Below are 56032 nucleotides of genomic sequence, written 5' to 3' on the forward strand. Positions count from 1 at the left end.
CCAACTCGGCCACCCGCTTACGCAGCGCCCGCAGCTCTTCCTGCTCGCTCGTGGAGACGCTGCCCGGCGACGCGGTCTCAGCGCGTTCGGCGGTGCGGACCCAGTTCCGCAGCGTCTCGTGGTTCACCCCAAGCTCGCGGGCGACCTGCCGTAACGGGCGATCCGAGGACCGGGCCAACTCGACCGCATCCTTGCGGAACTGCTCGGGAAACTTCGACGAACCTGACACAGAGACATCCTTGCTCAGGCAACTACTGCCTGGGATCAGGGTGTCCGGTTCACAGGGGCAACCTCAGTGGCTGCCCAACGAACCTGCAGACGGTGCAGGAGTTCTACCAAAGACGTCCGGGACTAGTGTCCGAAAGACGCCCCTTGGGCTCGGTAGGTGACGTCATCTCCGATCGCGCGCGTTGGAACCGGCGGCGTGGCCAAGCCGTTTCGACGTCGGCATTTAAGCCGGCGCTTCAGCGGACCAGTTCCAGTCGCAGCACTATAGACTCTGGCGGTACCGCCGGTTCCCACTCGGCAGCTACGGATCGTAGTGTCCGCGATGTGCGGTGGGTTCCCAGGAATTCCCGGCATCAGCGCGTGGATCCAAGACCGCAACGCACGTCCGGTTGCGTCTCGGTCAGATCTTCTCTGCTGAGGTTTGCTTGCCTGGCAGGACGAAGGACGCCAGCAGGGCCACCGCCGAGATCGCCGTTGCCACCACCAGGGCCATTGTGAAGCCTGCCGGGTCCGTTGCGCCTTCCGGGGTTCCCTGGGCTGCGAGGCCCGAGAGGACTCCGATGCCTACGGAGGCTCCGAGGTTGAACATTGTTGCGTTTAGGCCTGGGAGGATTCCTGGGGACTCCTTGGGGGCATAGATCACTCCCATTCCGTTCAGGGCCGTTGCTGCGCACGCCGCGTAGGACACACCCATCAGCGCTACCAGGGCGAACAGGAGCCAGGGGGACTTCACTGCGAATACCGTTGCCGCGATCAGCGCCAGGTTTCCCACCAGGCCGATTCTCAGCATTTTTCGGTAGCCGATCTTCGGTGCCAGGGTTCCCGCTAGGGGCGCCAGGACCCAGCCCGCCAGGGCGTAGGGCATCAGGAACATCAGCGCCGTTGTCGTGCCGTCGTAGCCGAAGCCCGCCGTCGCGTTCTGGGCCAGCGTCGGGTACACGAACGTCAGGACCGCGAAGATCGACGCCATCGTGCAGAACGTCGTCACCAGCAGGCCCCAGACGCCTCGGCTGCGCAAGGCCGCCAGGGGCAGGAGCGGGTCTGCTTGGCCTCGTTCCACCAGCCAGAACACCACCAGGAGCACCACGCCCGCCGCCAGGCATGCCAGTGGCCACGGGGCGAACCAGCCCAGCGTCGGGCCGAGCGAGAGCCAGGCGTTCAGGCCCAGCAGTGCCAGGCAGATCACCGCCGCGCCCTTCCAGTCCATTCGGGTGCCCGTGCGCTCCGAGTCCGGGACCCAGGCTCCGATCATTACCACCGCGATCACCTCCAGGGCGAAGGTGAAGCCGAAGATGCCCCGGAAGCCGATCGTGTCCGTGATGACTCCGCCCAGCAGCGTGTCCACGCCCGCGACGCCGCTGTTCACCGCCGTCAGGATGCCCAGGTAGCGGCCGAACTGCTTGGTCGGCAGGATGTCGCGCAGCGTCAGGATGCCGAGGGAAATCGTTGCGCCGCAGGCACCTTGCAGCGCCCGGCCGACCATCAGCACCTCGACGTTCGGCGCGATCGTCGCGATCAGGCTGCCCGCCGCCATCACCGCGATCGAACCGAACAGCGCGCGGCGGCGGCCGATGATGTCGCTGTAGCGGGGCAGCACCACGCCCGCTAGGCCCGCCACGAACAGGAACACCGTCGCCGTCAGGCCGATCGTGCCGACGTCCGTGTTCAACGACGTCGTCATGTTGTCGATGGCCGGCGACAGCATGGTCGCGTTCATCTGGAAGCTGGCCACCGCCACCAGCAGGGCCGTGAGCACCAGTGGCGGGCGGGCCGCGACGCGCGGCGGGGCAGTTGCAGTCATCTCAGCGCTCTCGCTCGTGAAGCCCGGGCGGTCAGGCGATTTCGCGGGCCGGGGTGGTCTTCGTGGCCAGCAGGCCCTTGATGTAGCCGAAGAACGCTTCGGCGTCGATCTCCTCGACGACCGTCGCGTTCGCCTCCAGGCCGTGGACTCCCCAGGACATCGCCGCGTAGCCGCGGGTCAGCTCACCTGCCGTCTCCACGTCGACGTGGTAGCGGGCGCTGCTGCGGATCAGCTCGGGGTGCAGGAGGACCGCCGCCGTCAGCGAGTCGGGGTGGGTGGTGCCGTCGATGCCGACGCTGCGGTCGAAATCCAGCGTCGCCGCGCAGACCCGGGTGAAGAAGTCCGACAGCGGGGTGCCCAGCGCTGCGATCTCGTCCAGCGCCGGCTGCGTGAACACCGCCTGGTCCAGGGTGAGCGGCGCCCACGGGACCACGACGATCTCGAAGCCCGCCGCGAACACCGTCTTGGCCGCCTCCGGGTCGACGTAGAAGTTGAATTCGGCCGATGCGGTGATGTTGCCGCGGGCGTTGTTGGAACCGCCCATCACGTAGAGGGTTTTGACGTTCTGGACGAAGTCCGGGTCCTTCACGACGGCCGTCGCGATGTTGGTCAGCGGGCCGATCGCGACGATCGACAGCTCGCCGGGATTCTCCGTGGCCAGCCGGAGCAGCGCGTCCACCGCGTGCTCGGATTCCGGGTCGCAGTCCGTCATGTCCATCGCCAGGCCGCCCGCGCCGTCACCGTGCACGTTCTCCGCGCTCTCCCACGCCCGGACCATCGGGCGGCGGCAGCCGAGGTGGATCGGGACCTCGCCGAGCCGTCCGGCGACGTTGCAGGTCAGGTAGGCGTTGCGGACCTGGTGGCCGAAGTCGACGTTGCCGGCGACCATCGTCACGGCGCGCAGGTCGGCTCGGGGGTCGAGGAGGCCCGCGAGCAGGGCGATGCAGTCGTCCTGGGCCGTGTCGGTGTCGATCACCAGTGGGATGCGCTCAGGCATGACGTCTCCAGTGCGGCCATTGTTCACGTCTTTGTTCACTTGGCAAAGCCGGATGTACTGTAAATCTGCCCTGTGGACCCGTCAATCGGGGCCTACCGGACTCACATATGTACACTTTTGTACACAACAGGGAGGTGTCATGCGGATCGCGGTTGTCGGCAGCTACGGCACGGGAATGACCATGCGCACCAGCCGGATGCCCGGGCGCGGGGAGACGCTCAGCGGGGCCGCCTTCTCGCTCGGCCCCGGCGGCAAGGGGTCGAACCAGGCCATCGGCGCCGCGCGGCTGGGCGCGGAAGTCGCGCTGCTGACCGCGGTCGGCGACGATGTGCTCGGCGCGCAGGGCCGCGAGCTGTGGCGACACGAGGGCGTGGACGCGAGCGCCGTCGTCACCGTCGACGCCGCGACCATGACCGGCGTGATCCTCGTCGAGGACGACGGGGAGAACCGGATCATCGTCGCGCCCGGCGCCCTCGACCTGCTCCGCCCTGTGCACGTCGACGGCTTCGCCGACACCATCGCCGCCGCCGACCTGCTGATGGTCTGCAACGAGATCCCCGCCGACGTGGTCGTTGCCGCGGTGCGGACCGCCGCCGACCGCGGCACCCGGGTGCTGTTCAACCCGGCCCCGGCCCGCGACCTGCCCCAGGACGCCGCGGACCTGGTCGACCTCCTCACCCCGAACCTCACCGAGGCCCAGGTGCTGACCGGCCTGGACACCACCGACCCGGACGCCCTGCTGGACGCGCTGCGCGAGCGGTTCTCCTCGACCATCGCGCTGACCTGCGGCACCGACGGCGCCTACGTGGACGACGGAACCGATCGCACGCACATCTCGCCGGTCCGGGCGGCTCGCGTCGTGGACACCACCGGCGCGGGCGACGCGTTCAACGCCGCCTTCGCCGTCGCGTGGTGCCGCGGCTGGGACCTGCGCCGCGCCGCCCGCTACGCCGCCGCGGCCGGGGCTTTCGCCGTCGCCCACCACGAGGTGATCCCCGGCCTGCCCCATTCCGAAGATCTAGGGCCTGCTTTATAAGCGGCGTGAGCCGCTTGCGGTGTGGGACTCAGCTCGCACCGCCGCGGGTTCACGATGCCCACCCCTGCCGGGGTTCTCCCAGCGAGGACAGCCCCAGCGCCGCGTATTGGACATACATAAGTCGGGGATCCCGGAGTCGAGAAGGCCGCTGAGGTTCCGCCACCCGCACCGCTACGCAAACCACCGTTGGAACACTCGCTAGACGAAAGGTGATCGACGTGCCCAGTTACTCGGCCGACCGACCGGCTTCCCTCGCACCGTTCATCCAGCACACCGCCATCGACATCGGCATCACTCGCGAGGACATGATCCGGCACTGCGAGGAGGCCGTTCGCTTCGGCTTCAACGCCGCGATGGTCCCGGCGTCGTGGGTTCCGCTGGTCGCCGAGCGGCTGCGCGGCACCGGCGTGCAGGTCGCCAGCGCCCTGGACTTCCCCACCGTCGGCTCGATGACCTCCGCAGGCAAGGCCGCCGAGGCTCGTGCCATCGCCGAGGCCGGCGCCGACCAGCTGGACATGGGCGTGCAGGTCGGCTGGCTGCGCAGCGGCATGGAGCAGGAGTTCCGAGACGACATCGCCGGCGTGGTGGAAGCCGCCGGGATCCCCGTGAAGGTCATGCTGGAGCTGCCGAAGTTCACTGCTGCCGAGCGGGAGCGCGCGGTCGAGCTGGCGATGGACGCCGGGGCTGCCTACCTGAAGAACGCCAGCAGCGGGGCGGTCGAGATCGCCAACCCGGACAGCATCGCCTACCTGGTCGAACGCGCCCGGCCGGGCATCGCGGTCAAGGCCTCGGGCGGGATCAAGTCCGTCGAGCAGGCGGTTTCGCTGCTCGACGCGGGCGCGTCGCTGCTGGGCACCAGCGCCGGCATCGCGATCGTCACGGGCGGCGAGGCCGCTTCGTCATACTGAGTCGTGATCGTCGAAGGCGCGCAACACCGGGGGTTCAGGTGACGGAGGCCGACACGTCGCGCATCTCGCGCGACGCACCCGAGCCGCTGCACGTGCAGATCGCGGCGGTGTTCCGCGATGACATCCTCGGTGGGCAGTGGCCGGCGCACTACAAGCTGCCGCCGGAGCCCGCGCTCGCGGAGCAGCTGGGGGTCAGCCGCGGCACGTTGCGGAAGGCGCTGGCCGTCCTCATCGAGGAGGGGCTGCTCAGGCAGACCCGCGGCCGCGGCACGTTCGTCACCGCGGGCGTGCTGGAGCCGCGGATCGCGCAGCGGCTGCACTCGCTGTCCGAGGACTTCCGCGCGCAGGGATTCGCGCTGGACGTCCAGGTGATCGGCGCCCGGCTGGAGGGCCTGCAGATGACCGTGCAGGCCCTCCTCGGCGCGCCGCCCGGCACGCCCGGGCTCAAGCTGGTCCGGATCTTCCGGGGCGCGCAGGGGCCGCTCGCGTACCTGGTCAACTGGGTGCGTGCGGACCTCTGCCCCGGCATCGAGAAGGTCGACTTCGAGCGGCATTCGCTGTTCGACGTGCTGGAGGAGTCCTACGGATTGCCGGTCGCCGAGGGCCGGCGGACCTTCAGCGCCGAACCCGCCCGCGAGGACGTCGCGGAGGCCTTGGAGGTCCCGGCGGGCACGCCGTTGCTGTACCTGGAGCAGGTGACCTACACCCGCGACGGCCAGGCCGTGGAGTACTCGGACGTGTGGATCAACAGCACCGCGGTGAAGGTCACCTCGCTGCTGACCCGCTGAGCCCCGGCCAGGCGAAGGGTTCGAGCCACTCGTCGAGCGGCGCGTCGACCAGCCGGTTCGCCAGCGTGGACATCGTGTAGGCACCGATGCCGAGGACCACTTCGAGCGCGTTGCGGGTCGTGTAGCCGTGCGCCAGGAATGCTTGCAGCGCTGCGGGTTCCACCGCCCCGGACCGCTCCACCACCTGGACCGCGAACTCCCGGATAGCCGCCAGGCGCGGATCGTCCAGCGGTCCGCCGTCGCGCAGCGCGGCGATGGTCCCGGGGCTGGCGCCCATGGTGGTCAGCTTGGCGGTGTGCATCGCGACGCAGAGGTGGCACTCGTTGCGGGTGGCGATCGTGAGGATCACCGTCTCGCGGGCCAGCGGGTCCAGCGTGGTCGCCTCGAACATGGCGCTGAGCTTGAGGAATCCGTCGAGCAGGTGCGGCGATTCGGCCAGCCGCCCGATCGCGGCCGGCAGGTGGCCGAGGCGCTCGGCCGTCGCCGCCATGGCCCGCCGCGAGGCCGCGGGCGCGGATTCCACCGAGTGGTCGGTGAACATGTCAGGTTCCCCCGTTCCAGGCGGCGTCACCCGCCACCTAGGATCGACAACATGGTTGTCGAAAAGGTAAACCAGGTTGTCGAATATGGCAACGACTGAATCGCGCGGATTCGAGCTGCCGCTGCTGCTGTTCGCGGGATTCCGCTCGCTGATCGACCAGCTGCACGCGGAGCTGGCCGCACAGGGGCATCCCGAGGTGCGCCCGGCGCACGGATTCGCCCTGCAGGCGATCGGGCGCGACGGCGCGACGGCCAGCGAGCTGGGCCGCAGGCTCGGCATCTCCAAGCAGGCCGCGGGCAAGACCGTGGATCGCCTGGCGAGCCTCGGCTACGTCGAGCGGGCCGATGACGCGGCGGACGCGCGCCGGAAGCTGATCCGGCTCACCGACCGGGGCGTCGACGTGCTCGCCCGCTCGGCGGCGATCTTCGAGTCGCTCTGGTCGCAGTGGGCGAAAACCCTTGGCACGCAGCGGCTTCGGGAGCTTGAGTCGGACCTGCGCACCATGGCGCCGGCGGAGACGTTCCGCCTCGACGTTCCGGGGTGGTTCGGCACGTCGGTGTGAGTGAACGGCCCGTTCGCGCCGCCTATCGAAGCGAACGGGCCGTTCACTCACACCCAAAGAAGGTTTTCATGTGGACAGGACCTGTCCTAAACGGCTCCTAGGGTTGTGGTCACGACGACCTCGAAGGAGACGAGACATGGCGATCTACGTGCTGGTTCCCGGCGCCTGCCACGGCGGATGGTGGTACGAGCAGCTGGCCGCGGAGCTGCGCGACGAGGGGCACCGGGCGTACCCCATGACGCTGACCGGTCTCGGCCCGCAGGCCGCGCCGACCGGCGCGGTCAACCTGGACACGCACATCGACGACGTGGTGCGCCTGCTGGAGGAGGAGAACCTGCGCGACGTCGTCCTGTGTGGACACAGCTACGGCGGGATGGTGATCACCGGGGCCGCCGACCGGGTGCCGGAGCGGATCGCGTCGCTGGTCTACGTCGACGCCTTCGTGCCGCAGGACGGCGATTCGGTGATGTCGCTGACCGACGACCACTGGCACCAGTGGTACATCGGCGGCTCGGCGGGCGACGGCTTCTCGGTCGCGCCGCTGCCGGTGCTGAGCCCGCGCGCGACGCCGCACCCGCTGGCCACGCTGGTGCAGGGCATCCGACTCACCGGTGCGCTGGACCGGATTCCGCGCCGCGAGTACGTGTTCTGCTCCGAGTTCGAGCACACCCCGTTCGCCTCGACCTACGAGCGCCTGCGGAACGATCCGGCGTGGCACGTCCGGTCGCTGCCGATCGGGCACAACATCATCGGCGACGCCCCGGACGACTTCCGCAAGATCCTCCTCGACGTGGCCTAGGCACGGAATATTCGCTGGTCAGGACCCGTGTGTGTTTTGTGCTGCTGCAGCAACACAAAACACACACGGGCCCGTCGCTCACCGGAGCCGGCCGAGGATCATTCGCCGGCGATCTTGAAGCCCGCCTTCCGGGCCGCCTTGGCGATCTTCTTGTCCGGATGCTGGTCGCCGATCAGGGCCAGGACCTCGCGGACGTCCGGGTGCTCCAGGCGCCACATCTCCTCGAAGACCGCCGGCTCCTGCCCGGCCGGCACGGTCTCCGCGAGCACGTCGGGCAGCTCCTCCGGGTCGACCGAGTCGAGCGCGGCCGCGAGCATGTCGGTGAGCAACCGCGCCGCGTCGGCCACCGTCGATTCGAGCTCCTCGGACGGATTCAGCTGGTGCAGCGTCACCTTCGCGTAAGGCCGGAGCATCGGCTCGTCCAGGGCCTCCTGCCACCGCTGCGTCGCGGTCGCGGCGTGCGGCCCCGCGATGGAGACCGCGATCATCCGGTCTTCCGCCTCGCCTTCCGCCGCGGCGGTCAGCAGGTCGTCGGTGGCGGCGACGGCTCCGCGCGCCTCGAACCAGGCGTCGGTTTCCGCGTCCAGCTCCTCGTCGGTCGCGCCCTTGGCGAAGTCCACCAGGTCGAAGGCGGCCATCTCCTCGACCGGCGGCAGCAGCGGAACCTCGACGCCGCCGTCGGTCAACGCGCCGCCGAAGGTGTACTGGCCGAGCGGGGTGAGGCGGGCGATGTCCCCTTCCATCGTCACCGCGCCCAGGTCGGCGAGGACCGCCAGCAGCCGCTCCGCCGGGTCGCCGCAGTTCGCGATCCAGTTGTCCCACGCGCTGTCGGAAGTGGTCTCGTCCACGGCGATATCGCGGATCATGTCCCGCAGCTCGGCGACGGGCGCGCCTTCGCTGCGGGCCAGGAACAGCGACACCATCGCGTAGTAGGCGACGTCCTCCAGGTCGAGGTCGGCGCACTCGTCCTGGAAGATCTCCTCCAGCAACAGCCCCAGCGCGTCCGCCCAGACGTCCAGCACCGCTTGGTCGTCGCCGTCCGGCCAGTCGTCGACACTGGGGCCGACCTCGACGATTTCCGTTGAGGGGCCGATGAATTCCAGCTCGGCCGCCCACTCCCACAGCCGCTCCAGCTCCGGGATGTCCGCCATGCCCTCCACGGCGTCCGGAACCGCGAAGCCGAGCGCCTCGGCGGCGGCGATGGCGTCGGCGGTGCTCAGCGCGCCGGCCTGGATCGGGCAGGCGACCGTGCGGACCGCCAGCCGCCGGGCCCGGTCCAGCAGCGGGCTCTGCCGCGCCGCGGCGGCGAGCTCTTCGTCCGACGGCAACCGCAGCGGCGGCAGCCGGTCCGGCAGCCCGAGCTCCTCGCGGAGGTCGTAGGGCTGCTCGTCGGGCGGGGCCGTCGCGACCTCGGCGAACCGCGGCTCGATCTCGTCGACCTTCCGCCGCAGGTCGTCGACCTGTCCCGGCTCGATCCGGCCGGTGTCGCCGGCGAAGGTCAGCAGTTCGCGGAGCGTCGCGAGCACCTCGGTCAGGTCCTCGTCCTCCTCCACGGCGACCTTCGCGGGGAACTGCTCCAGCAGCAGCTCCTCGAGATCGTCCGGGCGCAGTTCGCCGAGTTCGGGCAGGCCAACGTGCTCGTACAGCAGCCGGAGCAGGATCTCGGCGTCATTGCTGTTCCCCTGCACCGGTTGTGCCTGCTTTTCGGCCCACTCCGCCAGTTCTGGCAGCAGGCTGTCGACCGGATCGCGCTCCATGCTGAAAGCGTAACGACCCGGGCACCAGCGCGAAGGCAGTGGTCGGCTCGAACCGCTCCCCGACGGTAAAGCCGCGCCGGATGCATCCGCCTACCGCGGGCGGTAGGCGCGCAGGAACACCTCGACGCCGGCGGTGACGATGGCGTCGACCGCTCCCTCGTCGATCGGCTGCGCGCCCCAGAAAGTCAGGCTCTGCACCTCCCCGGCGGCCAGGAGCACGAAGTGCACCGCCGCCCGCCGCGGGTCGTCGATCTGCAGCAGCCCCTTGTCGCTCAGCTCCGCCAGCCGCCGGGCCAGATCGGCCTGCACCCGGTGCGGCCCGGTCTCCTGCCACGCCGCCAGCACCTCCGCCGGGATGTGCCCGACGTCGGCGTTGATCTGCCGCACCAGGGCGAAGTGGGCGCCGAACTCGGCCATCGCGGCGATGAGGGCATGTCCGAGGCCGATCAGGTCCGATCGCAGGTCGACGATCTTGCCGAGGTGCCGGTCGAGGTCGGCCAGTTGCGCGTCCCGGACCACCGCCGCGCTCTCCAGGATGACCGCGCGGAACAGCTCGCCCTTGTCCGCGAAGTGGTTGTAGATGGTGCGGGTCGACACCTCGGCCGCCTTGGCGATCGTGTCGATGCTGGCGCGCGTGTAGCCGTCCCGGCCGAACACCTCGCGGGCCCCGTCGATGATCGCCCGACGCTTCTCCGGGCCACGCCGCGAGACGTTTTCCCTGCTCATCAATACCCTTCCGCCAAAGTACAACGTTCATTGCATTAAGTGCATTACATGTTGTACTTTACCATCGCGCCGCTTCCGGAGCGCCAAACCACGAGGAGTGGAACATGTCCGCACTGCGCTTGGCCGTGATCATCGGGACCAACCGCGAGGGCCGCTTCGGCCCGACCGTCGGCGACTGGTTCACCCGGCAGGCCCGGGAGTTCGGCGGCCTCGACGTCGACGTCATCGACCTGGCCGAGATCGACCTGCCCGCCACCCTCGACTTCGGCGCCCGGCCGGTCGTCGAGCTGGCCGGGCGGCTGGCCGCCGCCGACGCCTACGTCGTCGTGACCCCCGAGTACAACCACAGCTTCCCGGCCGTGCTGAAGCACGCGATCGACCTCTACCGCGAGGAGTGGCAGGCGAAGCCGGTCGGTTTCGTCTCCTACGGCGGGATGGGCGGCGGCCTGCGCGCCGTCGAGCAGCTGCGGCTGGTCTTCGCCGAACTGCACGCGACGACCGTCCGCGAAACGGTCAGCTTCCACAACGCCTGGGAGCGCTTCGACGAGACCGGCGCCCCGGTCGACGAGGGCTGCAACGAGGCCGCCAAGGGCATGCTCGGCCAGCTCACCTGGTGGGCGCGCGCCCTGCGCGCCGCCCGCGCCGCCGAGCCGTACGCCGCGTGATCCACCGGAGTTCTCCCGTGCAGAACAAGCTCACCCTGGTGGTCGTGCTGCTCGGCTACCTGGTCCTGCCGATGTCGATGTCCGGCACGACCGTGGCGCTGCCCCAGATCGGCGCCTCGCTCGACGCCTCCGGCGGCGCCCTGCAGTGGGTGGTGACCGGCTACTTCCTCACCGCCTCGTCGTTCATGCTCGTCGCCGGCTCGACCGGCGACCTGTTCGGCAGGCGCCGGATCTACCGGGCCGGCGCCGCGGTCTACGCGCTCGGCAGCCTGGCCGCCGCGCTCACGCCGGGCATCCTGGTGCTCGACGTGGCCCGCACGCTCACCGGCGTCGGGGCGGCGGGCGTGATGGCGGGTGGCGGCGCGATCCTCGCGTCCACGTTCACCGGGACCGAGCGGACCAGGGCGTTCGCCGCGATGGGCACGACCGCGGGCCTGGGCATGGCGATCGGCCCGACGCTGGCGGGCTGGCTGGTCGGCGAGCTCGGCTGGCGCGCGACGTTCGGCACCTTCGCGGCCGCCGGAATGCTCCTGCTGGCAGGCACTTTCGCGATGGCCGAGTCGCGGGCCGACCGGCGCCCGCGGGTGGACTGGGGCGGCGCGGTGACCTTCATCGCCGGGCTCGCCTCGGTGATGCTCGCGATCACCCAGAGCTCGCGGGCCGGCTGGACGAGCCCGCTGGTGCTGGGCCTGCTCGCCGCGGGCGGCGCGCTGCTGGCGCTGTTCGCGGCCGTCCAACGGCGCAGCGCGCATCCGGTGCTGGACCTGACCCTGCTGCGCAACCGGCGGTTCGTCGGCTGGCTCACCTCGGGCGTCGTGATGGTGCTGGGCTTCGGCGGGATGATGTCCTACCTGCCCACGTTCCTGCAGGGCGCGAACGGGATGTCGGCGCGGGACGCCGGGCTGATCATGCTGATGTCGACGGCGCCGACGCTGTTCATGCCGCTGCTCGGCGGGCGGCTGGTCAACCGGGGCGTCTCGCCGCACGCGCTGATCACCGCCGGGCTGCTGCTGATCGCGGCGGGCAACGCCTGGCTGACCGTGCTGCACCCCGGGATCGGCGCGGGCGGGCTGCTCGGCCCGCTGCTGACGGTCGGCGTCGGGATCGGCCTGGCCACCGGCCTCATCGACGCGCAGGCGATGAACCAGGTCGCCCAGTCCCGGACCGGCATGGCGGCGGGCCTGCTGAACACGATCCGCGGCGGCTCCCAGACGCTTGTGCTCGCGCTGTTCGGTTCGGTGCTGATCAGCCTGCTGACCGGCCGCGTCGGCGACCAGGCCGGGAAAGTGGCGACCGGGGAGCTGGCCGCGGCGCAGCACGACTTCCTGGCCGCCCAGCTCAGCGATGCCTGGCAGGTCCTGCTCTGGGCGATCGCGGCGGTCACCGCGCTCGGCGCCCTGGCGGTCGCGGCCCTGCTCGCCCCGGCCCGCGAACCAGCCCGGCACGCGGTCCCGCAAGCCAGCTGACCGTTCCTCGCGGCATGCGGGTGACCGGAGCGGACGTTAGATTGCGGCGCGAAACCGGCATTCGAGGAGCAGCCACGATGACCAGCCCGGATTCCCCGCGGATCACGACGTTCCTGATGTTCGAGGGCAAGGCGGAGGAGGCGATGAACTTCTACACCTCGCTGTTCGAGGACAGCGAGATCCTCGACATCACCCGCTACGGCGCCGACGGCCCCGGCGACGAGGGCACCGTGCAGCTCGCCACGTTCACGATCCTCGGCCAGCAGTTCATGTGCATCGACAGCCACGTGTCGCACGCCTTCACCTTCACGCCGTCGATGTCGCTGTTCGTCAACTGCCGCACGGAAGCCGAGCTCGACGGCGCCTACGCGGCGCTCATCGAGGGCGGCGCAGCGCTGATGCCGCTGGGCTCCTACGGCTTCAGCCCCAAGTTCGGCTGGGTGAACGACCGCTTCGGCGTCTCCTGGCAGCTGAACCTCCCCGGCTGACGGCCCGGGATCACCGCTGGAGCGCGCAATGGAAAACTATTGCGGGAGAAGCCGTTCTAGCGGATGGGATGCTTATGACGATCGTCGGCAGCGAGCGCGTCAGCCGGACCGAAGAGGCGTTGGCCGTGCTGCGGGCGGACGTGCGCGAGTTGACCGCGAGCGTTGATGCCGCCGTGCTGCGCCCGGCCGACGAGTCCGTGCTCAGCCACGCCGATCGGGCCCGGATCGCGCTGCGCGTCGCGCTGGTCAACGAACACCAGGAGTACGCGGACGAGCTGGCCGCACAGCTCGATTCGCTGGCCGGGGACGGCGCCGCCGAGGCGGTCCTCGACGTCGAGCGCTGGTCCGAGCTTCCGGAGGCGCTGCAAGCGCTGCTCGCGCACTGCGAGCAGGTCGCGCTGGACCCGGCCGATGCGGGATTCGACGAGATCACCGCGCTGCGGGCGCACGGGTTCAGCTCCGCGCAGGTGGTGGCTGCGGCGCAGATCGTCGCGTACGTCAGCTACCGGGTCCGGTTGCTGCTCGGGTTGTCGCTCGTCGAGGAGGCCGGCGACGGGCCGGTTCCCGACGGCCCGGTGAACACCATCGAGGCCGGGGCCACCGCCGACGGCTGCGAACTCCCCGCACCCGCCGAGGCGTTCCGGGCACTGCGCTGGGTTCCGTGGGTCGAGCCGGCGGACGCGCCGGAGGAGTCCGCCGGGGCGCAGTGGACGCAGTTCTACCTGACGCTGCGGCACGATCCGCAGGTGTTGGCGGAGCGCACCGCGCTGCACAACGCGATCATGAGCGGTGCCGGCGCCCTCGACCCGGCCGACCGCGAGCTGGCCGCGCTCGCCACGTCGCTGATCACGGGCTGCGAGTACTGCGCCGGGGTGCACGGCCGTCGCCAGGTGCAGTTGTCGGGCGACGAGGTCACTGCCGTGGCGCTGGCGGAGGCGGGCCCGGCGGCGGTGGCGGATCCGCGCCGGCGCGCCATCGTCGACACCGCGGGTGCCCTCGCCCCCACTCCGGCGGCGCTGTCCGCCGCCGACATCCGCCGCCTGCACGCCGTCGGCCTCAGCGCCGACGACGTCCGCGACCTCGTGGCGGTCTCAGCGATGTTCACCTGGGACAACCGGCTGCTGATGACCCTCGGCAACGCCGCCCGACCCCGATAACAGCCTCGTTTCCGCTGTTCAGGTCCCGTGCGCGTTTTGTGCTGCTATCGCAACACAAAACGCGCACGGGTGTTTACCAGGCGAAACGGAGCCTCAGCCGGTTTCGACCGGCGGATCGTAGGCGCGCAGGGGCGGCGGCGGATCCTCGTGGCGCCGGACCTCGACCCGGGTCAGTTGGCCCGTGCAGCCCTGGGCCAGGCTCGAAGTTCCGATGTCCCGCGTCACCGCGTTCGGGTTGCCGTGGATGCAGGTCGCGACCTCGGGCGCGCTCGGGTCGAACCAGGCGCCGGTCGAGAGCTGGACCACGCCGGGTCGCACCTCGTCGCTGATCAGCACCGCCGCGAGGGCGCTGCCCGTGGCGCTCACAACCCGCGCGATATCCCCTGTGGACAGTCCTCGCGCCGCCGCGTCGGCGGGGTGGACGCGCATCGGTTCCCGGTCGTGGACCTTGGAATCCGCGCTGGTCGCGCCGTGGTCGAGCTGGCTGTGCAGGCGGGTCGCCGGGTTGTTCGCGACCAGGAACAGCGGGAACTCGCCCGATCCCGGCGGGACCTGCAGCTCCTCCGGGACCAGCCAGGCCGGGTGGCCGGGGCAGTCGGCGTAGCCGAAGGAGTCGATGCGCTGCGAGAACAGCTCGATCCGCCCGCTCGGCGTCGGCAGCGGGTTGCCGACCGGGTCGGCGCGGAACCGGTCGTAGAGGACCTGGTCGTCCGGCTCCCCCGGCAGGTCGAGCCGGCCGATCTCCCAGAACTGCGCGAAGTCCAGGCCCGGATCGAAGTTCTGCCGCCACTGCTCGTACATGTGCTCCAGCCAGGCGCGCTCGTCGCGGCCCTCGGTGAACTCCGGCGCCAGCCCGAGCTTGTCGGCCAGGGCGGCGAAGATCTCGAAGTCCGACCGGGCCTCCCCGAGCGGCGGAACCACCTGGCGCATGGCGACCAGCGCGCGATCCTCCCTGGCACAGCCCAGGTCGTTGCGCTCCAGCGTGGTCGTGGCCGGGAACACGATGTCGGCGTGCCGCGCCGTCGCCGTCCAGAACGGGTCGTGCACGATGACCGCCTCGGGGCGGTTGAACGCCTCCGCGAGCCGCGTCAGGTCCTGGTGGTGGTGGAACGGGTTCCCGCCGGCCCAGTACACCAGCCTGATGTCCGGGTAAGTGCGCCGCTCGCCGTCGTACTCGTACTCCTGCCCCGGATTCAGCAGCATGTCCGCGATGCGCGCGACCGGGATGAACTGGCGCACCGGGTTCACGCCCTGCGGCAACTTCGGCAACCGGTACGGCAGCGGGCGCACGCCGATGCCGGCCATCGAGCCGTAACCGTGGCCGAATCCCCCACCGGGCAGGCCGATCTGGCCGAGCACGCACGCCAGCGCGATGCCCGCCCACAGCGGCTGCTCGCCGTGGCGGGCGCGCTGCAGCGACCAGCTCAGCGTCACCATCGTCCGCCGCGTCGCCATGGACTCGGCGAGCCGGACGATCGCCGCCGCGTCGATGCCGCAGATCTCCTCCGCCCACTGTGGACTCTTCGCGGTGCCGTCCGCCGCGCCGGATAAGTACTTCCAGAACTCCTCGAAGCCCTCGCAGTGCGTGCGCAGGAATTCCTCGGCGTGCCAACCACGTTCGATCAGCACGTGGCACAGCGCCAGCATCAGCGCGGCGTCGGTGCCCGGCACCGGCGCCAGCCACTCGGCGTCGAGCTCCGCGGCGAGGTCGTCGCGCAGCGGGCCGACCAGCGTGAACCGCGCGCCGCGCGCCCACGCCCGGCGCAGGTGCCCGGCGACCGAATGCCGGCTGATGCCGCCCGAGTTGACCTGCGAGTTCTTCGCCGCGATGCCGCCGAAGCAGACGAAGTGCTCGGTGTGCTCGGCCAGCACCGGCCACGCCGTCGGGCGGCCGATCGGGTCTTCGCTGCCCACGACGTGCCGCAGCAGCGGCGTGGCGGCGCCCAGGCTGTAGGAGTTCACCGAGCGGGTGTAGCCGCCGATGACGTTCAGGAACCGGTGGATCTGGCTCTGCGCGTGGTGGAACCGGCCCGCGCTGCCCCAGCCGTAGGAGCCGCCGTAGATCGCCTCGTTGCCGTGGGTGCGGCGGACCCGGTCCAACTCGCCCGCCGCGAGCTCGACCGCCTCGGCCCAGCTGACCTGCACGTACTCGTCCCGGCCGCGCACGCCCCGGCCTTCCAGCCAGCCCTTCCGCACGTGCGGCGCGAGCACGCGCACCCGTTCGTCGAGCGCTGCGGGCACGTTGCGCAGCAGTGGAGCCGGGTCTGGGTCGCCGGGGTCGGCGATCACGTCCAGGCCGTCCGGCGTGCCGGCCGCGGTGAACAGTCCCCAGTGCGAGCTCTGCTGCCGATACGTGGTCATCTCGGCATCGTCGCAAACACCTGCCCTCCGCTGAAGCCCTGTAGGCGGGATCAGCGGAGGAGGCGGGCGGCGCCGACATCGCGGACGTGGAGAGCCATTCGGCCAGGGACCCGCCGGAGAGGTGGTAGGAGGCGTCGTCGGCGGGGTCGTAGTCCGGGCCGATCAGCCGCGTCCGCGTCGGGGCGGCGAGCAAGGCGCGCACGTCCGCCGGGGCATCGGCGTGCAGGTCGAGCACGTAGGCGGCGAGCACGGCTTCGGCGAAGTCCGCGGGCGGTGCGGGCCCCTCGTGGCCGCTGTGGAAGGTCAACCCGACGGGGACGTATCCGTCGCCGAAGCGTTCGCGCAGGTAGCTGCCGGCGTTGCGGTGGGTCATCGCGCCCGGCGACACCGTGCGCGCCGCACCGTTGACGAGGTGCGCGAAGCCGCCCCTGTAGACGAACTGTGCAAGAGGCACTTTGCGCCCATCTGGACTGTGCATTAAGCCCACTGACGACGAGCTGACCTGGTCTTACGGTTACCGGCTAACACCGACGCCCATCCGAAGGAGCTCGCCATGGCCTCATCCGTCGGGGTCGACGACTACGCGCTCACCCGGGTGCCCGCCGGCGCCCGCTACTCCTGGTGGTCCGTCGCGGTGCAGCGGTTCGGCCAGGTGTCCGCGCTCAGCCAGTTCCTGCTCGGCGCCACCCTCGGCTTCGGGATGACCTTCTGGAACGCCTTCCTCGCGCTGACGCTCGGCGCGGTGATCCTGGAGATCGTCGCGATCTTCGTCGGCATCATCGGCGCCCGCGAGGGCCTGTCCACCTCGATGCTGGCCCGCTGGACCGGCTTCGGCCGCGCCGGGTCCGCGCTGATCGGCCTGGCCATCGCGATCAGCCTGATCGGCTGGTTCGGCATCCAGTCGGCGGTGTCCGCCAAGGGCCTGGTGGCGCTGGTCGGCGGGCTGCCGGAATGGGGTTGGGCGCTGGTGTTCGGGCTGATCGTCACCGCCGTCGTGCTGCGCGGGTTCGGCTCGATGGCCTGGGTCGCCTACGTGACCGTGCCGGCCTTCCTGGTCCTGGTCGGCTGGTCGATCGGCGTGGAGCTCTGGCAGCACGACATCGGCGCGCTGATGGCCTCCGCCCCACCTGGCCCGCAGCTGTCGCTGCTGGAGGGCACAACGCTGGTGGCAGGCGGTTTCATCACCGGCGCGGTGATCACCCCGGACATGACCCGCTTCAACCGCTCCGTCGGCGACGTGGTCAAGCAGACGCTGGTCGGCATCACCCTCGGCGAGTACGTGATCGGGCTGGCCGGGGTCCTGCTCGCGCACGCCGTGCGGTCCGCCGACATCACCACCATCGTCACCTCCTCGGTCGGCTGGGTCGGCATCCTGGTGGTCGTCGCCGGCACCGTGAAGATCAACGACTGGAACCTGTACTCGTCCGGGCTGGGCCTGGTGAACTTCGTCGGCACGGTCTTCGGCAAGAGGCTCGACCGCGGCGTCGCGACCGCGATGTTCGGCCTGATCGGCAGCGTGCTGGCGGCCGTCGGCATCCTCGACCAGTTCACCGGCTTCCTGACCGTGCTCGGCGTGGTGTTCCCGCCGATCGGCGGGATCATGGTCGCCGAGTACTTCATCGTGCGGCGCTGGCGGGGCGAGCTGGAGGCGTCGCGGGCGCTGGGCGAGATCCCGGCCTCCGCGCCGAACTGGGTGCCCGCCACGCTGGTCGTCTGGCTGGTCGCCTCGCTGGTCGGCGGGTTCGTCGAGATCGGCCTGCCGAGCATCAACTCGCTCGTGCTCGCGTTCGTGCTCTACGTCGTCGCCGGGAAGCTCGGCCTCGTCCGCGGCGTCGGCAGCACCCGTACCACCGCCGAGGTCGTGAGCGCTGACGCCGGTTAGAACCGGACTCAGCACTCACGACACCAACCCAGACAAGGAGTTCCGACTTGCGCATCGGCATTGACGTCGGCGGCACCAACACCGACGCCGTCCTGCTGGACGGCACCTTGGTGCTCGCCGCGGTGAAGATGAGCACCACCACCGATGTCACCTCCGGGATCGTCGCGGCCATCGACGGCCTCCAGCGGCAGCACGCCTTCGATCCGGCCGGCGTGCGGGCGGTGATGATCGGCACCACGCACTTCATCAACGCCCTCGTCGAGGCCCGCCGCCTCGCCCCGACCGCCGCGGTGCGGCTCAGCCTCCCCGCGGGCGCGTCGCTGCCGCCGATGGTGGACTGGCCGCAGCGGCTGGTGGACGCCGTTTCCGGGCGCAGCTACCTGTGCCACGGCGGGCACGAGTTCGACGGCAGGCACATCGCCGAGCTCGACGAGGCCGAGCTGCGCAAGGCCATCGACGACATGGGCCGCAACGGCATCCGCAGCGTCGCGATCACCTCGGTGTTCTCGCCCGTCAACCACGAATTCGAGCAGCGCGCAGCGGAGCTCATCGCCGCGGAGCTGCCGGACGTGGCGATCTCGCTGTCCCACGAGATCGGCCGGATCGGCCTGCTGGAGCGGGAGAACGCCACCGTCATCAACGCCGCGCTGCGCGAGCTCGCGGCCAACATCGTGGACGGCCTGGCCGCGTCGGTGACCGGCGCCGGCATCACCGCCCCGCTCTACCTGAGCCAGAACGACGGCACCCTGATGGACGTCGACTTCGCCCGCCGCTACCCGGTGGCGACGTTCGCCTCCGGCCCGACGAACTCGATGCGCGGCGCCGCCGTGCTCTCCGGCCTGGACACCTGCGCGGTGGTCGACGTCGGCGGCACGACCAGCGACGTCGGCGTGCTCAACCAGGGCTTCCCCCGCGAGGCGACCACGGCGGTCAGCGTCGCCGGGATCCGCACCAACTTCCGGATGCCGGACGTGCTGTCGATCGGCATCGGCGGCGGCAGCCTGGTGCTCGGCGAGCCGTCGGCGGTGACCGTCGGGCCCGAGTCGGTGGGCTACCGGCTGACCTCGAAGGCGCTGGTGTTCGGCGGCGACACGCTGACCGCGACGGACATCGCGGTGGCGGCCGGGCGCGCCGAGATCGGCGACCCGGAGCTGGTCAAGCACCTGGACCGCGACCTGGTGCGGGCCGCGCTGGAGCGCATCGCCGCGGACAACGCCGACGCGGTCGAGCGGATGCGGACCTCGGCGGAGCCGCTGCCGGTGGTCGCCGTCGGCGGCGGTTCGGTGCTGCTGCCGGACGAGCTCGGCGACGCCGGCGAGGTGCACCGGCCGGAGAACTACGCGGTGGCCAACGCCATCGGGGCCGCGATCGCGCAGATCGGCGGCGAGGTGGACCGGGTGTACGCGATCGAGCCGGGCCGCCGCGAGTCGGTGGTCGACGAGGCAAAGCAGGAAGCGATCGACCGGGCGGTGGCGGCGGGCGCGAGTCCGTCCACAGTGGACATCGTGGACTTCGACGAGGTGCCGATCCCGTACCTGCCGGGCAACGCGACCCGGATCCGGGCGAAGGCCGTCGGCGACCTGCAACTGGGGGTGTGAGCATGCGCGAGATCACGCTGTCCGACCTGGACGACATCGCCCGCGGCGCTGCCATCCTGGGCACCGGTGGCGGCGGCGACCCGCACATCGGCCGGCTGCTGGCCGCCGCCTCGGTGCGCGAGCACGGCTCGGTTTCCCTGACGCCGCTGGAAGAAGTACCCACGGACGCCGCGGTGCTGCCGGTGGCGATGATGGGCGCGCCGACCGTGATGGTCGAGAAGCTGCCGTCGATCGAGCAGATCGGCCTGGCGGCCCGCACCCTCGCCGACTACCTCGGCCGCGAGCTCACGCACATCGCGTGCGCCGAGGCGGGCGGGGTCAACTCGCTGATCCCGGTCGCCGCCGCCGCGCAGCTGGGCCTGCCGCTGATCGACGGCGACGGCATGGGGCGCGCGTTCCCCGAGATCCAGATGGTGCTGCCGACGCTGTACGGCATCGAGGCCACCCCGATGGCCATCGCCGACGAGAAGGGCAACCGCGGCGTGCTGGACACGGTGGACAACCACTGGGCCGAGCGGCTGGCGCGCAGCGCCACCATCGACATGGGCTGCTCGGCGATGATCAGCACGTACGCGATGACCGGCCAGCAGGCCCGCGACTCGCTGGTGCCGGGCACCCTGACGCTCTGCGCCGAGCTGGGCCGCCTGGTGCGCACCGCGCAGGCCGAGCACGCCGATCCGGCGGACGCGGTCGTCGCGCGGCTGGGCGGGCGGCGGCTGTTCACCGGCAAGGTCGTCGACGTTTCGCGGCGCACCGTCTCGGGCTTCGCGCGCGGCGACGCGCGGCTGACCGGCATGGACGCCGACAGCGGCAGCGAACTGGTGCTGCGGTTCCAGAACGAGCACCTGGTCGCCGAGCGCGACGGCGCCGTCCTGGCCTCGGTGCCGGATCTGATCTGCACGCTGGACCGGGAGTCCGGCGAGGCCGTCACCACCGAAGCGCTGCGCTTCGGCCAGCGGATCGCGGTCATCGCCGCGCCAGCCGATCCGCGCTGGCACACCCCGGCCGGCCTGGAGCTGGCCGGGCCGCGCTACTTCGGCTACGACATCGACCCGGTGGGGGTCGCGCGGTGAGCTGGCAGCTGACCGAGGAGCACCTCGAAGATCTGGCCCGCGGCGCGGCACTGCTGGGCACCGGTGGCGGCGGCGACCCGTACGTGGGCCGCCTGCTAGTGCAGCAGGCGATCCGCGAGTCGGGGCCGATCACGGTGCTCGATCCGTCCGAAGTGGACGATGATGCGCTGGTGATCCCGACGGCGCAGATGGGCGCGCCCACGGTGGTGCACGAGAAGATCCCCAGCGGCGCCGAGCCGGTGTCGGCGCTGCGCGCGCTGGAGTCCTACCTCGGCGCCGAGGCGAGCGCGACCATGCCGATCGAGTGCGGCGGGATCAACTCGATGATCCCGCTGGTGGTGGCCGCGCGCACCGGCCTGCCGGTGGTGGACGCCGACGGCATGGGCCGGGCGTTCCCGGAACTGCAGATGGAGACCTTCGGGGTCTACGGCGTGCCGGGTTCGCCGATGGCGGTGGCCGGGGAGCGCGGCGAGACGGCGGTGATCGACGCCGGCGACGACAACGAGCGGATGGAGTGGCTGGCGCGCGGCATCACCATCCGGCTGGGCGGCGTCGCGCACATCGCCGAGTACTCGATGAGCGGCGCGGACGTGAAGCGCACCGCGATCCCGCGCACGCTCACCCTGGCGCACACCGTCGGCAAGGCCATCCGCGAGGCGCGGGAGGGCAACGGCGATCCGATCGCGCACCTCGGCGAGGTCCTGGCGGACACGCTGTACGGGAACCTGCGGGTGCTGTTCCGGGGCAAGGTCTCGGACGTGGAGCGGCGCACCGAGGCCGGGTTCGCCCGCGGGCGCGCGGCGGCGACGTCCTTCGACGGCGAGCACAAGCTGGAGCTGGAGTTCCAGAACGAGAACCTGGTGGCGCTGGTCGACGGCGAGGTGCGGTGCGTGGTGCCGGACCTGGTGTGCGTGCTGGAATCCGAGCAGGCGGAGCCGATCACCACCGAAACCCTGCGCTACGGCCAGCGGGTCGCGGTCATCGGCATCTCCACCCCGGACCTGATGCGAACCCCGGAAGCCCTGGCGGTCTTCGGCCCGGCGGCCTTCGGCCTCCCCTACGACTTCCGCCCCGTGGAAGACCTCGTCGATCCCTGATCCCCAGTTTCAATTGAAACTGGGGATGGACCGGTGCCCGGGTGACGGCGGGGCCGTCCGCGCTGGATCTTCGCTGGTGGGGCAGGCTGTGGGGCATGCGCATCGGTCTGCCGGACGTGCCCGCGCTGGAGCGGGGCGTTTCGCTGCTCGGCTCCGGTGGCGGCGGCGACACCGTCACCGGCGCCGCGCTGCTGCGCAACCGGCTCGCCGCCGGTCACCGGGTGGCGCTCACCCCGGTCGGCGAGCTCGGCGCCGATGCGCAGGTGGTGCCGATCGGCGTGGTCGGCGCGACCGCCGTGTTCGCCGAGAAGCTGCCCAGCGGGGCGGAGTTCGGCGCGGCCATCGCCGCGATCGAGCGGTGGACCGCCCGGCGCGCGGACGCGTTGGTCTCGATCGAGGTCGGCGGGCTCAACGGGGTCCTGCCGCTGGTCGTCGGCGGGCGGCTGGGTCTGCCGGTGGCGGATGCCGATCTGTCGGGGCGCGGCGTGCCCCGGCTGAACCAGCTCTCCGTGGCCGCCGCGGGCAAGGGGCTGACGCCCGCGGCGCTGGCCGAGCCCGGCGGGCAGGTGCTGGTGCTCGCCGAGGCGACCGCCGCCGAGCTGGAGCGCACCGCGCGCGCCTTCCTCGCCGGATCCGGCGGCTGGGCGGTTCTCGCTCTAGCCCCGATCTCCGCAGGCGAGCTGCCGTCGTGCGCGATCACCGGCAGCATGAGCTCCGCGGTTTCCCTTGGCAGGCAAGCACTTTCGGTGGGCGAACGATCCGGTGCCGAGGAGCTGGCGGCGGCCACCGGCGGGCGGGTGATCGGGCTGGGCCGGGTGGTCGAGGTGTCGCGGCGGCCGGGCCCCGGCGAGCACGGCCGGACCGGGTTCGCCCGCGGCAGCGCGACGATCCTGGATCACCGGAGCCGGTCGTTGCTGCGGCTGGAGATGGAGAACGAGTACCTGTTCGCGATGCGCGACGGCGAGCCCGTGGCGTCCACACCGGACGTTCTCGCGGTGCTCGATCGCCGCACCGGCGTGCCGATCGCCTGCGACGTCGTCCGCCAAGGCGTCGAGGTCACCGTCCTGCAGCTGCCCGCCGCGGAGTTCTGGACCGATCCGCGGCGCCTGCCGGTGCTGGAGCCGCGCGCCTTCGGCATCGACTGCGATCCGATCCTGATGGAGGCGCGGCGATGAGCATCAGCGTGCGCCGGCTGCTCGCACTGCCGGAGTGGCGCGAGTCGGTGGGCGTGCTGGCGGGCGACGTCGAGCGCGTCGTGCGGCTGGCGCGGCCGATGGCGCCCGACCGTCCAGTCGAGCCGGGCGAGCTCGTCGTGCTGGTCCAGCCGATACCGGCCACCGACTGGCGCATCGACGCCCTGCTCCGCCGGGTCGCCGACGGCGGCGGCGCGGGCGTGCTGCTGCCTGCCGGAGAGTTGCTGGAAACCACCCGGCTGCTCGCCGACCGGCTCGGTATCCCGCTGCTGGCGGCGGCCGCATCGCCGCTCGACCTGCTGATCTCCGCCCGGCTCCTGCTGGCGGCTCCCGCGCTCGACCGCGCGGACCTGGTGCTGGCGACCCACGAGGCGCTCGGCTCGCGCATCCGCACCCCCGAGGAGATCGTCGCGACGTTGACGGGGCTGCTGGACGCGCCGGTCGCGTTGCTCGATGACAGCGGCGCGCTGCTCGCCGGAAAACTCCCCCACATCAACGAAGTCCGCGTGCACGAGCCGGTTCCGCAGCGCATCAAGCTCGACTACAGCGTGCTGCTCGCGCACCCGGTGCTGCTCCCCGACACGGCTCGGCCGACGCTCTGGCTGGCCACCGAGCTCCCTGACGCCAACGCGGCGCGCGCCGACATCGTGCCGCCGGCTCTGTCGGTCGCCGCCGCGGCGGTCCAGCGCTGGCTGCTCGCCAACCGGCTCGAACTCGAACGCGACGCCCGGTCCCGGGCCGCGCTGCTGAGCGACCTGCTGCGGCTGGACGACGAGCCGACCGCCGACCTGCGCCGTCGCGCGGCGGACGCGGGCTGGGGACTCGGCGGCTGGCACGTCGGCATCCGGATCGGCACCCAATCCACAGTGGACACGGTTGCGCGCGGCCGGGAAGTGGAGCGGGTGCTGCACGCCGAAGGCGTCGACGCGGTGGTGATCGAGCACGGCGACGGCTGGACCGGCTGGGTCACCTTCGACCAGGAGCCGACGGCCGACCGGGTGCGAGCGCTGGCCGCCCAGCTGCGCGCCGCCACCCACGAGCTGCAGCGCACGCTGGACGCGCACATGGGCGTCGGTCGCCCGCACCCGCGGGCGGACGGGCTGGCGACGACGATCGCCGAGGCCACCGACGCCGCGCGGATGGCCAGGACCCGCCCGGAGTCCGGCCGGTTCCTGCACGTCGACCAGCTCGGCATGGCCCAGCTGCTGCTGGAGTGGACCCGCACGGACACCTTCGAACCGGCGGCCCGCGCCCTCATCGCCCCGCTGCGCGGCCAACCCGGCGACCTGATCCGGACCCTGGCGACCTACCTGGACGCGGAGTCGTCGATCGCGGAGACGGCGGCGGTGCTCGGCGTGCACCGCAACACGGTCGCGGCCCGCATCGAACGGATCGAACGCCTCCTCGCGGTCGACCTGAGCCACCGCGACGAGCGCCTGGCCCTGCACCTGGCCTGCCGCGCGGTCACCCTCGCCGAGGGCTAGGCCCCGTCACTCGTGAGCACCTTCGGGCTGATGTGAAGGCCGTGCCCGAGCCTGCGCCGGCCGCGCCCGGCTCATCACCTCCGGTCGTCCGCGTGTCGGCGCACGCGGGTCGGGGTAGTCGGAGCTTGCGGAACTGGAGGAGGCTCAACATGGTTCAAGTCGCAACCGAGCCGGTGATCGTCAAGACCCCCAAGGGCGACCTCGAAGGGGATCTCGTCGTGCCACCGCCTGCTCGGGCGGTGGTTCTTTTCGCGCACGGTTCGGGGAGCTCCCGGCACAGCCCCCGCAACCGCGCGGTTGCAGAGTCGTTGCAGTACTCCGGATTCGGCACCCTGCTGCTGGACCTGCTCACCCCGGAGGAGGCGAAGTTCGACCAGCGGACCCATGAACTGCGCTTCGACATCGAGCTGCTCGCCGAACGGCTGGTGCCCGCGATCGACCAGCTCGACGAGTGGTCGGCCACCAGGCGCATGCCGATAGGGCTGTTCGGCGCCAGCACCGGCGCTGCCGCCGCGCTGAAGGCCGCAGCCCGGCGTCCGGACCGCATCGCCGCCGTGGTGTCGCGCGGCGGCCGCCCGGATCTCGGCGGCGAGGGGCTGGCATCGGTGCAGGCGCCGACGCTGCTGATCGTCGGCGGCGACGACCGCGAGGTGCTCAACCTGAACCGGCAGGCGGCCGAGCTGCTCACGTCGCTGCCGCTGACTGACGTCAAGATCGAGATCGTGCCGCACGCCGGTCACCTCTTCGAAGAGCCCGGCGCGCTGGACCAGGTCGCGGAGCTGGCCGCGAGCTGGTTCCGCAACTACCTCGGCGCCGGGGTCGAGCGCTGGACCGGCCCGGACGGAGGTCACTGGAAGCCGCCGGAACCCCGCCGACGGCCACCGATCGCGTAGTCCTGCACAACCGAATAAGCGGGGATACCGGTCGCCACGGACGCACCGTCACGGACGCTGCGCGCCGTGGCGACCGCTGCGTGCAGCGCGGCCCGGTACAGCAGCGAGCCCGTGCTGATGCGCTGGACGCCGAGCTCCGCGAGGTGCTCGATGCGTTGTCCCGGTTGGAAGAGGATGTTGATCGGCACGTCGATCGCGTCCCGCAGCGCGCGGATGTCGTCGTCCGCGGCCATGCCCGGCACGAAGACGCCGTCCGCACCGGCGGCGGCGTAGCGCTTCGCGCGGTCGATCGTGTCGGCCAGCGACGGTTCGTCGCGCAGCCAGTAGGTGTCGGTGCGGGCGTTGAGGAACAGCTCCGGAACCCGCTCCTTCACCGCGCCGATCAGCTCTTGATGACGCGCCGGGTCACCGAGTTCGTCTTCGAGGTTGATCCCGGCGACGCCCGCCGCGGCCAGTTCCGCGGCCAGCTCCGCGACCTCTCCGGGGCCACCGCCGAAGCCCGATTCGACATCGACGGTGACCGGCCGCGGCAGGTCCGCCAGGCGACGGGCGAGTTCGATCGTCTGCGTGCGCGTACGCCCCTCGCCGTCCGGCAGTCCGTGGGCGGCCGCAACGCCGAGGCTCGTCGTGCCGATCGCCTCGAAACCGGCCTCGACCAGCGCCGCAGCGGAGGCGAAGTCCCAGGCGTTCGGCAGCAGCAACGGCGCGTCGGCGTGGTGCAGCGCGTGGAATTCTCGGAACATGCCCGCACCATAGGACCGGGATGGTTCGGCGGCCGCCGAACCATCGGTGTTGCAGGATGACCGCATGACGATGGCACGCGACGTCGCACAACTGGCCGGACTGCTGGCCGACACGACCCGTGCCGCGTTCTGCCTGGCGATGCTCGACGGCCGGGCGTGGACGGCGACGGAGCTCGCCGTCCACGCCGGGGTCGCCGCCTCGACGGCCAGCGAGCACCTGAACCGGCTGGTCGCGGGCGGTCTGCTGGTCGAACGCCGACAGGGACGGCACCGGTACGTCCAGCTCGCGAACTCGCAGGCGGCGGACCTGCTGGAGGCGTTCATCGGCCACCTGGGGCCGAGCCGGGAACAGCCGCGCGGCCTGCGTGCGGTCGGCGCCTCGGCGGCCCTGGCCCGGGGCCGGACCTGCTACGACCACCTGGCCGGCCGGATCGGGGTCGCGATCGCCGACGGCATGACCGAGGCGGGCCTGCTCGACCAGACCGGCGGATTCGCGATGACCGAGGCGGGCGTGAGCTGGCTGACCGGCGCCCTCGGCATCCCCGCCGCGGACCTCACCGGCACCCGGCGCCCGCTCGCCCGCGCCTGCCTGGACTGGACGGAGCGCCGCTCCCACCTGGCCGGCACGGCCGGAGCCCACCTCCTGCGCAGCTTCTTGGAAAAGGGCTGGATCAAGCGAATAGGAACCGGCCGAGCGGTCCGCCTCACCGAACCGGGCACCGAAGCCCTCCGCGATCTCCTCGCGATCGACGCAACGGCCCGGGGTTTGACGTGAACGCGGACATCTCTGCAGGTCAGTACCCGTGAGCACCTTGTGTCGCCATAGCAGCAAAAAGCACTCACGGCCTGCGACCTGCGGATACCGCACCGAAGCCGGGTACTGACGCAATTTCCATTTACTGAAACTGCACCCATGCGGCAGGCGCAGCCGCGCAGAACGAGACCGGGGATCAGCGGGGCATGCGACGCCAGATCGCCTGCGGCACCAGGCGCATCACCGCGAACACCCAGCGCAGGATCGGCGGCACCCACACCACTCGCCGCCCGCGCCGCAAGGCGTTGACCGTCGCGTCCGCGACCTGGTCTGGCGTGCTGGACCACGGCGCGGGGCTCATGCCCTGGGTCATCCGGCCGATGACGAACCCCGGCCGCACGATCAGCAACCGCACGCCGCTGCCGACCAGCGCGTCGGACAGCCCGTTGGCGAACCCGTCGAGCCCGGCCTTCGCCGACCCGTAGACGTAGTTCGCGCGCCGCACCCGCACGCCCGCGACCGACGAGAACACGACGATCTCGCCACTGCCCTGCTCGCGCAGCAGATTCGCCAGGTGCGTCAGCACGCTGATGTGCGCGACGTAGTCGACGTGCACGATGTCGATCGCGTGCGCCGCGTCCCGCTCGGCCCGCTCCTGGTCGCCGAGCAAGCCGAAGGCGGTCACCGCGACGGCGATCGGCCCGTGCCGGTCGACGATGCCGCGGAGCAGCTCCGCGTGGCTGTCGACGTCCGAGGCGTCGAACTCCACCCGCGCCACGTCGGTGGCTCCGGCCTCGCGGAGCGCGGCCTCCTCGGCGTCCAAGTCCGCCGACCGCCGCGCCGCCAGCACCACGGTGCCGTGCCCGCGCTTGACGAGGCGCTCCGCCACCGCCACACCGATTTCGCTGCGGCCCCCGAGGACCAATACCGCTCCGCTCATCGCCGCAAGTCTGCCATCGGCGCCCCCGCCCGCCTCGCACCGCCGCGTGCTGCCGCGAAAACCCGTCGGTCCGACGACATAAGGTCGCCTCCGGCGAGAGGAAGACGATGACGGTGCTGAGCCTGCGCGAGCTGAACCGCGCGACGCTGGAACGGCAACTGCTGCTGCGCCGCTCCGAGCGATCCGCGGTGGAGGTGATCGACCACCTCGTCGGGATGCAGGCGCAGGCGCCGTTCCCGCCGTACTTCGGCCTGTGGACCCGAATCACCGGGTTCCGGCCCGACGATCTCGCGCAGCGGCTGCTGGATCGCAGCGTGGTCCGCATCGTGCTGATGCGCGGCACCGTCCACCTGGTTTCCGCCGCCGACTGCGTGCTGCTGCGCCCGCTGGTGCAGCCGATCATGGATCGCAGCCTGCGCACGAACAACCAGCACCGGGACGAGATCGCGGACCTGGACCACGTCGAGCTCGCCGCCGCTGCCCGGGAACTGCTCGACGAGCAGCCCAGGACGGCCGCCCAGCTCGGCCCGCTGCTCGCCGAGCGGTGGCCGGACCGGCAGCCGGCCTCGCTGGCGCACGCGGCCCGCTGCCTGTTGCCGCTGGTGCAGGTCCCGCCGCGCGCGATCTGGGGCCGCAGCGGACAACCGGCCTACGCGACGGCCGAAACCTGGCTCGGCCGACCGCTGGCCACCGAACCCGCGATGGAAGACGTCCTGCGCCGCTATCTCGCGGCCTTCGGCCCGGCCACGGTCGCGGACATGCAGACCTGGTCCGGCCTCACGGGCTTGAAGGCCGTCGCGTCGAAGCTGGATCTGCGCAGCTTCCGCGACGAGAACGGCCGCGAGCTGCTCGACCTCCCCGACGCGCCCCGCCCGGATCCCGACGTGCCCAGCCCGCCGCGCTTCCTGCCGCCGTTCGACAACCTGCTGCTCTCGCACAAGGACCGCACCCGCGTCATGCGGGAGGACGACCGAAAGCGCCTGTTCGCCGTCAAGAACGCCGTGCTGCCGGGCACGATCCTGGTCGACGGCTTCCTGCACGGCACCTGGCGGATCGACCGGCAGAAGAACTCCGCGACGCTCCTGGTCGAGCCGTACCGGAAGCTGCCGGAAGGGGACGCCGACGCCATCGAGGCGGAAGGCCGCCGGCTGCTGGAGTTCGCTGAGCCGGATGCCGACCACGACGTCCAGATCGCCGAAGTCGATCAGTAACAGGTGTTTACCTGGCGCATTCGGCGGAATACGCTGCGCTTGATCGTTTCGACCCCGGACCGAGCGGACCCTTCCCCATGGCAACTGCTGACAGGCCGCAGATCGACACCACCAAGCCCAGCATCGCGCGGGTCTACGACGCCTTCGTCGGTGGCAAGGACAACTTCGAGGTGGACCGCCAAGTCCTGCAGCAGATCTTGAAGCTCGCCCCCGAGGCGGTGCAGGTCGGCAGGCAGTGCCGGGCATGGCTGATCCGCGTGGTCCGGTTCCTCTCCGGCCACGCCGGCATCGACCAGTTCCTCGACCTCGGTTCCGGGCTGCCCACCGCGGAGAACACCCACCAGGCGGCGCAGCGGCTCAACGCCGAGGCCCGGGTGGTCTACATCGACAACGACGCGTCGGTCGCGGCGCACGGCCGCGCGCTGCTGGAGGAGAACGACTACACCCACTTCACGGTCGGCGACCTGCGCAATCCCGCGGAGATCCTGTCCGACCCGGTGGTGACCAAGTACCTGGACTTCAGCCGCCCGGTGGCGCTGATCCAGTGCAACACCCTGCACCACGTCACCAACGACGAGGATCCGCAGGGCATCATGTCGGCCTACGTCGACGCGCTGGCGCCTGGCTCCTACCTCGCGATCTCGCACCTGCACAACCCGGCCGACGGCAGCTCGCGGGCCAAGCTCGCGACGGAGTCCCAGCTGCGGTTCAACTCGATGATGGGCAGCTGCTACTACCGCAAGTGGGAAGAGATCCAGGACCTGTTCTGCGGGCTCGAAATGGTCGAGCCCGGCCTGGCGTACCTCTTCGACTGGTGGCCCGACGGCCCGCGCCTCACCGAGCCGACCGACGCCGAGCACAACCTCCTCGGCGGCGTCGCCCGCAAGATCTGAAAGGAAGTAGGGGGGTGTTCCGGCAGCGGCCGGAACACCCCCCTATCTCGTGCCTGGATCAGCCGAGCTGCCGAGAGGTCCAGTGCCGCATGGCGTGCTCGACCAGCGCGATCAGGGTCCGCTTGGTCGACTCCCGGTCCCGGGCGTCGCACGGCCCCATCGGCACGTCCGGGCCGATCGCCATGGCCTCGCGGACCTGTTCGAGCGAGTGCAGCATCCGCCCGTCGAACATGTTCACGCCGACCAGGTAGGGCAGCCCGCGGTCCTCGAAGAAGTCGATCGCCGAGAACGAGTCGGCCAGCCGCCGGGTGTCCACCAGCACGACCGCGCCGATCGCGCCGCGCACCAGGTCGTCCCACATGAACCAGAACCGCTGCTGCCCTGGCGTGCCGAACAGGTACAGGATCAGGTCGGAAGCCAGCGAGATCCGGCCGAAGTCCATCGCCACCGTGGTGGTGGTCTTGTTCGGCGTGGCGCCGAGGTCGTCGACGCCGCGACTGGCCTCCGTCATCACCGCCTCGGTGGTCAACGGCACGATCTCCGACACCGACCCGACGAACGTCGTCTTGCCGACCCCGAAGCCACCCGCGACGACGATCTTCGCCGACGTCGACGTGGTGCTGCCCTGGTTGACGGCCTGCGGCGGCGCGGAGCCGAGTTGGGGCGCGCTAAAGCCGACGGAGTCCACTCAAAACCCTTTCCATCAACACCATGTGTGGTGCGCTACCGCTTTCGCTCACCGTCTGGTGCACGGTGATCAACCCCAGTTCGGCCATGTCGGCCAGGAGCACGCGGGCGACCCCGATCGGCACGGACAACAACGCCCCCACCTCCGCCACCGACCTGGGGTGCTGGCACAGCTCGGCGATCGACTGGTGCTCCAGCCGAACCGCCGCGCCCGGCTGGTACATCTCCCCCGTGGAGACCAGGGTTTCCAGCTCCAGCTTGTGGTTCGACCTGGTGCGCCCGCCGGTCCAGGTGTAGGAGCGGATGCTGGACGCGGCCGGCGCCTCCGGCTCGACGAGTTCGTCCGGGTACGGCTGCCGGTCTTCGTAGTCGCCGTACCCGTCGTCGTACTGGTCCTCGTAGTGCTCGGCGGGCTGTTCCTGCGGCTCGTCCCGCTTGCGCTTCTTGCGCCCGCTGCCGAAGGTGAACCCGTTGACGACGTGGGCGAAGCTGTCGTCCCCCGAGCCGTCCCGTCTTCGGCCCCGCCGTGGGTATTCAGAGCGTCTACTCATCGCATCCTCACACCAGTTGGCCGCTGAACGCGTTCGGTGCCCCCTGCAGCTGCGACCGGATCTCCGGGGTGAGCATCTGGCCGACGCGCTCCACGAGCATGGTCATCTCGTAGGCGACCAGTCCCATGTCGCACTGCGGGGCGGCGAGCACGGTCAGGCACGAACCGTCGCTGATGCCCATCTGCAGCAGGGTGCCGCGATGCATCTCGACGATGGTCTGAACGACCCGTCCGGCCTCGAAGCACTTCGCCGAGCCCTGGGTGAGGCTCAGCAGCCCAGAGGCGACCGCGGCCAGCTGATCGGCCCGGTCCCTGGGCAACTTCGCCGAGGCGGTCAGCACCAGGCCGTCGGCGGACACCACGATCGCGTGCGCCACACCGGCCACGCGCTCGGTGAAGTCAGTGATCAGCCAGCCGAACCTGCGGGAAATCATCTCCTGAGCAGTCATGCAACCTCCTGTTCGTTGCCGCGGTGATCACGCCTTCGCGCTGCGGAATCCATGTCAGCCCTCGTCCGTTGCTCGATGCCGACCACGACTGATACCGCTCTGGAAGTCGGCCAGCCGACCGCGGAGTTGATCCGCGTCGCGCTGGAAGGGCTCGGCCTCGACCGGGCGCTCGGAGTTCGTCACGCTGCCCGGCACCAGGTGCGCCTTCGGGGTCCGGCGCGGCAAGCCTGCCTGGGTGAACGACGCCGGCTGCGGGTTCGCCGCGGCCTCCGCCGCCTCGCGCGCCTTGTCGGCGGCGAAGTTCCAGGCGTCCTCCCCGGAGGTGTCCGGGATCCACGACGATTCGGCGGCCGCCGCGCCGTCCGAACCGGCCGGCTCCGTCCACGGATCCTGCCGTGCGGGCTCCGACGACCAGGAACCCGCCCCGGAGGTCTCCGCGGGCGTTTCCGCGGGGACCTCGGCCGGGTGCCCGAACTGGATCCCGTTCTGGGCCAGCCGCCGGCTGATGTCCTCCGCGCTGCGGGCGGGCTTGTCGGCCGGCGCTTCCGGCTGCTGCCCGCGCGGCACGCGGCGCGGCAGCCCGGACGAGGTGAACGACGGCTCTTCCGGCTGCCGGTCGTCCGGCGGGAAGTCCGAGCTCGACGGGAAGCCCGCCGGTTCGCCCTCCGCGCCGGGCCAGCCGAACTCGTCGGCGTCGGCCCGCTCCTTCGCGTGCGGGTTCTGGCCGGCCGGCTGGAACCACTGGGTCGAGGCCTCGGTGAACAGCGGCGCCGCCGCGGGCCGCTCCGCGGGCGGCTCGGCCTCCGGCCAGTCGACGCCCAGGTCCGGGGACACCGCGCGCGGCTGCTGCGGGATGTCGATCGGCGCGTCGAAGAGGTACTCCGTCGGCGATTCGTCCCGGGTGGGGCCGGGTTCGAAGAGGCTCGCCGGCGCCGGTTCCTGCCACGGCGAGCTGTCCTCCGCCGGTTCGGGCTGCGCACCGCGGCGCGGCAGCACCCCGGAGGTCGGCAGGTCGGTGTGCGAGTGTCCGTTGCGCTGCCCCGGCGGCGTCGTCGCGGGCTGCAGGGCCGGCCCGGATTCGACCGAGACGACGTGCTCGGCCGGGATCATCACGGTCGCCCGAACGCCCTCGACGTCCGGCCCGCCGTGCAGCTCGACGCCGACGGCGTGGCGAACCGCCAGCCGCCCGGCGACGTACAGCCCCATCCGCCGCGAGGTGCCGAGGTCGTCCTCGTCCGCGTGGGCCAGCTGGTCGTTGGCCCGGGCGATCTCCTCGTGCCCCATGCCGATGCCCTGGTCCAGCACGTCGAGCACCACAGTGCCGTCGCCGGACTGGTAGCTGGAGACCGTGACGGTCGTGTCCGGGGCGGAGAAGTTGGCCGCGTTGTCCAGCAGCTCGGCGACCAGCCGCACCAGGTCGCTGGCGGTGTGCCCGCGCAGCTTGACCGCCGGCGGCGGCTGCACCATGACCCGCGGGTACTGCTCGATCTCGGACACGGCGGCGCGCAGCACGTCCGCCAGGTCGGTGGGCTGGGTGAAGCGGCGCGCCAGGTCGCTGCCCGAGAGGACCATCAGGTTCTCGTTGTTGCGCCGCATCCGGGTGGCCAGGTGGTCCAGCTGGAACAACCGCGCGAGCTGGTCCGGGTCTTCCTCGTCCTGCTCCAGCTGCTCGAACAGCCGCAGCTGCCGTTCCAGCAGGCTCTGGCTGCGCCGCGAGATGCTGATGAACACCTCGCCGTAGCCGCGCCGCAGGTCCGCCTGCTCCACCGCGAGCCGCAGCGCCTGCTGGTTCACCTCGTCGAAGGCGCGGGCCAGCTGCCCAACCTCCTCGGTGGTGTCCACCGGGAACGGTTCGATCACGGCGTCGGCGATCCGGCCCTGCCGGATGCTGGCCACCGCCGCGGGCAGCTCGTACTCCGCGGCGTCCAGCGCGCTGCTGCGCAGGTCGCGCAGCGAGCCGAGCAGCTGCCGGGCGATCACGATGATGACCGCGGCGGCGGCGATCAGCGCGGACAGCAGCAACACCGAGTCCCAGCCGGCGGCGTTGCTGGCCTCGTCCTCCAGCTGCGAAGCGGTGGCGCGCACGTCGGCCGCGAGGTCGTCGTGGCCCTGGCCGATCAGCGTGACCGAGGCGTCGGTGGCGGCGTTCCATGCCTCGCGCTGCACCGAGAACCCGCCGGAGAAGATGTTGTCGGTGCTCTCGCGCACTATCGCGTCGAGCATCCGGTTGCGATCCACGATCGCCGGGGCGGTGAGCGTCTGGTCCAGCCGCTGCTGCCAGTGCGCGGCGACGGTGGAGCGCGCGTCGCCGATCTTGCTGAGCAGGCGGGCCCGCGAACCGCTCAGGTTCTCCAGCGCGACCGGTTCGAGGTCGGCTTCGGTCAGCCCGGTCAGCACCCATGCCTGCTGCAGCCGCACTTCTTCGGTCAGGCCCAGCATGTTCTGCAGCGCGGTCGCCGTGCTGGACAGGCTCCGGTCGGCGACGCTGCTGCTCAGCGCGCGGTCGAGGGCCAGCACCGAGTTGATCACGCGGGTGTACTCGCCGATCGCCTTGGCCGGGCCGATCCGGTGCTCGCGGATCTGCTGCCGGAGCTGCCCGAGACCGTCCAGCAGGGGCCGGAGTTCGCCGTAGCGGTCGGCGACGACGCCGGCGTCGACCTCGGACGAGGTGAGGATCTGGCCGAGGTCGGCGACCGCCCGGTCCACCGCGGCGGCCGGCTCCTCGGCCGCGGCGAGGTCACCGTCGCCGACCAGGAACTCGACGGAGCGGGTGCGCTCGTGCTGGACGCCGACGAGCAGCGGCTCGATCTGGTCGACGGCGTTCAGCACGTCCGCGACGCGGCCGTACTCGGCGGCGCGGTCGACCTGCCACCGGATCTGCCCGATACCGAGCGTGATCGCGAAGATGACCGGCACCAGCACGACCGCGCCCAGCTTGGTCGGCAGCGACCAGTTGCGCCACTGCATCACGTTGTCGCGGGCCCGCTCGAATCCGCCCGTGGTCACGAGCGCCCTCCAGGCTGCGATCTCGGGTCCTCGTGCAGGTCAACCAAGGCCTGGACCCTCTCGGGCGAACAATGCGTTAGAGAACGGCGCATGCGTGCGGTCCCGCAATCGTCGTCTGGGGTGTCGGGGGCGAAATCCAGCCGCGGTCGAGCACCACCCGACGCCCGGAAACGGCTTACGGTTCGGGACCGTATCAATGCGTGATCGGATTCACTCAGCGTAACCGCGAGCGTCCCCGGTTGGCGCATTTCGAACACTGGTACCGAACCGTGACCTTCCAGATCGCGCGACTATCTTTCAGTGCCCAAGCACTATAAGGCCCAGGACCGTGGATAGCACCGGGGGCTTTTTCCCATTCCGCTACGACAATCAGGCGATGTCACGCCGAGTGTTCGAACCCGACTCCGCACCCGGTGGCATTTTCACTCGTTCAGCCTAGAGCTCGATAATCCACTTTGGTCACAAGCGGCGCAAAAGACCTGGTCAACAAGATCATGAGGATTGCAGCCAGACCTCTGACCTGGCAATACCGGACAGTAACCAAGCGTCGACGACCGGCATCGCCGAGCCCCGCGAGCCGCTCCGCAACCACCGAAACCCGTGGTGATCACCACACTGTCGATCTCGCGCGACACTGTGGTTAGAATTCCCCGCCACCGCCAGGCCCTTCAGCCGAGCGGCCAACCGCGAAGTTCCAGGAAGGATGCATGAGCAACGCAACGCAATCCGCGCTGCGCGGCGGTCCCCGTGACCAGCCCGGAAATCCGCGGGTGGCCTTCGGTGGAATCGACAAGAGCTCCGTTCGCGCGACTGACGAACGTCCTGATTTCGTCGCTATCCAGCAGAGTCCGGAATTCCGCGCCCTGCGCCGCCGACTGAAATGGTTCGTTTTCCCGGCTACGGCGTTTTTCCTGATCTGGTACATCGGGTACGTGGCGATCGCCGCCTACGCCCGGGAATTCATGGCCCGGCCGCTCATCGGCGAGATCAACGTCGGCCTGGTCATGGGCGTCGGCCAGTTCGTCACCACCCTGGGCCTGACCACGCTCTACGTCCGGTTCGCCCGCCGCCGCATCGACCCCGAGGTCGACCGGATCCGACAGGACGCTGGGGAGTCCGACCAGTGAATGAACCGCAGCTGATCCCGGCCGACAACGCGATCATCAACACCAGCGTCTTCGCGGTGTTCGTGCTGATCACGCTGTTCGTCGTGTACCGGGTGAGCAACCGGGGCACCTCCAGCGACTACTTCGTCGCGGGCAGCTCGTTCAGCGGCGTGCAGAACGGCATCGCGCTCTCCGGCGACTACCTGTCCGCCGCGTCGTTCCTGGGCATCGCCGGGGCGATCGCGGTCTACGGCTACGACGGCTTCCTGTACTCGATCGGCTTCCTGGTCGCCTGGCTGATCAACCTGCTGCTGCTCGCCGAGCGCACCCGCAACACCGGCCGCTTCACCATGGGCGACGTGCTCAGCTTCCGGATGCGCCAGCGCCCGGTGCGGGCCGCGGCGGCGTCCTCGACGCTGGCCATCACGATCATCTACATGATCGCCCAGATCGCCGGCGCGGGCGGCCTGGTCGCCCTGCTGCTCAACGTGAACGGCAAGTTCGGCCAGGCCCTGGTGATCGCCGCGGTCGGCGCGATCATGATGATCTACGTGCTGGTCGGCGGCATGAAGGGCACCACCTGGGTGCAGATCATCAAGGCCGCCATGCTGCTGCTGTCGGTCGTGATGATCACGATCTTCCTGCTCGGCAAGTTCGGCTACAGCTTCACGAACCTGCTGCAGAGCGCCGCCGAGAACAACCCGCACGGCCGCGACATCTTCGCCCCGGGCGTCCAGTACGGAAAGTCCGAGCTCACCAAGCTGGACTTCGTGTCGCTGTCGATGGCCCTGGTGCTCGGCACCGGCGGCCTCCCGCACGTGCTGATGCGGTTCTACACCGTGCCCAACGCCCGCGAGGCCCGCCGCTCGGTGGTCTGGTCGACCTGGGTGGTGGCGACGTTCTACATCTGCACCCTGGTCATCGGCTACGGCGCGGCCGCGCTGGTGGGCACGGACGCGATCCTCGACGCGCCGGGCGCGGAGAACTCCGCCGCCCCGCTGCTCGCCTACCGGATCGGCGGCACGGTGCTGCTGGGCATCATCGCCGCGGTCGCCTTCGCCACGATCCTGGCGGTGGTGGCGGGGTTGACGCTGACCGCATCGGCGTCGTTCGCGCACGACATCTACGCCAACGTGATCCGCCGCGGCGACATCGACTCGGACTCCGTGGTGCGGGTGGCCCGGTTGACGGCGCTGGTGATCGGCGTGGCCTCGATCCTCGGCGGCGTCCTCGTCATCGGGCAGAACATCGCGTTCCTGGTCGGCCTGGCGTTCGCGTTCGCCGCCTCGGCGAACCTGTCCACGCTGCTGTACTCGCTGTTCTGGAGGCGGTTCAACACCACCGGCACGCTGTGGGGCATCTACAGCGGACTCGGCTCCTGCCTGCTGCTGGTGATCTTCTCGCCGGTGCTGTCCGGCTCGCCGGACTCGATCATCCCGAGCCTGGACTTCGCCTTCTTCCCGCTGAAGAACCCGGGCATCGTGTCCATCCCGGTCTCGTTCATCTGCGGCATCATCGGCACCTTCGTGGGCAAGGAAGCGGTCGACGAAGAACGCCAGGCGGAGATGGAGGTCCGCGCCCTGACCGGCATCGGCTCCCGAGTCGGCTGAACCCCGGCTGGATTCCAGGCTCGTCCTGCGTGGCGGTGCGGGTAGCGGAAGCGCAGCCGCCGTCTGGACTCCGGGATCCCCGACGCACGTATGACCCGGGCTGTCCTCGCCAGACGCCCCTGAGTTGCGAGGGTGGGCCAAGCCTCGCGGTCCCATCTGGATCGTGCTTTGAAGCAGCCACGAACAAGTGTTGGAAGTGCTCGAGAACGGCCCCGGGACCTCGGTGTCCCGGGGTCGTTCTCGTCTGCACGCACCGCAGCGGTGGCCCGACCGGTGCTAACCCACAGGTGGGCTTCACCGCGCCCCCGATCGCCATGGGTCACCGGCAGTCCGGTCGCCGTGCCCAATTGCGCTCTACCCAATCGGATACTGCCGGGCGGCCGCAATTCTCCATAAAATGGAACTGCCCGCCAACGGGGCGCTTCGGCAATAGCAGGGGGCAATGGGAAGCGGTCCGGTGGGCGAATCGGGGGGTATTCCATGCGAACGGTTCGCAATGCACTGCTCGCTGCGGTCACCGCCGCCGTCCTGCCCATGTCCGGGCTGGGCACCCAGGTCGTCATCATCGCGGCCGAAGTCAAGAACGGCCTGGTCGAGCTGGTCCAGAAGGCTTCCCACGGCCGGTCGGGCGACTTCCGCGAGCCCGGGGTGCTGATCCGCTCGGCGCCCGATACCGGCAGCGCCGCACGCGGCGTGGGAAATCCCGGCGACGACGTCAGCATTCGCCAGGCGACGAGCGGGGAATCCGTCCGCTGCCCGGACGGATCGGCGAATTCGGAATGGTTCGACATCACGAATCGCCGCACCCGCGTCAGCGGATTCGTCAGCGGCTGCTTCCTGTGATCGAGCCGCATTCGGCCGCCGGGAATGGGCGGGTCAGAAATCCTGGTCCGATCCGCGCAGCCCGGCCGGCCGCAACCGCCGCAGGCGCACGTGCCGCGCGAGCCTGATCATCGGCCGCACCGCGAGCTCGCAGCTGCCCAACAGGAACAGCCAGGTGCCCGCGGTCGCCGTGGATTCGTGGAAGAACAGCAGGCTGCCGACGGCGAACCAGATGGCGATCAGGAAGTCGTTGACGATGCTGATGACCTCGTACCGCCGCCGGATCAGCAGCTCCTCGCGCCCGATCCGCAGCACCAACGGGCCCGACTCGGCCGGATCTCGCATGATCCGATTGTCCGCGAACCGGGCGAACTCCGCAGGTCAGCAGGGCTACACGACGGCAACAGCGGCCGCTCGCCCGGCCTGCCGGCCGGAGAACAGGCAGCCGCCGAGGAACGTGCCCTCCAGCGCCCGGTACCCGTGCACACCGCCGCCGCCGAAGCCCGCGACCTCCCCGGCCGCGTAGAGCCCGGGCAGCGGCTCGCCCGAATCCTGCAGGACCCGGCCGGACAGGTCGGTCTCCAGCCCGCCCAGCGTCTTGCGGGTCAGGATGGACAGCCGCACGGCGATCAGCGGCCCGGCGGCCGGGTCCAGCAGCCGGTGCGGCTCGGCGACCCGGATCATCCGGTCGACCACGTAGCGGCGGGCCGCGCGGATGGCGATGACCTGCTCGTCCTTGCCCAGCCCCGATTCGACCTGGCGGTCCCGGGCGACGATCTCGCGTTCCAGCGCGGCCGCGTCGATCAGCGGCTCGCCGACCAGGTCGTTCATCCCGCGCACCAGCTCCGGCACGGTGCGCCGGACGACGAAGTCGGGACCGCGGCGAACGAACTCGGCGACCGGCCCCGGCGTGGCGCCGCCGCCGCGCTGGAGCAGCTTGCGGATGCTGCGGTCGGTCAGGTCCGGGTTCTGCTCGGAGCCGGACAGCGCGAACTCGCGGCTGATGATGCGCCGGTTGAGCACGAACCAGGTGTAATCGTGGCCGGTCCGCACGATGTGCTCCATCGTGCCGAGGGTGTCGAAGCCCGGGAACAGCGGCGAGGGCAGCCGGCGGCCCTCCGCGTCCACCCACAGCGGCGACGGGCCGGACAGGATCCGGATGCCGTGCTTGCTCCAGATCGGCGCGTAGTTGCGGATTCCCTCGGTGTAGTGCCACATCCGGTCCGGGTTGATGATGTGCCCACCGCTGCGGGACACCACCTCCAGCATCCGCCCGTCCACGTGGTCGGGCACCCCGGCGATCATCTCCTTCGGCGGCTCGCCGTAGCGCTTGGGCCAGTTCCTGCGCACCAGGTCCAGATTGCCGCCGATGCCGCCGGACGCGACGACCACGGCCTGCGCGTGCAGCTCGAAATCGCCTGCCACGTCGCGAGAACTCGGCTGCCCGCGCTCCGCCGCGCTCGGCACGAGCACTTCGCCGCGCACGCCGGTCACCGCTCCGCCGCTGGTGATCAGCTCGCTGACGCGGTGCCGGAACCGGAACGACACCAGGCCGCACTCGGCCGCCTCCCGCACGCGGCGGATGAACGGGGCGAGCACCCCGGGACCGGTGCCCCAGGTGACGTGGAACCGCGGCACGGAGTTGCCATGCCCGGTGGCCAGGTGGCCGCCGCGCTCGGCCCATTGCACCAGTGGGAAGAACCGCACGCCCTGCTCGACCAGCCAGGCGCGCTTCTCCCCGGCGGCGAAGTCCACGTAGGCCTCCGCCCACTGCCGGGGCCAGTGGTCCTCGGGCCGGTCGAACCCGGCGGAGCCGAGCCAGTCCTGGAGGGCCAGCTCGTGGGAGTCGCGGACGCCCAGCCTGCGCTGTTCCGGGGAGTCCACCAGGAACAGGCCGCCGAACGACCAGTGCGCCTGGCCGCCCAGGGAGGCTTCAGGTTCCTGGTCGACCAGGATGACCCGGCGGCCCGCGTCGGCCAGCTCGGCGGTGGCGACCAGACCGGCCAGGCCGGCGCCCACCACGATGACATCAGCGTCCAACGTCACTGCCGACCTCCGCACTACCGAGTGGTAACCGAGTGCCTGTATACCTCAGTCGGGGGCGCTCCGACAGCCCGTCCGGCCGATCGTCGCGGCGCCGCGACATTGCGCGCAGGCGCGGAATTCCACTCGGTCGGGGTGTATCCAGCAAATTTGCTGGCATTCCGATCCGCGCTTCGGGAATCTTGTTTTCAGCGCGCCGATTTCGGCCGCGATCCACTCATTGTCCGTTCATGAAAGGGTTTTCGCATGTCCAAGTGCGCTTCTCCCGCCGCGTCGCGCCGAATCGCGATCCGCCCGTCCGCCCGGCGAGGAGCCTGGCGGAGCGGCCTCCGGAGAATAGTCGTCCCGGTGCTGTCCGTCCTCGCCGCGATCGCGGTCGGTGCGGGCGGAGCGTACGCCGCGCCACCTGGAAATCTTTGCCCCGCAGGGTCTTTCTGCAGTTGGCCGGAGGAGAACTTCGCCGGCCAGGCACATGAGGTCGGCCTCCAGGCGACCTCGTTGGAGCAGTGCGTCCGGCTGCAGCAGGGCATGGAGGCGCGGTCCTTCGCGAACAGCACCGGCCACCCGGTGACGGTCTACCAGGACCCCGACTGCGACACCGAAGCGGAATTCAGCACGTATCCAACGGGTTCCCAGAATCCACGGGCGACTTACGTCGCGCGAGCAATCAAGATCTGGTCGCACTGACCGGCGAGAACCTGCCCCGACACGCAATTCGCGGCGCAGGCGGAATCTCAGACGCCGTCGACGACATCCCGTTCGCGCATTCACCGATGCGCGGCGCCGATGCCGTCCTCCCGAGGCGACGCCTGAGAACCCGCCGCAGGAACCACGCGTCGCACCGATTCCCGGCAGGAACTCAGCGGACCAGGTCCCGCATCAGCTCCAGCAGGCGTTCGGCGGAGTTGGCCCAGGTGAACTTCGCCGCCTGACCGCGAGCCGCGGCGATCAGATCCGCACGCGTCCGGGGATCCTCCACGGCACGCACCGCGGCGGCGAAGTCCTTCGACGACCCCGGATCGAAGAACCTCGCGTGTCCCCCGGTCACCTCGTGGAAGATCTCCAGGTCGCTGCAGACCACCGGCGTCCCCGCGTTCATCGCCTCGATGATCGGCAGCCCGAAACCCTCGTCCCGCGAAGCGGTCACCAAGGCGCTCGCCCTACCGAGCAGCGCCTGGTAGTCGCTTTCGCTGATGCCCTGCCAGAAAACGACATCGGAGTCCGGAGGCAGCTGCGCGCGCAATTCCGCCTCGCGCGCGGCTGCGATCCGGCTGACCAGGTGCAACCGGTGTCCCGGAAGGAGAGCCATGCCCGCGATCAACGTTTCCACGTTCTTGTACGGCATGAACGAGCCCATGTACACGAGCTCCCGCGGCCCGCCCGGCTCCGCGCCGGAATCGACGCCGGGATCCCCGTTTTCGGCGTCCTCCGACGGCGGCGACGGTGCATTGTGGACAACCGTCACCGAGCGCCGGGTGAGCCGGTGTTCCTCGATGAGCTTGCGGGTCGTCCCGCTGACCGTGACCACCGCGTCCGCCCGGTTGAGCATGACCCGCTGCGGCCAGAACGCCTTGTGGTAGAGCCGCCACGCGATGCGCACCGGCAGCGGCAGGAAGCCCGGCGGCTTCGGGTGCCGGTAGTAGATCAGGTCGTGCAGCGTGAGGACGAGCCGGTAGTCGCGCCGGAACCCGCCGATCACCTGCATCGGGCTGAACACGACGTCCGCACCGAGCCGGTTGAGCGTGCGGGAGAGCCACAACTCCCGCGGCGAGAAAGGGCTGTTGACCTTCACGTGCGGAACCCCGGACGGCAGCAGCCGCAGCTGCCGCTCGTCATGGATCAACATCGTCACCGGATGGAGGTGGTGCAATGCCTCGATCAAGCTCGCGCCGAAACGGCTGATCCCGTCGTGCTGATCGGTTCGCGTCCAACGCGCGTCGACGAAGACCTTCATCGTCGCCGCCCCGGCCTCGCCCGAACGCTGGCCGGAGGTACCGCTCCTGTGCTGTCCGAGGCCGTTCATGGCGTTCCGAGGAAACGTCGGATCGCTTCGGCCGCCGGTGCCGGCGTCTCGTAGTGCACCAGGTGGCCGACGTTCGGAATCACCACGAGTTCGGCGTCCGCGAGCCGAGCCGCCAGCGCGCGCTGGCCGGCCAGGGGCGCGATCTCGTCGGACTCCCCCGCGATCAGCAGGGTCGGCATCCTGAGCTCGTCGACGTGGTCCGCGACGGTGTGAGTCACCGAAGCCTCGAAGGTCTCGCTGAGCAGCGCCGGGCTGTGGAAGCGGCTGAAGTACCGCAGGTGGTTCTCGTCGATGAACCCGCGCAGCTGCTTGTCCTTCGTCCGCGTCATCGCCCGGCTCGCGGCGAGCACGACCCACCTGTTGCTCAGCAACGAGTGCCCGGCCCGGAGCGGCAGCCGCTTGCCCAGCGAGTAGTAGGCGGAGGTCAGCCCGGACAGCACCACGCGGGGCCCGCGCAGCGCGGGCGTCGAGATCGGGTTGATCAGCACCAGGCGCCGGACGAGTTCCGGCGAGGCGGCGGCGACGCGCGACGCCACGATCGAGCCGAAGGAGTGCCCGAGCAGCACCACCGGCCGGGTCCGGCCGCCGAGCCGCTCGATGAGTTCGGTGATGACGTGCGCGTAACCGGCGACGTCGTGCCGTCGCCCGGTCATCGGCCCGGAGTCCCCGAACCCGGGCAGGTCCGGGATCACGACGCGCTGGTCAGGCAGGCCCGCCGCGACGAGTTCCAGGCCGTGGTGGGTACCGCGCAGGCCGTGCACCATCACCACCGCCTCGGCTGCGTCGACCGGTTCGGTAGGCGCGACCGGCGAGGTGGAACCGCTCTCTGCGAGGTGGTCGCGGTAGACCCAGTAGTGCAGCTCGGCGCCGCTGATGTGCTCCACCCGCTCCGCGGGCTGGAGTTCCGGGACGATCATGGTGGGTCAGCTCGCCAGCTCGGTGCGGATCTCGTCGAGCTCGACGGTGCCCTCCGGGTCCGTCACGTGGTGGTAGATCGCCTCGAACCGGCCCAAGATCTCGTCGATGTCGTGGCGGGACACCAGCCGCTCGCTGGCCGCGCCCATCCGGTCGATCGTCGCGCGATCGCTGATCACGTCGTCGATCGCCCGGGCCAGGGCGTGCACGTCCCGCGGCGGGTAGAGCCAGCCGTTCTCGCCCGGCTGCACGAGGTGCGGCAGGGCCATGGCGTTGGCCAGCACCACCGGGGTGCCCGCCGACATGGCTTCCATGGTGGCCAGGCTCTGCAGCTCGGCGATGCTGGGCATGCAGAACAGGTCCGCGCGGGCGTAGGCGTCCAGGAGTTCGTCATCGCTGAGGAACCCGTGGAAGTGCACCCGGTCGGCGATGCCGAGTTCCACCGCGAGCTGCTCGAAGGCGTCACGCCGGCTGCCGTTGCCGACGATCTCCAACCGCGTCGGCACCTCGGTGCGCAGCAGCACCATGGCCCGCAGCAGGTCGTCGATGTGCTTCTCCTCGTCGAGGCGCCCGACGAACAGCACGGTGCGGGTGGCCGGATCCGGGTGCTGCTTGCGGTAGCTCCGGGCCCGCCGCCGGTACCGCGCGACGTCGATGCCGCAGGAGACCGGCAGCGCCAGGTCGGTGAACCCGTTCTCCTGCAGCAGCTGGACGGCGCGCGGGGTCGGCGCGGTGACGAGCTGCGCCTTCCCGTAGTGCTTGACCAGGTTGTGCCACAGCAGGCGGCCGGCCGCCTGCTGGAGGAACTCCGGGACCTTGAAGTAGCCGAAGATGTTCTCCGGCATGAAGTGGTTGGTGGCGATCAGCCCGATGTCCCGGCGGCGCGCCGAGTTGATCAGGCCGCGGCAGATGAAGAAGTGCGATTGCACGTGCACGACGTCGGGCTGGATCTCGGCGATCAGCCGGTCCGCCTGGCGGGCCTGCCAAGGGAGGAGGCCCCGGATCGACGGGTGAAACGGCGAGCCGTAGGAGCCGACGCGGTGCACGGTCACGCCGTCCTCGACCTCGGAGCGCGACTCCCGGTCGGTCGAGTGGCAGACGACGTGCACGTCGTGGCCGCGACCGGACAGCCCGGTCGCCAGGCGGTGGCCGAAGTTCGCCGCCCCGTTCACGTCGGGGGGGTACGTGGTCGCGCCGACCACGATCCGCATCGGGCGCCTGCTAGGCGGTTGCGAAGTCAAGTGGAACTCCCGTCAGGACGATCTGTCGAACTCGGTCCGGCAAGATCACTGCTGCTGTTCGCAGTGTTCGGTGAGGTCGCAGTGTTCGTTGAGGTCGCAATGGTCACGGTGGTCGAGGGGAGCGAAGCGGCGGCGGGTGCGCTCCGCTCCTGGGTGTCGGGGTGGTAGCGGGCCAGCGCGAAGACGCCCGCGCAGGCCACGACGGCGCACAGGACCTCACCGACGGCGGTCCAGCTGCCGACCTGATCGGCCTCGCCGAGCAGGCCGATGCCCAGCCCCACCGCCACCAGCGGATCGATCACGGTCAGGCAGGCCACCACGAGGTCCGGCGGGCCACTGGCGTACCCGTGCTGCAGCAGCCAGCCGCCGACGACCATCGCGACGACGATGCCGAGCAGCGGCAGCGGGTTGATGTCCAGCAGCTCGGTCGTGCCCAGCTGCTGAGCCACCGCCCGCATCAGCACCGACACGTACCCGTACGCCACCGCGCAACCGGCGGCGAAGAGGATGCAACGAGCCTTCGAGCGGGTCAGCATCGCGAGCACGCCCAGCGCCAGGATCGCGCCGGCCACCAGCTGCGTCGCCAGCAACTGCGCGTCACCGGCGATCGGGGTGGCCGTCGCGCTGCCCGCGGCGAGGAAGACGAAGGCACCGACGCCGCCAGTGGCCGCGACCACCGACAGCGCGACGCTGGGCTTGAGGTCCCGGGCGGTGATGCCTTGCTGCCTGAGGTTCAGCAGGACGGTGATCGGCAGCGCCAGCACGCCGACCGGCTGCACCACGCTCAGCGGTGCCAGGCCGAGCGCGCAGGCGTGCAGGACGGTGCCGCTGCCGAGCGCGGCGAGGCCGCCCAGCCAACGGGGGTTGCGGATGAGCTGGGCCTGGCTGCGGAGGCCGAGCCCGCGGCCGTCCATCGCGTCGTGCACAGCAGCGTGCTGCAGCCTCGCCCCCACGGCATATCCGCAGGCCCCCAATGCAGCGAGCAGTACCGCGAGCGCAGTCATCGTGGACCACGTCCCGCGACGGTGGCCGGATGGTGCTGCACGACCGGATCAGTCCTCTTCACCAGGCTGCGGGAACGTTCGGTTACCGAACACCCTAGTGCGCGATCCATGACACGTCCTGCTGTCGAGCCCCGCGGCGTCCGCCACGTCGGCCTGCTACCAGTATCGGGCTCCGAACCCGCTGATTCCCGCCTTCGCTGTCCGTCCACACCGCTCAATCTCGCGTCTCGCGAGTCCGACTCACATCCGGGGCCGGACCCCCAATTTCCCTGAGACGTTCCGGGTTCGCACCCTGGGATGCCCGCCAGGCCCCCGGGCCACGCCGACCCGGAACCAACCCCAGAACCCTTCCGGACCTGCGCAAACACGCTTCGGCGCCGACCCGGCCAACTCTCCGGGTAACCCGCACGCAGATCCCGGCCCGCCCGGTGGGCATTACAGCAAAGCACGGAATTGCGGCGGCTCGTGAAACGTCAGACGAATATGCGCGAACCGATCCGGTGAACGAAAGTCGACCGCCAGGAGAAACAAGCGGAATGAACCCAACCGGTTTCGGAATCGTTGCACTCGCGCACGATGGAGGCGCGCCGGACGCACCTCGCGCGTGCGCTTCTGCACTGTCCGCCGGATCCACGTGCTCGACTGTAGAACAACGTCGCTGAGGACTTTGCCAGCAACACATCATGACTCGCCCGGAGGTCGGCGACAGCGTCGCGACCGCAAACCCGCGGAATATCGATGCGCCGCCAAAAACACGCCGCCAGCAGGGAAATCCGAAACAATGAAGATCAACTAATCGTGGCGTAGCGGTGACGAATACGACATCACGACAACATCACGCCCCGCAAACCGTTCGCGCACCGAAACAAATCGGTCACGACCCGTGATCAAATTCGGCTCATCCTCGGGACCGAAGGCCGATGTGTGCTCGTCCGGGTGAGACGATGCACTCGTGGCTGCCGACTCTGACGTCTCACAGCACGGCCGGACCGCGAAGCCGGAGCACCCCGCCGACGCCGACGAACGCAACGTGTTCGGCGCCAAGGCAGCCGTGGTGGCCGCATTGCTCGGCGGCGCGCTGCTGACCGCGCTCGCCGCGACCGCCTACACCGCGGTCGGCACCATCCCCGGCCTCGCCGACCCGCCGCCGCTCGTGCACTTCGGCCTGCCCGTCGCCCGAGCCGTGCTCGACATCGCGGCGCTCGGCACCGTCGGCCTGAGCCTGCTGCCGAAGCTGCTGGGCTTCGACCGCCCGAAGCACACCGAGCCGGTCATGTCGCTGGCCCGGCGGGTCACCGTGATCACCTCGCTGATCTGGATGCTCAGCGCCCTGGTCTCGCTGGTCCTGCACGCCGCGGAGCTCAGCCCCGGCCGGCCCGTGACCACCCAGCTGCTGATCGACTACGTCGTGAACGTGCCGGCCGGTCCCGGCCTGCTCGCCAGCGCCGGCGCCGGGCTGGTGTGCGCGGCGCTGGGCCTGCTCGCGATCCGGTTCGGCGAGAGCGTCCCGGCGGAACTGCGCACCATCATCGCGCTGCTCGGGCTGCTCCCGATTCCGCTGACCGGCCACGCCACGGACTGGCAATACCACGACTTCAGCATGATCTCGATGGAGCTGCACGTGATCGGCGCGGCGATGTGGACCGGCGGCCTGGCCGCGATCGCGCTGTTCGTCGCCCCGCGCCGCGGGCTGCTCGCCGAGGCCCTGCCGCGGTTCTCGAAGCTCGCCACCATCGCGATCGTCGTGGTCGGCGCCTCCGGGTTGTTCAACGGCCTGATGGTGCTGATCATCACGCCGACCGTCGGCCTGCCCGGCCTGATCAACACCGGCTACGGCCAGATCATCCTGGCCAAGACCGGCTGCCTGGTGCTGCTGGGCATCGTGGCATCGCAGATGCGGTTCCGGCTACTTCCCCGCATCGCGCGCCACCAGCGCGCGGCGTTGATCGGCTGGGCCGCTGCCGAGGTCGGCGTGATGGGTATCGCCTACGGCTTGGGCGTCGTGCTCTCCCGCGCCCCGGTCATCGTCTGACCGCGCGACAGCAACCGGCGCCCGCGCTCGGTTTCGAGCAGGTACGAGACGCCCCACCACAGCGCGGCGAACATGACCACCGTGTACAGCACCGACCAGTAGTCGACCGGCGGTGCGGCGATGTAGGTCTGCTGCGCCCACAGGGCGAGGTACGCCACCGCGGTCACGATCGCCGCCCCGGCGAACGGCCGGATGCGCGGCGCCAGCCGGAACGACAGGTCGATCGCCACCGCCCCAGCCAGCAGGAAGAACGGCACGGTCGAGATCGGGAAATCGGCCGCCGCCAGCAATCCCCAGGCCACGCAGCGGAAAACGAGGTAGCCGGCGGTGATCGTGGTCGCCGTCCAGCGGCGCCCGGCCAGCTGCCGGGCCAGCAGCAGCGTGCCCAGCCCGGTCATGACCGCCCAGGTCGGGTAGACCCAGTCCGGCACCGGGAGCGTGAAGGACTTGACGGCGATCCAGTCCAGCGGCCGCCCGAGGTCGTCGGCGGCGAACTGCAGCAGGATGTCCTCGGCGTAGGGCGTGCCGCGCTCCCACGCCGCCAGCCCGAGCACGCCGTATTCCTGGTGCTGGTTGAGGAACAGGAAGTTGTCCAGCACCGTGAACCAGAGGAAGCAGGTGATCGGGTAGTAGTACCGGTCGCCGCCGCCGTTGCGGGCCCAGCCGCGGAGCAGGCCGACGCTCATCAGCCCGGTGCCGAGGTAGAGCAGGGCGTGCGACGGGCTCCACGCGGTGATGTCCAGCCCGTTGATCCGGTGGTTGATCACGTCCAGCGGCGCGGCGACCAGGAAGATGCCCAGCCCCCACTGCATCCAGCGCAGCGTGGCGCGATCGGCGCCGATGCCGGTGTAGGTGTGGAAGATCACCAGCCCGATCACGATCACGGTGCCGACCGTGTTGATCATGTGCGGTGGCGCGAGATCGTCGCGGAGCCACCGGAAATGCCAGCAGATGTCCCAGGTGGCACCCGCGATCTTGAGCACCATCGCGATCACCCACCAGCGATAGAGCGCGACCACGAGTTCCGGGGGAGCCTCCCGACCCGGCTCGCCACGCGTCCAGTGGCTTCGGACCAGCTCAGCTGTACCCGCCATCGCGTTCACCTCCACCTTGCGCGATGTTCACGCGAAAAACGGTAGTCGGTACTGATCGCGAGTGTGCGGCAACGACGTACGTGGCAGTAACATTTTGGGCAATCGGCCGGAAAAGCGAACGTCGACGGAGCCCCGAGCGGCCGCCACGAGGACGGCCGGGGACTCCGCCGGGAGAACGGCGCCAGCTCAGCGCGGGATTTTCAGCACCTGGCCGACGTAGATCAGGTCCGGGTCGGCGATGCCGTTGACCCGCGCGATCTCCCGCCAGTCGACGCCCAGCTTCTGCCCGATCTCGGAGAGCGTGTCACCGGGCTGCACGACGTAGGTCTCCTGCGGCGGCGGAGGAGGCGGCGGTGGCGGGGCACCGGCTCCGGTGAGCACCTCCAGCGGGACCAGCGAGACGTTCAAGTCGGTGTCGCCGGCGATCCCGGGAACCTTCCCGTCCGAGGCGTGCTGGTGGATCGCGACCCGGTCGGTGAGGTAGCCGGGCTCGCCCGGCGGGCGCCCGTAGTGCGCGACCCACAGGAACACGCCGGGGTCGACCCAGGTCTCCGGCGCGAGCTTGCTCTGGAACCAGGACGTCGAGGCGTAGACCACGATCTCGTGCCGCCCGGTGTGCCCGCGGACCGCGTCGATGAACCCCTTGACCCAGCCTCCGAGGTTCGGCGCGTCGGTCTCCATGTCCAGGCACGGCGGCAGGTTGCCCGCCGCGCTGGAGTTCAGCCGCGCCAGCTGGGCGGCGAAGTCGGCCGCGTCCTGCTGCGGCGAATTCGTGTCCGGGCGGGCGAAGTGGTAGAGCCCGGTGACCATCCCGGCGCCGCGGGCGCCGGCCAGTTGGGCGTCCAGCGTCGGGCTCACATATCCGATTCCCTCGGTCGCCTTGATGTACGTGAAGGCATATCCGGCGCCGCGAACCGCACCCCAGTCGGGTTCCCCCTGATATCGCGCGACGTCAATGCCCGGAATTCGCTCGGCCATGATCAACCCCCTGACTTCGGCCTTCTGGAGTTGCCAAACTATCGAAGTCAGCCAAAGGGGCAGTCCCGCCGTTCAGGTCAAGATCCCCACCCGATCGGTCGATATCTGCGCAAGGCGTAACGGATTCTCGGCGCCGTGAATTACCCGAATCGGGTTGCTTCTAGCCGCGGCAATACCTATTCGGCGCAGCCGACCGTCACTCGATCCGCTAGTCGAGCTAGTCGATCGGGGCAACCGGAGCATCCGACGCACCGCAGGTCACGAAGTCGCCGACGGCGGGAAAATCGACCGTGCGGGCAACCTCGCCAACGGCCGGACGTCTTCAGGAACAGCAGAGCAAATACCGACGACCCCGCCCGCGAGGCCGGGGGACGGGAGGTGGTCACCGTGACCCCGAACCGATTGCGGATTTTCGGCTCGCGGACGCTCCAGGCGTCCGGAGCACTGCTGATCGCCGGGCTGATGGCGGGCTGCGGAGCGCAAAGCGCGCAAACAGCGCAGACCGGCCAGGTTGTCACTGCACCGGAGCAGAAACTCCAGCCGGCGCCGCCTGCCACGAACGCGGATGCACGACCGGATCCCCAGGCTTCCGAGGCCCCCGCGAACGGCCCCGCCACGGGCGGCAGCACGACGCCGGCCTCGTCGCCAGGACGGGTCCAGCCGAAGAAGGTGGAGCGCTGCCACACCTCGATGCTCACGGGCACGGTGGAGGGCGCCGAGGCCGGGGCGGGCCAGCGCTACGCCGACCTGGTGCTGCGCAATTCCAGCAACGAGACCTGCACGCTCTACGGGTACGGCGGCATGCAGCTGGTCGACGCCTCCGGCCAGGCGGTGCCCACCAAGATGGAGCGGACGCCGAACCCCGGCCCGGGCCTGATCACGCTGGCGCCCGGTGAGTCGGCCCGCGCGACGCTGCACTGGACGGCCGTCCCGCACGAGGGCGAGCCGATGGAGGGCCCCTGCCAGCCGACCCCGGCGCGTGCGCAGGTCATCCCGCCGGACGAGACCGACGCGCTCTCCGTCACCTGGAACGTGGGTGCGGTCTGCGGGTTCGGCGAAATCGACAACAGCGCGTACCACCGGTGACGGCAGCGCGGCCTCGCGCGGAATCGGCGCTCCCGGTCGATTTCGCGCGAAATCGCCGTTCGGCGGACAAGGCCGGGGTTGGCCCGAACGGATGAGGTGTGCTGGGGTGGCGGCATGATCGAGTCAACGGATCGAGTGGTCAACGGACGGCACGGCGAGCTGGCGGTGCGCGAGTGGTCGGGGACCAACCCCGGCTGGATCGCGCTGATCGCGCACGGCTACGGCGAGCACTCCGGCCGGTACCAGTGGGTCGCGGAGCAGCTGGTCGGCGCCCGCGCGCTGGTCTACGCCCCGGACCACGTCGGGCACGGCCGCTCCCCCGGCGACCGGGTCTACTTCGAGGACGCCGAGACGATCGTGGCCGATCTGGAGGAGCTCCGCAGGCAGGTCACCGCCGAGCACCCGGACCTGCCGGTCGTCCTCATCGGTCATTCGATGGGCGGGATGCTCGCCGCCCGCTACGCGCAGGAGCACCAGGAGCACCTGGCGGCGGTCGTGCTGTCCGCGCCGGTGCTGGGCACCTGGCACGTGCTGGACCTGCTGGAGCACGACGAGATTCCGGACGTCCCGATCGATCCGGCGACGCTGTCCCGCGACCCCGAGGTCGGCGCGGCGTACATCGCCGATCCGCTGGTCTGGCACGGCCCGTTCAAGCGCGCCACGCTGCAGGCGATCGACGAGTGCCTGCTGGCCATCAACGACGGGCCCGCACTGGACCGGCCGACGCTGTGGGTGCACGGCGAGGACGACGAGCTGGTGCCGGAGGCCGACACCCGCACCGGCATCGACCGCATCCGCGGCAGCGAGTTCCACGAGCACATCTACCCGGGTGGCCGCCACGAGCTGCTCAACGAGGTCAACAAGGCCGAGGTGATGAACGACGTCCTCACCTTCATCGGCCGCGAGCTGAATTCGTAGCCACTTGTCTCCGCACAGCGGCTCCCTGCGGGAATTGCGGCCGTCGCCCGGGTTTGTGGGAGCCCCGACTTGCGCATGACCGAATTCGCGCTTCGCCGGACGGCGTCCGAGAACCCGCGGTACCGCTTCAAAGCAAGTCCGAGGGCGAGCGAGTCATGCCCGAAAATGAAGGATCATTAATAGTGGGCGCCGAATAATCTCGATCATTACCTGTTCGGGTGAGGCGTGTCGCTTGCGCAGTTGCAGCTCAAGCGCTCCACGGGCAGCTTGAGGATTGCCGACGGGGAGGTCGGCAATCGGGGTTGGGGTGGAGCGAGGTGGCCATGAACGTCGAGCGCGCACAGGACCTGATCGGCACTCCGGTGTTCGACCGCAACGGCGACCGCGTCGGCCGGGTCGGCAACGTCTACGTCGACGACGTGACCCATCAGCCGGAGTGGGTCACCGTCCGGATCGGCGTGTTCGGCGTCAAGGAGACCTTCGTACCGCTGGCCGGCGCGACCACCGAGGAGAACCGCCTCGACCTGCGCGTCTCCAAGGACCGGGTGCGCAACGCCCCGCGCGTCGAGGCCGAGCACGGCCACCTCTCCGACCAGGAGGGCCGCGACCTCTTCCACTACTACGGCCTGGATCAGGGCGAACCGCCCGCCGAGGCCGAGCAGCTCTAGGCGGCACGCGACGCCGTGAGCCCGTGGCAGCGGTCGGCCGCCACGGGCTCGGCTACCGGATCAACCGCGATCGGCCGAGCGGGCGTGGTGCTCGGCGATCTCGTCGCTGGTGGTCAGCCACACGCCCTCGTGACCGGTGATGTACTCCAGCGCCTGGTCCAGGTACTTGGCCCGGAACGGCTGACCGATGACGAACGGGTGCAGCGCCAGCGACATCACCCGCCCGCTGTCCGCCGATTCGGCGTAGAGCTGGTCGAACTGGTCCTTGACCGCCTGCAGGAAGTCAGGGCCGCTCACCCCGGTGCCCACGAACATCGTCACGTCGTTGAGCTCGGTCTGGTACGGCACGCTGAGCAGGCCGGGCACGTTCAGCCGGTACGGCTGGTCGTCGTTGCTCCAGTCCAGCACGTAGCGCAGGCCGAGCTCCGCGAGGAGCGCTGGCGTGTGGAACGTTTCGGTCAGTCCCGGCCCCATCCACCCGCGCGGGCGGGTGCCGGTCGCGGCCTCGATGGTGTCCACCACGTCCCGCAGGTAGGCGCGCTCCTCGTCGACCGGCATGCCCGCCTGCAGGATCGAGTTGTTCTTGCCGTGCGCCAACCAGGCCCAGTCGCGCTGCTTGCCCGCGTCGATGATCTGCGGGTTGTGCTCGGTGACGTCGGAGTTCAGCAGCACGCTGGGGCGGATGCCGTGCCGGTCGAAGATGTCCACCAGCCGCCAGATGCCGACCCGCGGGCCGTAGTCCCGCCAGCCGTAGTTCAGCGGGTCGGGCGCCAGGTCCCTGGTCCCGGCGAAGATGCTGGTGGACGGCCGGTCGATCTCGTAGTGCTCGACGTTGAGGCCCACGTAGAACGCCAGCCGGGCGCCGCCCGGCCACCGCACCGGGGCGCGGTCGACGATCGGGCTGTAGTCGAAGAGCTGGTTGTGCACTGCCGCCTCCTGGTCGGGCTGCCCGCGGCGGGTTTTCCCTGCTATCGCGGTGTTTTCCGGGTGTTGCGGCAATGCTCCAACCATCACACCAGTGTGAAGGTCAAACCGGCCCGCTGTGCCGTCGGACACAGTCCTTCTGCCCGCTCGTCGCGACTTCACCTGATCATCCGTTCGACGTTCCAGTTCGGTGCGCGAGAATGCTTCTCGCGATGGCTGAAAACACCGAGCTCGAATTGCTGATCATCGTCGTCGTCGCGGCCGATGACGAGACCGCTGCGCGCGCCGCCTGCCGCGACCTGGTGCGGCGGATCGACGGCCGGATCGTGGCGTCCGGGGACTGCTCCGACGAGGAACCCGGCTGCTGGTCGGTCACGATCAGCCGGGCCAGCGCGGAGACCGGGCAGCACGTGGCCGGGTTGTCCCGCGCGGTGCGCAACTTCCTGCGCGAGCTCGGGCCCGACTACGCCAGGCACCGGGTGTCCTGCGAGCCGCCGACGGCGTGGACGGTGGTGGAGCACCCGGATCTGGTGGGCGATCTGGTCGCCGGCGGCGAGCGGCTGCTGGTCGAGGCGTGGTCCGGCGGGTCGATCCTGTTCGGCAGGCCCGACCCTGGCGACCCGGACGAACCGCCGGCGGAGGCACCAGAAGGCGTCAGCGACCTGGACGAACGCGGCAACCCGCGCCCGCGCCTGCGGCTGCTCGTGGACGTGGTCACCGAGCGGCGGGCGGGCGCGGAGTGGCCGGCACGAGCGGTGGCCAGCCGCCTGTCGCACACGGCCATGATCAGCGAGTACACGGTGGATCCGCCGCTGGTCCGGGTCGCGATGGACCTCGGGCCGGCGCTCGGCGACCTGCCGGAGATCGTGCTCGGCGCGATTTCGACCCTCGGCGGCAACGGCTGGTCGCGGCTGCGCGTCGACGAGCACCGCGCCACCGCCCGGTGGTCGGCCGCACCGACGCCGCCGTCCGGCGTCGCGGCGATCGAGGTGTCCGCCGTCGAGGCCGAAGCGGACGAGGCGACAGCGGGCGGACCATCCACAGTGGGCACCACGGGCCACGACTGAGCGACGACCGCAATTTCAATGAGGTATTTCCATCCTCGTTCTGCGTGGCGGTGCGGGCGGCGGTGCAAGCTGCGCGGGTGGGCTATGCGCCTGCGGGGCATGCGACCGCTTTCGGGATGCGGTCCGTTAGCCATCGCGACTGCGGTCACCAGCCAAGACGAAAAGCGCTCAATGGAAATCGAAGGCCCGATTTCCATTGAACCGCGGGCGCACCGGACGGCGGGGCGGGCAAAAGGCGCATTTCAGGAGGATCGCCTGCCGGTCGGGTGATCAATTTCCCTGGTCGTCACGCACCGCGATCGAGTCGTGATCATCCGCACCCACCTGCCTGCGCCGTCGCCGCCACCGGGCGCTAACTTGTGGGCCGATACAGCGTTGTGCACCACGGAGGTCCAGAGTCCAGATGGCGGGCGTCGAAGAAGTTCGCGCGGGAATTGCCTTGGCAAACCAGAAGATGCAGGAGAGCATCGCCGCCCTGCAACAGGGCAACCTCGCGCTCGAAGAGGCGCAGTCGGCCCTTGTCACCGCCACCCAGGGCAGCTCCCAGGAGGAGATGCAGCACGCGCACGGCTCGCTCGCCGAGGTGATGCAGGTGATCAGCGGGGTGCAGGCGCAGATCAGCGCGACGATCAACGCCACCGAGGGCTACGCGGGCCGCCTCTAGGTCCCGGCAACGGCGGAAAGTCCAACCCGACCTCGTAGACAGGCTCTGTGGCACCGTGTCGACACTCGACGAACTGATGCAGACGTTGCGCCTCGTGGAGGAACACCTGGCGGACGCGGGCGCCCACCTCGGCACCAGCCGGACCGCGCTCGCCGAGGCGGAGCAGGCGCTGGCGAAGCTCGACCCGGAACACCCGGAGACGGTGGTGCCGCCGAGCCTGCACCGCGCCGATGACCAGATCGAGCGATCCCTGGGGATGATCGAACACGTCCTCAACACGGTGCGCGACTTCGCCACCCGGTTGTAGGACGCGGCGGCGTTCTCGGCTTTCGGCGCTCAACCGAGCCACATTCGCCCTCGTGCATGGGCACACCAGGGGCCTGCCCGACTCCTCGTCGAGTGGTATTTTGATCACGGTCTGTAACACGGGTTCCGAGGTGGGACGTGGGTAAACGCAACGAGCGGCGGAGTCGGATCGAAGCGGCCTTCGAGCGCCTGCGAACCAGCATCGCCTCCGCGCTCGGCGCCGCCGAGCAGGAACACGACCGCGTCCTCGCCGAATGCTCGCAGCAGGAGTTCGCGCTGCGCATCGCCCAGGTCGGGGTGGCCGCGGCGGAACGCGAACCGGCGGAGATCGCCGATCCCGAGAACCCGGTCTTCAAGGCCGCGATGCGGGAGGCGCTGCGCGAGCGGGCGGAGATCTACGCCGAGTGGACCGAGCAGGGCCCGGAGGAGCTCGGCGGGCTCGTCGCGGATGCCGCTCCCGGCGCAGCTGGGCTCCCGTGGCCGGCGTGGCTCGGCGAGGTCGGCACCCAGGACGCCGTCGCGCCGCCGCCGGAGCTGTGGCGGATCGGCACCGCGACCGTCCCGGATTCGCCCGACCCGCAACCGTTCCCGGTCGCCATCCCGCTGCTGGACGAGTCGCACCTGCGGATCGTCACCGAGGACAACCCGGAATCCGCCGAAGCGCTGGTGCAGAACCTGCTGTTGCGGCTGCTCAGCCAGTTCCAGCCCGGCCTGGTGCGCATCCACGTCTGGGACGTCGCGCAGGTGACCGGCACGCTGCCGGGGCTCTACCCGCTGACCCGCGCGGGCCTGCTGACG

Annotated in this window: 53 protein-coding genes and 1 pseudogene (1 of these 54 cut by a window edge); 31 read left to right on the top strand and 23 right to left on the bottom strand. The window is 70.5% G+C overall.

Annotated elements, in window-relative coordinates:
- The 3 genes from BLW84_RS29785 to BLW84_RS29795 form a co-directional block, all read right to left on the bottom strand.
- The coding region (locus tag BLW84_RS29785; protein ID WP_143061150.1) for a transposase at positions 1–229 on the bottom strand (229 nt) is incomplete at its 3' end.
- A gap of 399 nt (positions 230–628) precedes the next feature.
- Complete coding sequence (locus BLW84_RS29790) at positions 629–2029, bottom strand: MFS transporter (RefSeq protein ID WP_093271942.1); 1401 nt, start codon at positions 2027–2029, stop codon at positions 629–631.
- 31 nt (positions 2030–2060) lie between these two features.
- Complete coding sequence (locus BLW84_RS29795; RefSeq protein ID WP_093271944.1) at positions 2061–3026, bottom strand: nucleoside hydrolase; 966 nt, start codon at positions 3024–3026, stop codon at positions 2061–2063.
- A 139-nt stretch (positions 3027–3165) separates the two neighbouring features.
- Here BLW84_RS29795 and BLW84_RS29800 point away from each other — a divergent pair, with 139 nt between their 5' ends.
- The 3 genes from BLW84_RS29800 (at position 3166) to BLW84_RS29810 (ending at position 5758) form a co-directional block, all read left to right on the top strand.
- Complete coding sequence (locus BLW84_RS29800; protein ID WP_093271947.1) at positions 3166–4062, top strand: ribokinase; 897 nt, start codon at positions 3166–3168, stop codon at positions 4060–4062.
- A 218-nt stretch (positions 4063–4280) separates the two neighbouring features.
- Complete coding sequence (gene deoC / locus BLW84_RS29805; protein WP_218157515.1) at positions 4281–4970, top strand: deoxyribose-phosphate aldolase; 690 nt, start codon at positions 4281–4283, stop codon at positions 4968–4970.
- A 38-nt stretch (positions 4971–5008) separates the two neighbouring features.
- Positions 5009–5758: a GntR family transcriptional regulator gene (locus tag BLW84_RS29810; RefSeq protein ID WP_093271949.1), complete on the top strand. Its 750-nt coding sequence runs from the start codon at positions 5009–5011 to the stop codon at positions 5756–5758.
- Here the strand turns inward: BLW84_RS29810 and BLW84_RS29815 are convergent.
- Entirely contained in the window at positions 5736–6299 is a 564-nt protein-coding gene (locus tag BLW84_RS29815; protein WP_093271952.1) for a carboxymuconolactone decarboxylase family protein, read from the bottom strand. The two genes, BLW84_RS29810 and BLW84_RS29815, sit on opposite strands and share 23 nt — an antisense overlap.
- Before the next feature lie 85 nt (positions 6300–6384).
- Between BLW84_RS29815 and BLW84_RS29820 the strand changes: the two genes are divergently transcribed.
- Positions 6385–6861 carry a MarR family winged helix-turn-helix transcriptional regulator gene (locus BLW84_RS29820; protein WP_143061151.1) on the top strand — a complete coding sequence of 159 codons (477 nt, stop codon included), beginning with the start codon at positions 6385–6387 and terminating at the stop codon, positions 6859–6861.
- A 136-nt stretch (positions 6862–6997) separates the two neighbouring features.
- Positions 6998–7660 carry an alpha/beta fold hydrolase gene (locus tag BLW84_RS29825; protein WP_093271954.1) on the top strand — a complete coding sequence of 221 codons (663 nt, stop codon included), beginning with the start codon at positions 6998–7000 and terminating at the stop codon, positions 7658–7660.
- Between the two features lie 98 nt (positions 7661–7758).
- Here the strand turns inward: BLW84_RS29825 and BLW84_RS29830 are convergent, their stop codons facing one another.
- Entirely contained in the window at positions 7759–9417 is a 1659-nt protein-coding gene (locus BLW84_RS29830; RefSeq protein WP_093271957.1) for a hypothetical protein, read from the bottom strand.
- A 90-nt stretch (positions 9418–9507) separates the two neighbouring features.
- Positions 9508–10143, bottom strand: a complete 636-nt coding sequence (locus BLW84_RS29835; protein WP_093271960.1) for a TetR/AcrR family transcriptional regulator — start codon at positions 10141–10143, stop codon at positions 9508–9510.
- A gap of 104 nt (positions 10144–10247) precedes the next feature.
- Between BLW84_RS29835 and BLW84_RS29840 the strand changes: the two genes are divergently transcribed.
- From BLW84_RS29840 to BLW84_RS29855, 4 genes are all read left to right on the top strand, one after another.
- Positions 10248–10808: an NADPH-dependent FMN reductase gene (locus BLW84_RS29840; protein WP_093271962.1), complete on the top strand. Its 561-nt coding sequence runs from the start codon at positions 10248–10250 to the stop codon at positions 10806–10808.
- Between the two features lie 17 nt (positions 10809–10825).
- Complete coding sequence (locus BLW84_RS29845) at positions 10826–12274, top strand: MFS transporter (protein ID WP_218157516.1); 1449 nt, start codon at positions 10826–10828, stop codon at positions 12272–12274.
- A gap of 77 nt (positions 12275–12351) precedes the next feature.
- Positions 12352–12762: a VOC family protein gene (locus BLW84_RS29850; RefSeq protein ID WP_093271965.1), complete on the top strand. Its 411-nt coding sequence runs from the start codon at positions 12352–12354 to the stop codon at positions 12760–12762.
- Positions 12763–12836: 74 nt separating this feature from the next.
- The gene (locus tag BLW84_RS29855) at positions 12837–13919 is read left to right on the top strand and encodes a peroxidase-related enzyme (protein ID WP_143061152.1); all 1083 of its coding nucleotides are present in this window, start codon (positions 12837–12839) and stop codon (positions 13917–13919) included.
- Positions 13920–14012: 93 nt separating this feature from the next.
- Here the strand turns inward: BLW84_RS29855 and BLW84_RS29860 are convergent, their stop codons facing one another.
- A complete protein-coding gene (locus BLW84_RS29860; RefSeq protein WP_093271970.1) occupies positions 14013–16280 on the bottom strand; it encodes a molybdopterin-dependent oxidoreductase in 2268 nt (755 codons plus the stop codon).
- Between the two features lie 109 nt (positions 16281–16389).
- Positions 16390–16758, bottom strand: a pseudogene (locus tag BLW84_RS50420) (erythromycin esterase family protein); the annotation flags it as partial.
- Positions 16759–16833: 75 nt separating this feature from the next.
- Here BLW84_RS50420 and BLW84_RS29870 point away from each other — a divergent pair.
- The 7 genes from BLW84_RS29870 to BLW84_RS29900 all read left to right on the top strand — a co-directional run bounded on the left by BLW84_RS29870 (position 16834) and on the right by BLW84_RS29900 (position 25500).
- Positions 16834–18162: a purine-cytosine permease family protein gene (locus BLW84_RS29870; protein ID WP_093271973.1), complete on the top strand. Its 1329-nt coding sequence runs from the start codon at positions 16834–16836 to the stop codon at positions 18160–18162.
- Positions 18163–18209: 47 nt separating this feature from the next.
- Positions 18210–19760: a hydantoinase/oxoprolinase N-terminal domain-containing protein gene (locus BLW84_RS29875; protein ID WP_093271976.1), complete on the top strand. Its 1551-nt coding sequence runs from the start codon at positions 18210–18212 to the stop codon at positions 19758–19760.
- A 2-nt stretch (positions 19761–19762) separates the two neighbouring features.
- Entirely contained in the window at positions 19763–20833 is a 1071-nt protein-coding gene (locus BLW84_RS29880) for an S-methyl thiohydantoin desulfurase family protein (RefSeq protein WP_177226764.1), read from the top strand.
- Positions 20830–21930, top strand: a complete 1101-nt coding sequence (locus BLW84_RS29885; protein WP_093271981.1) for an S-methyl thiohydantoin desulfurase family protein — start codon at positions 20830–20832, stop codon at positions 21928–21930. Before BLW84_RS29880 ends, BLW84_RS29885 begins: the two co-directional genes overlap by 4 nt.
- A 95-nt stretch (positions 21931–22025) precedes the next feature.
- Positions 22026–23105 carry an S-methyl thiohydantoin desulfurase family protein gene (locus tag BLW84_RS29890; RefSeq protein ID WP_093271984.1) on the top strand — a complete coding sequence of 360 codons (1080 nt, stop codon included), beginning with the start codon at positions 22026–22028 and terminating at the stop codon, positions 23103–23105.
- Positions 23102–24607, top strand: a complete 1506-nt coding sequence (locus BLW84_RS29895) for a PucR family transcriptional regulator (RefSeq protein ID WP_093271988.1) — start codon at positions 23102–23104, stop codon at positions 24605–24607. Before BLW84_RS29890 ends, BLW84_RS29895 begins: the two co-directional genes overlap by 4 nt.
- A gap of 149 nt (positions 24608–24756) precedes the next feature.
- Positions 24757–25500: a dienelactone hydrolase family protein gene (locus BLW84_RS29900; RefSeq protein WP_093271991.1), complete on the top strand. Its 744-nt coding sequence runs from the start codon at positions 24757–24759 to the stop codon at positions 25498–25500.
- On the opposite strand, the gene BLW84_RS29905 is transcribed toward BLW84_RS29900, so the two are convergent.
- A complete protein-coding gene (locus tag BLW84_RS29905) occupies positions 25455–26243 on the bottom strand; it encodes an isocitrate lyase/PEP mutase family protein (protein WP_093271993.1) in 789 nt (262 codons plus the stop codon). The two genes, BLW84_RS29900 and BLW84_RS29905, sit on opposite strands and share 46 nt — an antisense overlap.
- Before the next feature lie 64 nt (positions 26244–26307).
- Between BLW84_RS29905 and BLW84_RS29910 the strand changes: the two genes are divergently transcribed.
- Positions 26308–27018: an ArsR/SmtB family transcription factor gene (locus BLW84_RS29910; RefSeq protein ID WP_093271996.1), complete on the top strand. Its 711-nt coding sequence runs from the start codon at positions 26308–26310 to the stop codon at positions 27016–27018.
- A gap of 175 nt (positions 27019–27193) precedes the next feature.
- On the opposite strand, the gene dprE2 is transcribed toward BLW84_RS29910, so the two are convergent.
- Entirely contained in the window at positions 27194–27937 is a 744-nt protein-coding gene (gene dprE2 / locus BLW84_RS29915; protein ID WP_093271998.1) for a decaprenylphospho-beta-D-erythro-pentofuranosid-2-ulose 2-reductase, read from the bottom strand.
- 107 nt (positions 27938–28044) lie between these two features.
- Here dprE2 and BLW84_RS29920 point away from each other — a divergent pair, with 107 nt between their 5' ends.
- On the top strand, positions 28045–29148 hold the full coding sequence (locus BLW84_RS29920; protein WP_093272001.1) for a winged helix DNA-binding domain-containing protein: 1104 nt from the start codon (positions 28045–28047) through the stop codon (positions 29146–29148).
- A 77-nt stretch (positions 29149–29225) separates the two neighbouring features.
- A complete protein-coding gene (locus BLW84_RS29925; RefSeq protein WP_093272005.1) occupies positions 29226–30041 on the top strand; it encodes an SAM-dependent methyltransferase in 816 nt (271 codons plus the stop codon).
- Between the two features lie 58 nt (positions 30042–30099).
- Here BLW84_RS29925 and BLW84_RS29930 read toward each other — a convergent pair whose 3' ends face one another.
- From BLW84_RS29930 to BLW84_RS29945, 4 genes are read right to left on the bottom strand one after another with little or no spacing between them, the layout of a single operon-like run.
- Positions 30100–30729, bottom strand: coding sequence for a GTP-binding protein (locus BLW84_RS29930; RefSeq protein WP_093272008.1), 630 nt, complete (start codon positions 30727–30729; stop codon positions 30100–30102).
- Positions 30710–31279 carry a DUF742 domain-containing protein gene (locus BLW84_RS29935; RefSeq protein WP_093272011.1) on the bottom strand — a complete coding sequence of 190 codons (570 nt, stop codon included), beginning with the start codon at positions 31277–31279 and terminating at the stop codon, positions 30710–30712. Before BLW84_RS29935 ends, BLW84_RS29930 begins: the two co-directional genes overlap by 20 nt.
- Before the next feature lie 7 nt (positions 31280–31286).
- Positions 31287–31727 (bottom strand): roadblock/LC7 domain-containing protein, encoded by a 441-nt coding sequence (locus tag BLW84_RS29940; protein ID WP_093272013.1) that lies wholly within the window; start codon positions 31725–31727, stop codon positions 31287–31289.
- A 54-nt stretch (positions 31728–31781) separates the two neighbouring features.
- Positions 31782–34733 (bottom strand): nitrate- and nitrite sensing domain-containing protein, encoded by a 2952-nt coding sequence (locus tag BLW84_RS29945; protein ID WP_245761483.1) that lies wholly within the window; start codon positions 34731–34733, stop codon positions 31782–31784.
- Between the two features lie 707 nt (positions 34734–35440).
- On the opposite strand from BLW84_RS29945, the gene BLW84_RS29950 reads away from it, so the two are divergent.
- The 3 genes from BLW84_RS29950 to BLW84_RS29960 all read left to right on the top strand — a co-directional run bounded on the left by BLW84_RS29950 (position 35441) and on the right by BLW84_RS29960 (position 38292).
- A complete protein-coding gene (locus BLW84_RS29950) occupies positions 35441–35860 on the top strand; it encodes a DUF485 domain-containing protein (protein WP_093272018.1) in 420 nt (139 codons plus the stop codon).
- Positions 35857–37449 (top strand): solute symporter family protein, encoded by a 1593-nt coding sequence (locus BLW84_RS29955; protein WP_093272021.1) that lies wholly within the window; start codon positions 35857–35859, stop codon positions 37447–37449. Before BLW84_RS29950 ends, BLW84_RS29955 begins: the two co-directional genes overlap by 4 nt.
- Positions 37450–37929: 480 nt before the next feature.
- The gene (locus tag BLW84_RS29960; protein WP_093272024.1) at positions 37930–38292 is read left to right on the top strand and encodes a hypothetical protein; all 363 of its coding nucleotides are present in this window, start codon (positions 37930–37932) and stop codon (positions 38290–38292) included.
- A 33-nt stretch (positions 38293–38325) separates the two neighbouring features.
- On the opposite strand, the gene BLW84_RS29965 is transcribed toward BLW84_RS29960, so the two are convergent.
- Both BLW84_RS29965 and BLW84_RS29970 read right to left on the bottom strand, forming a co-directional pair.
- Complete coding sequence (locus BLW84_RS29965; protein ID WP_093272027.1) at positions 38326–38616, bottom strand: YrhK family protein; 291 nt, start codon at positions 38614–38616, stop codon at positions 38326–38328.
- Positions 38617–38661: 45 nt separating this feature from the next.
- The gene (locus BLW84_RS29970) at positions 38662–40317 is read right to left on the bottom strand and encodes an FAD-binding dehydrogenase (RefSeq protein ID WP_093272029.1); all 1656 of its coding nucleotides are present in this window, start codon (positions 40315–40317) and stop codon (positions 38662–38664) included.
- Between the two features lie 345 nt (positions 40318–40662).
- Here BLW84_RS29970 and BLW84_RS29975 point away from each other — a divergent pair, with 345 nt between their 5' ends.
- Positions 40663–41001 (top strand): peptidase inhibitor family I36 protein, encoded by a 339-nt coding sequence (locus BLW84_RS29975; RefSeq protein ID WP_177226765.1) that lies wholly within the window; start codon positions 40663–40665, stop codon positions 40999–41001.
- A gap of 172 nt (positions 41002–41173) precedes the next feature.
- On the opposite strand, the gene BLW84_RS29980 is transcribed toward BLW84_RS29975, so the two are convergent.
- Genes BLW84_RS29980 through BLW84_RS29995 form a run of 4 tightly spaced genes read right to left on the bottom strand, consistent with a single transcriptional unit; the run spans position 41174 to position 45497 of the window.
- Complete coding sequence (locus BLW84_RS29980; RefSeq protein ID WP_245761484.1) at positions 41174–42337, bottom strand: glycosyltransferase family 4 protein; 1164 nt, start codon at positions 42335–42337, stop codon at positions 41174–41176.
- Positions 42334–43254, bottom strand: coding sequence for an alpha/beta fold hydrolase (locus BLW84_RS29985; protein ID WP_093272034.1), 921 nt, complete (start codon positions 43252–43254; stop codon positions 42334–42336). The genes BLW84_RS29980 and BLW84_RS29985 overlap by 4 nt, the downstream gene beginning before the upstream one ends.
- Positions 43255–43260: 6 nt before the next feature.
- Positions 43261–44463 (bottom strand): glycosyltransferase, encoded by a 1203-nt coding sequence (locus BLW84_RS29990; RefSeq protein WP_245761485.1) that lies wholly within the window; start codon positions 44461–44463, stop codon positions 43261–43263.
- A gap of 26 nt (positions 44464–44489) precedes the next feature.
- Complete coding sequence (locus BLW84_RS29995) at positions 44490–45497, bottom strand: DMT family protein (RefSeq protein WP_093272039.1); 1008 nt, start codon at positions 45495–45497, stop codon at positions 44490–44492.
- Between the two features lie 952 nt (positions 45498–46449).
- On the opposite strand from BLW84_RS29995, the gene BLW84_RS30000 reads away from it, so the two are divergent.
- The gene (locus BLW84_RS30000; RefSeq protein WP_093272041.1) at positions 46450–47529 is read left to right on the top strand and encodes a copper resistance D family protein; all 1080 of its coding nucleotides are present in this window, start codon (positions 46450–46452) and stop codon (positions 47527–47529) included.
- Here the strand turns inward: BLW84_RS30000 and BLW84_RS30005 are convergent.
- Positions 47484–48623, bottom strand: a complete 1140-nt coding sequence (locus BLW84_RS30005) for a hypothetical protein (protein ID WP_245761486.1) — start codon at positions 48621–48623, stop codon at positions 47484–47486. The two genes, BLW84_RS30000 and BLW84_RS30005, sit on opposite strands and share 46 nt — an antisense overlap.
- 186 nt (positions 48624–48809) lie before the next feature.
- Positions 48810–49601, bottom strand: a complete 792-nt coding sequence (locus BLW84_RS30010) for a GH25 family lysozyme (protein WP_093272166.1) — start codon at positions 49599–49601, stop codon at positions 48810–48812.
- Between the two features lie 387 nt (positions 49602–49988).
- Between BLW84_RS30010 and BLW84_RS30015 the strand changes: the two genes are divergently transcribed.
- The 3 genes from BLW84_RS30015 (at position 49989) to BLW84_RS30025 (ending at position 52273) form a co-directional block, all read left to right on the top strand.
- A complete protein-coding gene (locus BLW84_RS30015) occupies positions 49989–50687 on the top strand; it encodes a DUF4232 domain-containing protein (protein ID WP_245761487.1) in 699 nt (232 codons plus the stop codon).
- Between the two features lie 114 nt (positions 50688–50801).
- Positions 50802–51605: an alpha/beta hydrolase gene (locus BLW84_RS30020; RefSeq protein WP_093272046.1), complete on the top strand. Its 804-nt coding sequence runs from the start codon at positions 50802–50804 to the stop codon at positions 51603–51605.
- Between the two features lie 323 nt (positions 51606–51928).
- Positions 51929–52273 (top strand): PRC-barrel domain-containing protein, encoded by a 345-nt coding sequence (locus tag BLW84_RS30025; protein WP_093272050.1) that lies wholly within the window; start codon positions 51929–51931, stop codon positions 52271–52273.
- Positions 52274–52333: 60 nt separating this feature from the next.
- Here the strand turns inward: BLW84_RS30025 and BLW84_RS30030 are convergent, their stop codons facing one another.
- The gene (locus BLW84_RS30030; protein WP_245761488.1) at positions 52334–53284 is read right to left on the bottom strand and encodes a polysaccharide deacetylase family protein; all 951 of its coding nucleotides are present in this window, start codon (positions 53282–53284) and stop codon (positions 52334–52336) included.
- Between the two features lie 125 nt (positions 53285–53409).
- Here BLW84_RS30030 and BLW84_RS30035 point away from each other — a divergent pair, with 125 nt between their 5' ends.
- From BLW84_RS30035 to BLW84_RS30050, 4 genes are all read left to right on the top strand, one after another.
- Positions 53410–54264, top strand: coding sequence for a hypothetical protein (locus tag BLW84_RS30035; RefSeq protein WP_093272055.1), 855 nt, complete (start codon positions 53410–53412; stop codon positions 54262–54264).
- A gap of 403 nt (positions 54265–54667) precedes the next feature.
- Complete coding sequence (locus tag BLW84_RS30040) at positions 54668–54928, top strand: hypothetical protein (protein ID WP_093272057.1); 261 nt, start codon at positions 54668–54670, stop codon at positions 54926–54928.
- A gap of 55 nt (positions 54929–54983) precedes the next feature.
- Complete coding sequence (locus tag BLW84_RS30045; protein ID WP_093272059.1) at positions 54984–55235, top strand: hypothetical protein; 252 nt, start codon at positions 54984–54986, stop codon at positions 55233–55235.
- A gap of 137 nt (positions 55236–55372) precedes the next feature.
- Positions 55373–56032, top strand: the 5' end (the start) of a protein-coding gene (locus tag BLW84_RS30050) for an FtsK/SpoIIIE domain-containing protein (protein ID WP_093272061.1). 2166 nt of this gene lie beyond the right edge of the window; 660 of the gene's 2826 nt are visible here — the first part of the coding sequence; its start codon is at positions 55373–55375; the stop codon falls past the right edge of the window.

The sequence above is a fragment of the Saccharopolyspora shandongensis genome, assembly GCF_900106995.1.
Classification (GTDB): Bacteria; Actinomycetota; Actinomycetes; order Mycobacteriales; family Pseudonocardiaceae; genus Saccharopolyspora; species Saccharopolyspora shandongensis.

Excerpts from the sequence above, each read along its gene's own strand:
- BLW84_RS29890 (WP_093271984.1), top strand. The coding sequence starts at position 22,026 with ATGCGCATCGGTCTGCCGGACGTGCCCGCGCTGGAGCGGGGCGTTTCG.
- BLW84_RS29840 (WP_093271962.1), top strand. The coding sequence starts at position 10,248 with ATGTCCGCACTGCGCTTGGCCGTGATCATCGGGACCAACCGCGAGGGC.
- BLW84_RS29880 (WP_177226764.1), top strand. The coding sequence starts at position 19,763 with ATGCGCGAGATCACGCTGTCCGACCTGGACGACATCGCCCGCGGCGCT.
- BLW84_RS29995 (WP_093272039.1), bottom strand. The coding sequence starts at position 45,497 with ATGACTGCGCTCGCGGTACTGCTCGCTGCATTGGGGGCCTGCGGATAT.
- BLW84_RS29860 (WP_093271970.1), bottom strand. The coding sequence starts at position 16,280 with ATGACCACGTATCGGCAGCAGAGCTCGCACTGGGGACTGTTCACCGCG.
- BLW84_RS30020 (WP_093272046.1), top strand. The coding sequence starts at position 50,802 with ATGATCGAGTCAACGGATCGAGTGGTCAACGGACGGCACGGCGAGCTG.
- BLW84_RS29965 (WP_093272027.1), bottom strand. The coding sequence starts at position 38,616 with ATGCGAGATCCGGCCGAGTCGGGCCCGTTGGTGCTGCGGATCGGGCGC.
- BLW84_RS29935 (WP_093272011.1), bottom strand. The coding sequence starts at position 31,279 with ATGAGTAGACGCTCTGAATACCCACGGCGGGGCCGAAGACGGGACGGC.
- BLW84_RS29950 (WP_093272018.1), top strand. The coding sequence starts at position 35,441 with ATGAGCAACGCAACGCAATCCGCGCTGCGCGGCGGTCCCCGTGACCAG.
- BLW84_RS29850 (WP_093271965.1), top strand. The coding sequence starts at position 12,352 with ATGACCAGCCCGGATTCCCCGCGGATCACGACGTTCCTGATGTTCGAG.
- BLW84_RS29870 (WP_093271973.1), top strand. The coding sequence starts at position 16,834 with ATGGCCTCATCCGTCGGGGTCGACGACTACGCGCTCACCCGGGTGCCC.
- BLW84_RS29900 (WP_093271991.1), top strand. The coding sequence starts at position 24,757 with ATGGTTCAAGTCGCAACCGAGCCGGTGATCGTCAAGACCCCCAAGGGC.
- dprE2 (WP_093271998.1), bottom strand. The coding sequence starts at position 27,937 with ATGAGCGGAGCGGTATTGGTCCTCGGGGGCCGCAGCGAAATCGGTGTG.
- BLW84_RS29905 (WP_093271993.1), bottom strand. The coding sequence starts at position 26,243 with ATGTTCCGAGAATTCCACGCGCTGCACCACGCCGACGCGCCGTTGCTG.
- BLW84_RS29815 (WP_093271952.1), bottom strand. The coding sequence starts at position 6,299 with ATGTTCACCGACCACTCGGTGGAATCCGCGCCCGCGGCCTCGCGGCGG.
- BLW84_RS30030 (WP_245761488.1), bottom strand. The coding sequence starts at position 53,284 with ATGGTTGGAGCATTGCCGCAACACCCGGAAAACACCGCGATAGCAGGG.
- BLW84_RS30040 (WP_093272057.1), top strand. The coding sequence starts at position 54,668 with ATGGCGGGCGTCGAAGAAGTTCGCGCGGGAATTGCCTTGGCAAACCAG.
- BLW84_RS29790 (WP_093271942.1), bottom strand. The coding sequence starts at position 2,029 with ATGACTGCAACTGCCCCGCCGCGCGTCGCGGCCCGCCCGCCACTGGTG.
- BLW84_RS29980 (WP_245761484.1), bottom strand. The coding sequence starts at position 42,337 with ATGAACGGCCTCGGACAGCACAGGAGCGGTACCTCCGGCCAGCGTTCG.
- BLW84_RS29985 (WP_093272034.1), bottom strand. The coding sequence starts at position 43,254 with ATGATCGTCCCGGAACTCCAGCCCGCGGAGCGGGTGGAGCACATCAGC.
- BLW84_RS29835 (WP_093271960.1), bottom strand. The coding sequence starts at position 10,143 with ATGAGCAGGGAAAACGTCTCGCGGCGTGGCCCGGAGAAGCGTCGGGCG.
- BLW84_RS29920 (WP_093272001.1), top strand. The coding sequence starts at position 28,045 with ATGACGGTGCTGAGCCTGCGCGAGCTGAACCGCGCGACGCTGGAACGG.
- BLW84_RS29825 (WP_093271954.1), top strand. The coding sequence starts at position 6,998 with ATGGCGATCTACGTGCTGGTTCCCGGCGCCTGCCACGGCGGATGGTGG.
- BLW84_RS29855 (WP_143061152.1), top strand. The coding sequence starts at position 12,837 with ATGACGATCGTCGGCAGCGAGCGCGTCAGCCGGACCGAAGAGGCGTTG.
- BLW84_RS30025 (WP_093272050.1), top strand. The coding sequence starts at position 51,929 with ATGAACGTCGAGCGCGCACAGGACCTGATCGGCACTCCGGTGTTCGAC.
- BLW84_RS29940 (WP_093272013.1), bottom strand. The coding sequence starts at position 31,727 with ATGACTGCTCAGGAGATGATTTCCCGCAGGTTCGGCTGGCTGATCACT.
- BLW84_RS29960 (WP_093272024.1), top strand. The coding sequence starts at position 37,930 with ATGCGAACGGTTCGCAATGCACTGCTCGCTGCGGTCACCGCCGCCGTC.
- BLW84_RS29830 (WP_093271957.1), bottom strand. The coding sequence starts at position 9,417 with ATGGAGCGCGATCCGGTCGACAGCCTGCTGCCAGAACTGGCGGAGTGG.
- BLW84_RS29795 (WP_093271944.1), bottom strand. The coding sequence starts at position 3,026 with ATGCCTGAGCGCATCCCACTGGTGATCGACACCGACACGGCCCAGGAC.
- BLW84_RS29800 (WP_093271947.1), top strand. The coding sequence starts at position 3,166 with ATGCGGATCGCGGTTGTCGGCAGCTACGGCACGGGAATGACCATGCGC.
- BLW84_RS30035 (WP_093272055.1), top strand. The coding sequence starts at position 53,410 with ATGGCTGAAAACACCGAGCTCGAATTGCTGATCATCGTCGTCGTCGCG.
- BLW84_RS29925 (WP_093272005.1), top strand. The coding sequence starts at position 29,226 with ATGGCAACTGCTGACAGGCCGCAGATCGACACCACCAAGCCCAGCATC.
- BLW84_RS29895 (WP_093271988.1), top strand. The coding sequence starts at position 23,102 with ATGAGCATCAGCGTGCGCCGGCTGCTCGCACTGCCGGAGTGGCGCGAG.
- BLW84_RS30010 (WP_093272166.1), bottom strand. The coding sequence starts at position 49,601 with ATGGCCGAGCGAATTCCGGGCATTGACGTCGCGCGATATCAGGGGGAA.
- BLW84_RS29910 (WP_093271996.1), top strand. The coding sequence starts at position 26,308 with ATGACGATGGCACGCGACGTCGCACAACTGGCCGGACTGCTGGCCGAC.
- BLW84_RS30005 (WP_245761486.1), bottom strand. The coding sequence starts at position 48,623 with ATGGCGGGTACAGCTGAGCTGGTCCGAAGCCACTGGACGCGTGGCGAG.
- BLW84_RS29820 (WP_143061151.1), top strand. The coding sequence starts at position 6,385 with ATGGCAACGACTGAATCGCGCGGATTCGAGCTGCCGCTGCTGCTGTTC.
- BLW84_RS29990 (WP_245761485.1), bottom strand. The coding sequence starts at position 44,463 with ATGCGGATCGTGGTCGGCGCGACCACGTACCCCCCCGACGTGAACGGG.